Annotated in this window: 48 protein-coding genes and 3 pseudogenes (1 of these 51 running past the window's edge); 24 read left to right on the forward strand and 27 right to left on the reverse strand. The window is 64.4% G+C overall.

Annotated elements, in window-relative coordinates; genetic code table 11:
- The 3 genes and pseudogenes from ACIA76_RS39340 to ACIA76_RS39350 form a co-directional block, all read left to right on the forward strand.
- Positions 1-530, forward strand: a pseudogene (locus tag ACIA76_RS39340) (hypothetical protein); the annotation flags it as partial.
- 164 nt (positions 531-694) lie between these two features.
- Entirely contained in the window at positions 695-1,069 is a 375-nt protein-coding gene (locus ACIA76_RS39345; RefSeq protein ID WP_397159920.1) for a hypothetical protein, read from the forward strand.
- Between the two features lie 327 nt (positions 1,070-1,396).
- Entirely contained in the window at positions 1,397-1,663 is a 267-nt protein-coding gene (locus tag ACIA76_RS39350) for a hypothetical protein (RefSeq protein ID WP_397159922.1), read from the forward strand.
- A 1,566-nt stretch (positions 1,664-3,229) separates the two neighbouring features.
- Here the strand turns inward: ACIA76_RS39350 and ACIA76_RS39355 are convergent.
- The 4 genes from ACIA76_RS39355 to ACIA76_RS39370 form a co-directional block, all read right to left on the reverse strand.
- Positions 3,230-4,957 carry a thiamine pyrophosphate-dependent enzyme gene (locus ACIA76_RS39355; RefSeq protein WP_397159924.1) on the reverse strand — a complete coding sequence of 576 codons (1,728 nt, stop codon included), beginning with the start codon at positions 4,955-4,957 and terminating at the stop codon, positions 3,230-3,232.
- 233 nt (positions 4,958-5,190) lie between these two features.
- The gene (locus ACIA76_RS39360) at positions 5,191-6,099 is read right to left on the reverse strand and encodes a class I SAM-dependent methyltransferase (RefSeq protein WP_397159926.1); all 909 of its coding nucleotides are present in this window, start codon (positions 6,097-6,099) and stop codon (positions 5,191-5,193) included.
- 389 nt (positions 6,100-6,488) lie between these two features.
- Positions 6,489-7,019: a hypothetical protein gene (locus tag ACIA76_RS39365; RefSeq protein ID WP_397159928.1), complete on the reverse strand. Its 531-nt coding sequence runs from the start codon at positions 7,017-7,019 to the stop codon at positions 6,489-6,491.
- A gap of 272 nt (positions 7,020-7,291) precedes the next feature.
- Positions 7,292-7,729 carry a MarR family winged helix-turn-helix transcriptional regulator gene (locus tag ACIA76_RS39370; protein ID WP_397159930.1) on the reverse strand — a complete coding sequence of 146 codons (438 nt, stop codon included), beginning with the start codon at positions 7,727-7,729 and terminating at the stop codon, positions 7,292-7,294.
- Positions 7,730-7,935: 206 nt separating this feature from the next.
- Here ACIA76_RS39370 and ACIA76_RS39375 point away from each other — a divergent pair, with 206 nt between their 5' ends.
- From ACIA76_RS39375 to ACIA76_RS39385, 3 genes are all read left to right on the forward strand, one after another.
- Complete coding sequence (locus ACIA76_RS39375; protein ID WP_397159932.1) at positions 7,936-9,390, forward strand: FAD-binding oxidoreductase; 1,455 nt, start codon at positions 7,936-7,938, stop codon at positions 9,388-9,390.
- A gap of 90 nt (positions 9,391-9,480) precedes the next feature.
- On the forward strand, positions 9,481-11,088 hold the full coding sequence (mdlC, locus tag ACIA76_RS39380; RefSeq protein WP_397159934.1) for a benzoylformate decarboxylase: 1,608 nt from the start codon (positions 9,481-9,483) through the stop codon (positions 11,086-11,088).
- 37 nt (positions 11,089-11,125) lie between these two features.
- Entirely contained in the window at positions 11,126-11,770 is a 645-nt protein-coding gene (locus ACIA76_RS39385; protein ID WP_397159936.1) for an NAD(P)-dependent oxidoreductase, read from the forward strand.
- A gap of 380 nt (positions 11,771-12,150) precedes the next feature.
- Here ACIA76_RS39385 and ACIA76_RS39390 read toward each other — a convergent pair whose 3' ends face one another.
- Complete coding sequence (locus tag ACIA76_RS39390) at positions 12,151-12,981, reverse strand: methyltransferase domain-containing protein (protein WP_397159938.1); 831 nt, start codon at positions 12,979-12,981, stop codon at positions 12,151-12,153.
- Between the two features lie 49 nt (positions 12,982-13,030).
- Positions 13,031-13,882, reverse strand: a complete 852-nt coding sequence (locus ACIA76_RS39395) for a cyclase family protein (RefSeq protein ID WP_397159940.1) — start codon at positions 13,880-13,882, stop codon at positions 13,031-13,033.
- Between ACIA76_RS39395 and ACIA76_RS39400 the strand changes: the two genes are divergently transcribed.
- Positions 13,881-15,281: an APC family permease gene (locus tag ACIA76_RS39400; RefSeq protein ID WP_397159942.1), complete on the forward strand. Its 1,401-nt coding sequence runs from the start codon at positions 13,881-13,883 to the stop codon at positions 15,279-15,281. The two genes, ACIA76_RS39395 and ACIA76_RS39400, sit on opposite strands and share 2 nt — an antisense overlap.
- Positions 15,282-15,330: 49 nt before the next feature.
- On the opposite strand, the gene ACIA76_RS39405 is transcribed toward ACIA76_RS39400, so the two are convergent.
- The 5 genes and pseudogenes from ACIA76_RS39405 to ACIA76_RS39425 all read right to left on the reverse strand — a co-directional run bounded on the left by ACIA76_RS39405 (position 15,331) and on the right by ACIA76_RS39425 (position 22,182).
- Complete coding sequence (locus ACIA76_RS39405; RefSeq protein ID WP_397159944.1) at positions 15,331-16,443, reverse strand: FAD-dependent monooxygenase; 1,113 nt, start codon at positions 16,441-16,443, stop codon at positions 15,331-15,333.
- A gap of 80 nt (positions 16,444-16,523) precedes the next feature.
- Positions 16,524-19,448, reverse strand: coding sequence for an FAD-binding and (Fe-S)-binding domain-containing protein (locus ACIA76_RS39410; RefSeq protein ID WP_397159946.1), 2,925 nt, complete (start codon positions 19,446-19,448; stop codon positions 16,524-16,526).
- 317 nt (positions 19,449-19,765) lie between these two features.
- A complete protein-coding gene (locus ACIA76_RS39415; RefSeq protein ID WP_397159948.1) occupies positions 19,766-20,467 on the reverse strand; it encodes a lipase family protein in 702 nt (233 codons plus the stop codon).
- 95 nt (positions 20,468-20,562) lie between these two features.
- Positions 20,563-21,177 (reverse strand): annotated as a pseudogene (locus tag ACIA76_RS39420) (lipase family protein); the annotation flags it as partial.
- 240 nt (positions 21,178-21,417) lie between these two features.
- Positions 21,418-22,182 (reverse strand): class II aldolase/adducin family protein, encoded by a 765-nt coding sequence (locus ACIA76_RS39425; RefSeq protein ID WP_397160047.1) that lies wholly within the window; start codon positions 22,180-22,182, stop codon positions 21,418-21,420.
- A gap of 217 nt (positions 22,183-22,399) precedes the next feature.
- On the opposite strand from ACIA76_RS39425, the gene ACIA76_RS39430 reads away from it, so the two are divergent.
- The gene (locus tag ACIA76_RS39430) at positions 22,400-23,332 is read left to right on the forward strand and encodes a LysR family transcriptional regulator (RefSeq protein WP_397159950.1); all 933 of its coding nucleotides are present in this window, start codon (positions 22,400-22,402) and stop codon (positions 23,330-23,332) included.
- A gap of 674 nt (positions 23,333-24,006) precedes the next feature.
- Here the strand turns inward: ACIA76_RS39430 and ACIA76_RS39435 are convergent.
- Both ACIA76_RS39435 and ACIA76_RS39440 read right to left on the reverse strand, forming a co-directional pair.
- Positions 24,007-24,648 (reverse strand): hypothetical protein, encoded by a 642-nt coding sequence (locus ACIA76_RS39435; RefSeq protein ID WP_397159952.1) that lies wholly within the window; start codon positions 24,646-24,648, stop codon positions 24,007-24,009.
- Positions 24,649-25,747: 1,099 nt separating this feature from the next.
- Positions 25,748-25,936 (reverse strand): hypothetical protein, encoded by a 189-nt coding sequence (locus ACIA76_RS39440; RefSeq protein WP_397159954.1) that lies wholly within the window; start codon positions 25,934-25,936, stop codon positions 25,748-25,750.
- 159 nt (positions 25,937-26,095) lie between these two features.
- Between ACIA76_RS39440 and ACIA76_RS39445 the strand changes: the two genes are divergently transcribed.
- From ACIA76_RS39445 to ACIA76_RS39455, 3 genes are all read left to right on the forward strand, one after another.
- On the forward strand, positions 26,096-26,335 hold the full coding sequence (locus tag ACIA76_RS39445) for a hypothetical protein (RefSeq protein ID WP_397159956.1): 240 nt from the start codon (positions 26,096-26,098) through the stop codon (positions 26,333-26,335).
- A 240-nt stretch (positions 26,336-26,575) separates the two neighbouring features.
- Entirely contained in the window at positions 26,576-27,004 is a 429-nt protein-coding gene (locus tag ACIA76_RS39450) for a hypothetical protein (protein WP_397159958.1), read from the forward strand.
- Positions 26,988-27,578 (forward strand): Kelch repeat-containing protein, encoded by a 591-nt coding sequence (locus ACIA76_RS39455; protein ID WP_397159960.1) that lies wholly within the window; start codon positions 26,988-26,990, stop codon positions 27,576-27,578. The genes ACIA76_RS39450 and ACIA76_RS39455 overlap by 17 nt, the downstream gene beginning before the upstream one ends.
- A gap of 198 nt (positions 27,579-27,776) precedes the next feature.
- On the opposite strand, the gene ACIA76_RS39460 is transcribed toward ACIA76_RS39455, so the two are convergent.
- The 3 genes from ACIA76_RS39460 to ACIA76_RS39470 form a co-directional block, all read right to left on the reverse strand.
- Entirely contained in the window at positions 27,777-28,592 is an 816-nt protein-coding gene (locus ACIA76_RS39460; protein ID WP_397159962.1) for a class I SAM-dependent methyltransferase, read from the reverse strand.
- Positions 28,593-28,764: 172 nt separating this feature from the next.
- Entirely contained in the window at positions 28,765-29,847 is a 1,083-nt protein-coding gene (locus ACIA76_RS39465; RefSeq protein WP_397159963.1) for a type III polyketide synthase, read from the reverse strand.
- 134 nt (positions 29,848-29,981) lie between these two features.
- Positions 29,982-32,195: a hypothetical protein gene (locus ACIA76_RS39470; protein WP_397159964.1), complete on the reverse strand. Its 2,214-nt coding sequence runs from the start codon at positions 32,193-32,195 to the stop codon at positions 29,982-29,984.
- Positions 32,196-32,384: 189 nt separating this feature from the next.
- Here ACIA76_RS39470 and ACIA76_RS39475 point away from each other — a divergent pair, with 189 nt between their 5' ends.
- From ACIA76_RS39475 to ACIA76_RS39490, 4 genes are all read left to right on the forward strand, one after another.
- Positions 32,385-32,873: a MarR family winged helix-turn-helix transcriptional regulator gene (locus ACIA76_RS39475; protein WP_397159966.1), complete on the forward strand. Its 489-nt coding sequence runs from the start codon at positions 32,385-32,387 to the stop codon at positions 32,871-32,873.
- Between the two features lie 239 nt (positions 32,874-33,112).
- Positions 33,113-33,817, forward strand: coding sequence for a flavodoxin family protein (locus ACIA76_RS39480; RefSeq protein WP_397159968.1), 705 nt, complete (start codon positions 33,113-33,115; stop codon positions 33,815-33,817).
- A 123-nt stretch (positions 33,818-33,940) separates the two neighbouring features.
- Positions 33,941-35,209, forward strand: coding sequence for a chloride channel protein (locus ACIA76_RS39485; RefSeq protein WP_397159970.1), 1,269 nt, complete (start codon positions 33,941-33,943; stop codon positions 35,207-35,209).
- A 240-nt stretch (positions 35,210-35,449) separates the two neighbouring features.
- Positions 35,450-37,135, forward strand: coding sequence for a chloride channel protein (locus ACIA76_RS39490; protein ID WP_397159972.1), 1,686 nt, complete (start codon positions 35,450-35,452; stop codon positions 37,133-37,135).
- Positions 37,136-37,216: 81 nt separating this feature from the next.
- Here ACIA76_RS39490 and ACIA76_RS39495 read toward each other — a convergent pair whose 3' ends face one another.
- Both ACIA76_RS39495 and ACIA76_RS39500 read right to left on the reverse strand, forming a co-directional pair.
- Positions 37,217-37,345, reverse strand: coding sequence for a hypothetical protein (locus tag ACIA76_RS39495; protein ID WP_397159973.1), 129 nt, complete (start codon positions 37,343-37,345; stop codon positions 37,217-37,219).
- Positions 37,338-37,814 carry a MarR family winged helix-turn-helix transcriptional regulator gene (locus tag ACIA76_RS39500; RefSeq protein ID WP_397159975.1) on the reverse strand — a complete coding sequence of 159 codons (477 nt, stop codon included), beginning with the start codon at positions 37,812-37,814 and terminating at the stop codon, positions 37,338-37,340. The genes ACIA76_RS39495 and ACIA76_RS39500 overlap by 8 nt, the downstream gene beginning before the upstream one ends.
- A gap of 77 nt (positions 37,815-37,891) precedes the next feature.
- Here ACIA76_RS39500 and ACIA76_RS39505 point away from each other — a divergent pair, with 77 nt between their 5' ends.
- The 3 genes from ACIA76_RS39505 (at position 37,892) to ACIA76_RS39515 (ending at position 41,068) form a co-directional block, all read left to right on the forward strand.
- Positions 37,892-39,406, forward strand: coding sequence for an FAD-dependent monooxygenase (locus ACIA76_RS39505; RefSeq protein WP_397159977.1), 1,515 nt, complete (start codon positions 37,892-37,894; stop codon positions 39,404-39,406).
- Between the two features lie 324 nt (positions 39,407-39,730).
- Positions 39,731-40,780 carry a hypothetical protein gene (locus tag ACIA76_RS39510; protein ID WP_397159979.1) on the forward strand — a complete coding sequence of 350 codons (1,050 nt, stop codon included), beginning with the start codon at positions 39,731-39,733 and terminating at the stop codon, positions 40,778-40,780.
- Positions 40,781-40,951: 171 nt separating this feature from the next.
- Positions 40,952-41,068, forward strand: coding sequence for an SDR family oxidoreductase (locus ACIA76_RS39515; protein WP_397159981.1), 117 nt, complete (start codon positions 40,952-40,954; stop codon positions 41,066-41,068).
- 256 nt (positions 41,069-41,324) lie between these two features.
- On the opposite strand, the gene ACIA76_RS39520 is transcribed toward ACIA76_RS39515, so the two are convergent.
- Positions 41,325-42,596, reverse strand: a complete 1,272-nt coding sequence (locus ACIA76_RS39520; RefSeq protein WP_397159983.1) for a lipase family protein — start codon at positions 42,594-42,596, stop codon at positions 41,325-41,327.
- Positions 42,597-43,394: 798 nt separating this feature from the next.
- Complete coding sequence (locus ACIA76_RS39525; RefSeq protein ID WP_397159985.1) at positions 43,395-44,114, reverse strand: winged helix-turn-helix transcriptional regulator; 720 nt, start codon at positions 44,112-44,114, stop codon at positions 43,395-43,397.
- 293 nt (positions 44,115-44,407) lie between these two features.
- Between ACIA76_RS39525 and ACIA76_RS39530 the strand changes: the two are divergent.
- Positions 44,408-44,890, forward strand: a pseudogene (locus tag ACIA76_RS39530) (VOC family protein).
- Between the two features lie 268 nt (positions 44,891-45,158).
- On the opposite strand, the gene ACIA76_RS39535 reads toward ACIA76_RS39530, so the two are convergent.
- The 4 genes from ACIA76_RS39535 to ACIA76_RS39550 all read right to left on the reverse strand — a co-directional run bounded on the left by ACIA76_RS39535 (position 45,159) and on the right by ACIA76_RS39550 (position 49,138).
- Positions 45,159-46,070, reverse strand: a complete 912-nt coding sequence (locus tag ACIA76_RS39535; protein WP_397159987.1) for a lipase family protein — start codon at positions 46,068-46,070, stop codon at positions 45,159-45,161.
- Positions 46,064-46,489, reverse strand: a complete 426-nt coding sequence (locus tag ACIA76_RS39540) for a hypothetical protein (RefSeq protein WP_397159989.1) — start codon at positions 46,487-46,489, stop codon at positions 46,064-46,066. The genes ACIA76_RS39535 and ACIA76_RS39540 overlap by 7 nt, the downstream gene beginning before the upstream one ends.
- 215 nt (positions 46,490-46,704) lie before the next feature.
- Entirely contained in the window at positions 46,705-47,742 is a 1,038-nt protein-coding gene (locus ACIA76_RS39545) for an SDR family oxidoreductase (protein ID WP_397159991.1), read from the reverse strand.
- Between the two features lie 346 nt (positions 47,743-48,088).
- Positions 48,089-49,138, reverse strand: coding sequence for an Lrp/AsnC family transcriptional regulator (locus tag ACIA76_RS39550; protein ID WP_397159993.1), 1,050 nt, complete (start codon positions 49,136-49,138; stop codon positions 48,089-48,091).
- A gap of 102 nt (positions 49,139-49,240) precedes the next feature.
- Between ACIA76_RS39550 and ACIA76_RS39555 the strand changes: the two genes are divergently transcribed.
- From ACIA76_RS39555 to ACIA76_RS39570, 4 genes are all read left to right on the forward strand, one after another.
- Complete coding sequence (locus ACIA76_RS39555; protein WP_397159995.1) at positions 49,241-50,737, forward strand: MFS transporter; 1,497 nt, start codon at positions 49,241-49,243, stop codon at positions 50,735-50,737.
- A 338-nt stretch (positions 50,738-51,075) separates the two neighbouring features.
- Positions 51,076-52,110, forward strand: coding sequence for a hypothetical protein (locus ACIA76_RS39560; RefSeq protein ID WP_397159997.1), 1,035 nt, complete (start codon positions 51,076-51,078; stop codon positions 52,108-52,110).
- Between the two features lie 286 nt (positions 52,111-52,396).
- Positions 52,397-52,813, forward strand: coding sequence for a nuclear transport factor 2 family protein (locus ACIA76_RS39565; protein WP_397159999.1), 417 nt, complete (start codon positions 52,397-52,399; stop codon positions 52,811-52,813).
- Positions 52,814-52,830: 17 nt separating this feature from the next.
- On the forward strand, positions 52,831-53,571 hold the full coding sequence (locus tag ACIA76_RS39570) for a phosphohydrolase (protein ID WP_397160001.1): 741 nt from the start codon (positions 52,831-52,833) through the stop codon (positions 53,569-53,571).
- Between the two features lie 466 nt (positions 53,572-54,037).
- On the opposite strand, the gene ACIA76_RS39575 is transcribed toward ACIA76_RS39570, so the two are convergent.
- The 3 genes from ACIA76_RS39575 to ACIA76_RS39585 all read right to left on the reverse strand — a co-directional run bounded on the left by ACIA76_RS39575 (position 54,038) and on the right by ACIA76_RS39585 (position 56,492).
- On the reverse strand, positions 54,038-54,826 hold the full coding sequence (locus ACIA76_RS39575; RefSeq protein WP_397160003.1) for an SDR family NAD(P)-dependent oxidoreductase: 789 nt from the start codon (positions 54,824-54,826) through the stop codon (positions 54,038-54,040).
- 509 nt (positions 54,827-55,335) lie between these two features.
- A complete protein-coding gene (locus tag ACIA76_RS39580) occupies positions 55,336-55,929 on the reverse strand; it encodes a DedA family protein (protein ID WP_397160005.1) in 594 nt (197 codons plus the stop codon).
- A 308-nt stretch (positions 55,930-56,237) separates the two neighbouring features.
- The gene (locus ACIA76_RS39585; protein WP_397160049.1) at positions 56,238-56,492 is read right to left on the reverse strand and encodes a hypothetical protein; all 255 of its coding nucleotides are present in this window, start codon (positions 56,490-56,492) and stop codon (positions 56,238-56,240) included.
- On the opposite strand from ACIA76_RS39585, the gene ACIA76_RS39590 reads away from it, so the two are divergent.
- Positions 56,406-57,671, forward strand: partial view of a cellulase family glycosylhydrolase gene (locus ACIA76_RS39590; protein WP_397160007.1) — the 5' portion only. Its footprint extends 150 nt past the window's final position; the window shows 1,266 of its 1,416 coding nt (coding positions 1-1,266); it begins with the start codon at positions 56,406-56,408; its stop codon lies off the right edge, out of view. The two genes, ACIA76_RS39585 and ACIA76_RS39590, sit on opposite strands and share 87 nt — an antisense overlap.

Consider the following 57,671-nt stretch of genomic DNA (forward strand, 5'->3'; position numbering starts at 1 on the left):
ACGCCAACGCCGACCCCATCAACAGCTTCGACCTCACTGGCAACGGCCCCCAGCATGACGGAGAGGGCGGCGGCGTTCAGCAGCCCTACGGATATGCCGAAATTCCGGTGTGGGCTTATGACGAATATGGTCGGGCCCACCCACCTGGCCGTATCGACCCGGAGACGGCGCGGGCGAGGGGTGCTGTTCTCAATTGGAACGGTACCGCCTCATACAACCGAGCAGACCTGGATGGTGTGGCCAGGCACCTGTCCACGTTGGATCACTCTCCCGTGAACGACGCCATGATCAGTCGCATTGACCAGTCGATAGCCAACGGCAGATCTCTGACTGAGGGAGAAAGCAACTTCATGTCGCACGAGATGACCGAGGCGCAACTGATGCGCCAGGGAATGTCCTATGACGACGCGCACGCCGAGGCCATGAAGACACACCCATTCGGCAAGAACTATGATCCCGAGGTCATCAACCAGTTCCCTGAATACTTCAACAACAAATATCGAGACGCATGGGGGTTGCCGCCCAGATGATCATCAACGAAGTACATGGACGGAAGGTCGCGATATCCGCCGACGAACCGTCAGCGGCCTACGTCAGCGGCTCGTTGCTTCATCGGGCCAGTCCGGCCGAGCCCGCCAGGAAGGACTTGACACCGACGCGGGCAGTCGTGGAGTTGTGGCGCGGCCACGGTGGCATGATATCGCGAGCCTTGCTCGGCGGCGAGTTCTGTCCCTCGGCGGGTAGAGAGACCTTCTTCGAGGTCCTCGTCGCCACCGAGCCGCTCGGGCTCGACAACCCCGCAACCAGTGTCAGCAGCCTGAGTAAGCCCCTGGTCCCAGGACTGCCCGCCGAGTTCGCCCAAGGCGTGATCACCGGCCTGTCCGACTCGCCTGAGCAGCCGATACTTCCCGCCGGAACCTTGCGGGTCGACCGAGCGGGATACGACGAGTTCAACTCGTCCTCAGAGGCGTTTCGGCTCGCAGGCGGGCTACTTCGGGTTGTGCTCACCGCGGTGATCAATGGACAGGACGTGGAGACAGCGGCCCGCATGGCGATACGTGCTTGGTGATGGCGATAGGTTGATGCCGACGCTGAGGAGGTCGGACAAGGGGGATCTGCTCTCGTCCTCGTCCGTGATGGCGATCGCGCCCGCGCGGGTGATCCCGGTCGCCATCTGCGACGTCACTTGTTAAATCAACCCGGAGTCGGCAACGTGTCGCGTAGCCACCAATCGCGACAGCACTACAGCTGGTCCCTGGGCTGGACACGACCGTGACCTCCTGCGGAAGGTCAGCCAGGTACGGCGTGACCGGAACCAGACTCTGGCGGCAACGGCACCGGCGGCAACGGCAACCTGGGCACGATCAACGGCAGCGGAGGGGGCGACAAGATATCGGTGACCGGCGGCAGCTCACTCGGCGACGGCCGCCGTAACGGCGGCGACGCCAACGCCGGCGCGATCAACGGCGTCAACGGCGCCAACATCATCAACGTGACCGGCGGCGCCGGCCAGGCCCAGGGCGCCCAGGGCAAGGGCAACACCGGCTTGGCGCCCGGCACCATCGACGGAGGCGCCGGCGTCGATGGCGGAGGCGGCCCCGCGAGCAAGTGCACCGTCGCCGCTGGCCCACCCGGCGACGTCACCCGGTGCGAGAAGCTCTAACAGGCAGGTCAGGGGCCCGGCCGCTCAGCGGCCGGGCCTATCCCGCCACGTGACCGTCGACGCCTTGACAACCTTTCGACCACACGGTTTCTCGCGCGCCGGGCTGGCGTTCAAGCCTGCCACCGCCCAGCGGGGGCTTCCGGGCCAGTTTGATCTTGACGGGGTTTCCCCGCTAAGGGCATGTTCTCGTGTGTCGGCCCGGCGGGACGTATTGCCCGCCCGGCCTCCGCGCGGCATAGCCGCCTACGACACTTCCGGATACGTAGTAGGTATCAGAAGTAGGCTCCACAGGGATGGCATCCGATACCGCGGCCGTGCCAGGCCGGCGGGGGCCGGAAACGACTTGCGATATTTCGGCAGCCCCCGAAGACGGCGCCGAGTGGCTGCGTCCAGGCAGATGGTTCGTCGCCACCACCGGCCACCACGCCTGGACAGGGATCGACACCAGCTGGCTCGGTGGAGACGAGCCCATGTGGTGGAGCCACATGACGCCACCACCTATCGAGCCTGGCTCACGCAGATCGGTCTCACGGTTGTCCGTGAGGAATTCGTCCCCGAAGGGGCCGTGGACACACCTTGTTCTGGACAGTGAAAACCGCTCGGAAATAACACCCCGATCCACTGTCAGCTCAAGCGCATCGAAAATCCGCAAGATGGGTCCAGACATCCACGCCACCGAACTGTTCGCCCAACCTTTCGGATCGCAGGTTGGCCGGGTCGCGATCCGAAAGGTTCACGCGGAACGGACAGTAGTGGGGGGTCGGCTGGAGAAAGGCGTATGGAAGCGAGTGCGGGGGAGGGATGTGCGAGGTGCTGAGTAGGAACGTCGTTGCTGAACCAGTAATGGATGGGCGGTGGCGCTGAAAGGCAGGGCACGGCTGCGCCGCTGGGATGGGCAGTGGGCGGCGTGCTGGAGGGCGGGGCTTGGGTCTGGACGGGATCGCGGAAGATGCGGGTGGGAATGCCTGCGGCGGTGGCGAGGTCGGCGGCATGGGCTTGGGTGGCACTGCGGTGAGTCTGGGGCGCTCGTTGTTGCAATAATCGAGATGGGGAGAGTGAGGCGGGTGGAAGATGGCCGAGGCGCCGGTCGACTGAGGCGCGATCAGCGACGGTGCTCGGTTCGTGTCGCGCGCTGAACGGTATAGATGTTCAGTTGATGGTGGGGCTGCGGCGTACGATGAGGATGTCAGACGGTGGTTTTCGATGGTCGCGGTCAGTTTGTTCGGAATCCCTTCCGTCGGTTGTCGCAACGGCTTTCGGCGCAGGACATGTGATCTGCGGTGTGAACCGGGTGTGGTCGCGACTATTGCAACCGGATCAAAACCTCCCTGCCGGTGATCGTGGTGTCGGACGGGCCATGGTGTCCTGCCCAAGGCGGCCACGGTGGTACGGGCTCCAAGACATTCTCGTGCCCGGAGTGGTCACCAAATCCTGGTACAGGGACGAGACCTGGTTCGCACTGAGTTCAGCGAACTGGGTGCCTTCGGGGGCAGGCACTCCCTGGTAGCCCGAGGACCAGATTTCGATCCGGTGGTCAGCCAGCCCTCAATCCGGACGTTGAGTGGGTTACAGCAGGTGGATGTTTCGGGTCGCTGTGTCGACGACCTCGCCGAGGTCGCCGTGCAGGGCTTGTTTGGCGAGGCTGAGCGCGAAACCTTCGGCCATGCCGAAGCTGACGTGCGGCGGCATGGACAGTGCCGCTGGATCGACGACGGCGTCGAGGAGTGCGGGGCCGTCGGCGGCGAGGAGTTCTTTGACGGCGTCCGACACCTCGGCCGAGTGTTCGACGCGAATCCCGTTGAGGCCCATCGCCTTCGCCAGATCAGCGAAGTTCGGGTTCGTGAACCGGGTTCCGAACGGTTGCATGCCCGATTCCTCCATTTCGATGTGGACGAAGTCGAGCCGGCTGTTGTTCAGCACGATCAGTTTGATCGGAAGTCGCCGTTCGGCGATGGTCAGCAGGTCGCCGAGCAACATGGTGAGGCCGCCGTCGCCGCACAGTCCGATCGTTTGCCGTCCGGGGTAGGCCAGTGCCATGCCCATGGTGTAGGGCATCGCGTTGGCCATGCTGCCCCAGCTGAACGAGCCGAGCAGCCGCCGGCGCCCGTTCATGGTCAGATAGCGTGCGCCCCAGATACAGGCCGTTCCGGTGTCGATGGCGAAGCAGGCGTCGTCGTCGGCCATGGTGTCGAGGACCGAAACCAGGTATTCGGGTCGTATCGGCGTCGTCGTGGGGCCGCGGTGAACGTAGGCGCCGAGCTTGTCGCGCCAGATCGCGGTCTTGTGCAGTGCCTTGTCCAGGTGGGCCGAGTCCGATGTGGCTCGGACGAGGGGGAGCAGTGCGTCGAGTGTGTCGCCGACATCGCCGACGAGCGCGAGATCCAGGTGGGTGCGGCGGCCGAGGTGATCGGCCCGGCGATCCACCTGGACCAGCTTCGATTTCGTGGGAAGGAACTCCGGGAACGGGAAGTCGGTACCGAGCATCAGACAGAGGTCGCAGTCGTGCATGGCGCTGTAGGCGCCGCCGTAGCCGAGCAACCCGGTCATTCCGACGCCGTAGGGGTTGTCGCCTTCCAGCCACTGCTTGCCCCGATACGAGTAACCGACAGGCGCTTTGATCCGCTCGGCCAGCGCCACCACCTGGTCGTGCGCATGTCGGCACCCGTCGCCGCCGAAAATGGTCACCGCGCGAGCCGCGTCGATCATGCCGGCCAGGGTGCGCAGGTCGTCGTCGTTCGGGCGCAGGACCGGGGTGGTGGCGCGAATCGCCTCGAAGGAGTGCTTGGGGGCGGGGGCGGCCGCGATATCGCCGGCCAGCGCGATCACGGTCGGCCCACTTTCGGCGATCGCGGTGCGCACCGCCGTTTGGACGACGGCGCGGGTCTGCTCGGGGTTGATGATCCGCCCGGTGTACAGGGACGCGACCTGGAACAGGTCGTAAGGGTTGATCGCCTCCACGATGCGAGTGTCCTGGACTGCGGTCGCCGTGTCGCCGACAACCGCAATGACCGGTGCGCCTTCGTGTTTCGCGTCGATCAGCCCATTGAGCAGATGCGTCGCCCCAGGACCTGCCGTCCCGCAGACCGCCACCGGGACACCCGACAGATACGCATCGGCCACCGCGGCGAACACACCGGCCTCCTCATGCCGGACATGCACGAACTCCACCTGCCCGTTACGGCGCAGCGCATCGATCGTCGGGTTGAGCGCGTCGCCGATGATCCCGTAGCACCGCCGGACGCCCGCACCTACCAGCGTCTCCCACAATGCGTCCGCGACAGTATGTTTGCTCATCTCAGACTCCTCGATCGAAGGCCGATTCGGACAGGACGCCGAGCAATCGTGCAGCATACTGATCCTCTGCGTGTAAAAGCCGATAGGGGGCGTGTCACAGGTCGGTACGCTGAGGGATTCGAAGCGATTGCAAGCTCCTAGTTACCAGATTCAAAGAGGGCTCGGCGGTGCTACGGCAGGCAAGGTCGGCGTGAAGACTTTCACCGTCGGCACGCAGCCGTGCGAGGACTACGTCATGCAGTGGCAGCTGTGCGGGGTTTGGCGACCGTGACGAAGCGGGAGCTGAGGAGCATCTGCTCGAACGGCTCGGGCATCGGCGGCAGCGCGCGGTCGTAGCGGATCGAAAGGTCGGGCACACTCAGCGAATTCGCCGTCCACCCGTGGCCCGCGAACCAGGTCTCGGGTTCGGTGCGCTCGTCGGTGTAGACCAGGCCGCGCAGATCGACCACGGCCATGGGCGTGTTGCGCATATGTTCGGCCTGGAATTCGGCTATCCGATCCAGATCAGCGTCGCTGTTGAGGGCGTCGAGGGCCAGGCTGCTGCCCGGCGCCGACAGCGTCTCTATCCGGGCGAACAGCGAATCCTGTGCCGCGCCGGGCAGATACGGCAGCAGGCCCTCTGCGGTCCACGCGGTGGGTGCGGCCGGATCGAAACCCGCGTCGAGCAGGGCGGCGGGCCAGTCGTCGCGCAGATCCACCGCGACCTCGCGACGGTCGACGGCGGGCACGGCGCCGTGCTCATCGAGCACCTGGCGCTTGAATTCGAGCACCTTGGCCTGATCGAGTTCGAAAACGACCGCGCCCGACGGCCAGGCCAACCGGTAGGCGCGGGCATCCAGGCCCGCCGCCAGGATCACCGCTTGGCGCACGCCGTCGGCGGTCGCGGCCAGGAAGTGGTCGTCGTAGAACTTGGTGCGCAGGCCGATCCTGCCCGACATCAGCGACGACTCCCCGTGGGCAGCCGGGTCACCGAGCCGCCGATTCATGCCCTCGTGATCGGAGGCCGCAACGAACAGTGCGGCGTATTCGTCGCGCACTAGTGCATCGGGCTGCTCGGCCTCCAGGGCCCGCGCGGTGGCCACACCGAGGGCGGTTGCCCCGACGCTGCTCACGATGTCCCAGGTGTCCCCGTCAGTACGCATAGCATCCTCCAATCGAGTCGACGAGCAGTTAGGCAACAAGAATCAGCGATCACTTGGCGACCGCGGCAGACGCTGGCAGTGACAGCGGTCAGTCGCTGTCTCTCATTTCGTTGGTGGTTCCAACGTTAGATCATGATGACCGATCGTTGGTGCCGCCCACGATGTGAGACGGCCGACATCCGGCGAACCGATCAGGTGTTGTGTTGAGAACTCGGCCCAGTATGTCGATCAGCTGGTGTTTCTCGGCCGCCGACATATCACTGCGGTCGATCTCGCACCGCCGACCGAGGTCGGCCTGACTGCCGGGCCGAATTCGTCCAGGGTGGCCGGCGCGGTGTAGTGATAGCGCCGCGATCCAGCTGCAGAGGCCCGCGCTGGTGAACGCGTTGTCAGCTGTGGCGCGCTCCGAAGTCCCGCCCCAGAACCGGCTCGGCGGGCGCGATGCGGGGTCGTTCGCTCCGTGATCCGTTGACGACCTGCCCGCGCCGTTGCTCGAGCCGGTGGCTGGGCACCGCGGGCCGCAGCACCTGCCGCACACCACGGCCTTCTTCGATCAAGACGCGACCGATCCTGTCGCCGTGGGTCAGATAGTGAATGAACACCGGAACGAGATGAATCTCGCCTGCCCGCATCATGCGACCACCGAACAGATCGAAGTCGTGGTGGCAGGCCAGAACCTCGAGAGCGCGGGACCAGATTTCCAACCCGAACTCGTCGAACTCGACCTCTTCCGAAACTATGGTCTCCCCGACACTCAGATGTATGGTTTCCAACCATTCCAGCATCTCCGCCATGCCGTGGGCGACGGTGTATCCGAATACGACCAGACCAATGTCATTGGTGTAGAAATTCTGCACCAGGCCGCGATGATCCCCGGCGTTGTACCGGGCGATATAGTCGAGATAGCGCATTTTATCCATCAAAACCACCTCATTCGGTAAGTGGCAACTAGAGGCCGGTCATGCGGTTGATCGGCTGAGATACAGCGGGATGGGCTGGATTGTGCCGGGGGCGAGGTCGTAGATGTAAGGGCGGCCGATGCCGACGGCGGTCGTGCCGAGCGGGAGGTTCCAGTGGGAGCCCACTTCGTTGGCATCGCCAACGTTGATGCCTACTGATCATGACTGATTGTTGGTGCTGCCCACAATGTGAGGTGACCGACATCGACGAGACGGCTCGCCGTGCGGCCCTATCAGGCGTTGTGCTCGAGTATCCGGCCCAGCATGTCGATCAGCTGATGTTTCTCGCTCGCCGACAGCGGCGCGAACATCTCCTCGTCGAGCTCGGACAGGATGCGGTCGAGGCGGTGTAGCTGACGGCGACCGGCCGGGGTGATGGTGACGATGTTGCGGCGTTTGTCGCCGGGGTCGGGGGTGCGTTCCACCCACCGCTGCTTGGCGAGGCCGTTGACGAGCGCGTTCATGTCGCTGCGATCGATGTCGCAGCGTCGACACAGGTCGGCTTGGCTGGCCGGGCCGAATTCGTCCAGGGCGGCCAGCACGGAGTAGTGATAGCGCCGCGATCCGGCCGTGGAGATAACTCGCAGCGACTTCTGATCAGTACGCAATGTCGACTGATACAGCAGCCACGTCGCCGTGGTGTGAAGTCGAGCCAGCGAGGGCTTCGTCATCGCCGAAGTGTGTGTTTTTCTGGCCATGGTGTCGATCATCCCACATTGTTGGGGTAACCAACGACATGCTACCGTCGGAAGTGGTCATGTTGGGGGCGCCAACGATTCGAACAGCATGAGATCTGCCGTGGGTTATCTTTTAGCAACTCCATCCCTCGAGCTGCTGACGGAGACACCGACAACCCATCGAAAGGGCGGTATTCGCAATGGTGAGCTTCAAGGATCTGGTGCACGATCGTCTTCCCTCGATGCCGGTGTCGTTTCCGGAGGATGCGACCTTCGACGACGCCACGGCGACGTGGAATTACTTGGCGCAACCGCGGCCGGTCGGCGTGGTGGCCCCACGTTCCACCGCCGAAGTGCAGGAGATCATCCGCTGCGCCCGGGAGGCGGGGGTCACGCAGCTGGCCATCCGTTCGGGCGGGCACTCGTTCGAGGGAGGCAGCCTGGGTGGCCGGGACGGGCGAGCGGTAGTGATCGACATGGTCGCGATGAACGACATCGGCATCGACCGCGAGGGGCAGACCGCGACCGTCGGCGGCGGCACCCTCACCGGCAACCTGATGGTGCAGGCATGGGAACAAGGAGGGCTCATGCTGCCCACCGGAGAATGCATCGCCGTCGGTGTGGGCGGTCAGATCCAGTGCGGCGGCTACGGTCACTACTCGCGCACCTACGGCACTCTCACCGATCGCCTGCTGCGGGCCGAGATGGTCCTGGCCGACGGATCCGCGGTCGTCGTCGACGAGCGCCACAACCCGGACCTGTTCTGGGCGATCCGCGGCAGTGGCACCGGCTCGTTCGGCGTGATCACCAGCCTCACCGTCCAGCTGAACACCGCGCCCGCCGCCCCGGCGAACTTCTTCATCAAATACCCCCTGACCGACACCGCGACCTTCGTGTCGACGTTCAAGGCGCTGCAAGACTATTCGCTCCACGCGCCGCCGGCAGTCAACCCGATGATCGTCATCTGGCGCGAACGCCTGCAGTTCCTCGGCTCCCTGGCCACCGAGACCGATGCCGAACGCGACGCGCTCGTCGCGGACCTGCGCGAAAAGCTGCCTCCCACCGACGAATTCGACATCCAACCGGCGGACTTCCTGGAGACCATGCGAGTGCAAGGCCTCGAGGACACCTCCGCCCCGTTCTACCCGGACCTGAGCGATGTCCGCCGTGAACGGCGAGAACACCTGCGCTACATGAAAATCAAGGCCGGATTCGTGCCCGAACCGTTCACCGACAAGTTCATCCACACGCTCGCCGCACACGCGATCACCCAACCCGCCGATGGCGCGCGAATCCAGCTCCTGGGTCTGGACCCGAACGCCGGGCCGCCGGTCGACGCCACCGCGATCAAAAGCCGCGGCTGCTCGTGGCTGATGGGCATGGCCTCTGGCGTGTTCCTGGAGGAGACCGGAGACACCGCGACCATGGTCGAGATGGGCGCAAAGCTCGACGAGTGGATCCGCACGGCGTACGAGATCTTCTACCCGTACACCTCCGGCGGCTACATCGGCGACGACGACTACGAGGAAGCCGACCACGGCCGCGACATGTTCGACAGTTACTACGGCGTACATCTGCCCCGACTGAAGGCCATCAAACACAAGTACGACCCGGACAACCTGTTCCACCACAAACTCAGCATCCCGGTCGACTGACAAGTCGTCCCAGGCAGTAGAGCCATGCTCGTAGGGGTGACCCGCTCACTCGCGGAAGGTGACCCGCTCACTCGCGGAAGGGGAGTACAGATGACGACGGTACGAGAAGCCTCCTACCAGGTCCTGCGATCGCTGGGTGTCACCACCTTCTTCGGCAACCCGGGATCGAACGAATTGCCGTTCCTGCAAGGGTTTCCAGACGACTTCCGCTACATCCTCGCCCTGCAGGAGGGCGCCGGTCTCGCGATGGCCGACGGCTACGCACAATCCACGGGAAGACCGGTCCTGGTCAGTTTGCACTCGGCGGCGGGTGTGGGGCAGGCGATGGGCAACCTCGTGAACTCTTGGCAGGCGGGAACACCGCTGGTGCTCATGAGCGGCCAGCAGTATCGCCCGCTGATCACCTTGCAGGGCATGCTCACCAACCACGACGCGACGACTCTGCCGCGGCCGCTGGTCAAATGGAGCTTCGAAGCGCCGTCGCCGCAAGCGGTCCCGGCCGCCCTGGCACGCGCGGTCGCCTGCGCGACGACCGCGCCTACCGGGCCGGTGTATCTGTCTGTGCCGCTGTCGGATTGGAACGAGCCCGCCGACACCGACAATCTGCCGTACTTGCTGGGACGGCCCCTTGCCGGACGACCCATCGCCGAGCGCGCGGCACTGCGGGGGTTGGCCCAGCGATTGGATGCGGCCGAGAATCCTGTGCTGGTGCTCGGCCCCGACGTGGACGCGTACGGCGGCTGGGATGCTGCGGTCGCCCTGGCCGAAAAGGCAGGGCTTCCGGTCAAATTCGGCACCTACGAGTACCCGCGGATCTCGTTTCCCACCCAGCACCCCTGTTACCAAGGCACTCTCGGCGCGACCGTGGGTCAGGTCCGAGAGCAGCTGGCGCCCTACGACTTCGTCGCCTGGATCGGCGGTGCGGTGCTGCCCTACCACGCCTGGCAGCCAGGCCGGTATCTCCGCGAGGGAACCGAGCTGGTACTGGTTACCGCCGACCCTGACCAGGCCGCACGATCACCGCTCGGCGCGGCGATCGTCGGTGATCCCGCCGAGGCGCTGAACAGGCTCACCGAACTGGTGACCGCCACCCGGCCGCTACCGGAGCCGATGAAACGACCCGCGCCAGTGGACATTTCGGCGTTCGACATCCCCACGGTCACCGAAGCCCAGTTCCTGCAGATTCTTGCCGACAATCATCCCGACGATACCGCCTGGGTTTTCGAGGCACCGTCATTGGGCGCGTGGTGGGACGCCTTGCCGATCACCCGACCCAACAGTTTCTTCTGCGCCGCCGCCAGCGCCCTCGGCTACGGACTGCCCGCAGCGGTGGGAGTCGCCCTCGCCCAACCGGACCGCCCCATAGTCGCTCTGATCGGCGACGGCTCGGCGAACTACAGCATCACCGGCCTGTGGAGCGCCGCCCAGCACCACCTCGACATCACCTACCTGATCCTGCACAACGGCGCCTACCAGGTCCTCAAGGACTACGGCAGCTGGCTCGGTGACGACAAACTACCGGGACTGAACCTGCCCGGCATCGACTTCGTCGACATCGCCGCCGGCTACGGCATACCAGCACGCAGCGTCGGCACCACCACCGAACTGGCCGACGCGTTGAAACAGGCCTTCGCCACGCCGGGCCCGCACCTGATCCAGGTGCAGATCGCCGACGAACCGAGCACCGTATTCAACTGAATCCAACTACACCGCAACAGAATTCGAGGAGGACGAAATGCGCATCCTACTTTTCGGTGGGACAGGCCATATCGGGCGAGCCATCGCGGCCGAAGCGCTGACGCGCGGCCACCAGATCACCGCCGCCACCCGAACCGGTGCCACCGACGCGCCACTCGACCAGCGAATCACCCTGGTGATCGGCGACGCCGCCGACTCCGCGGCAGTCGCCCGACTTTCCGCAGGCCACGACGCGGTCGCCTCGGCAATCAGAACATCCTCCGAGGGCGCCGAAGAACCATCGCCCACGGTCGCCGCGGCCCAAGGTCTCGTCGAGGGGCTGCGTGCCGCCGACGTCCGTCGTCTGGTCTGCGTGGGCGACTCCGGAACTCTCGAAGTCGAACCCGGTCTACGAATGATCGACAGCCCCGACCTGGCCCCCCAATTCCACGACGTCGCAACCACAGCGGCGCGCGCCCTCGCGGTGTACCAGCAGGCCGAAGACCTGGACTGGATCTATGTTTCCCCACCCGGCTACCCGTTCGCCGACTGCGGCCATACCGGCCGCTACCACGTCGGCGAGCACCTGCTCGTCAACGCCGACGGCAGCATCCGGGTCAGCGTCGAGGACTACGCCGCCGCCTTCATCGACCAGGTGGAAACCGGGAAATTCAGCCACTGCCAGATCACCGTCGAATACTGACCCGGGGTCGTCTCCATTCGGCGGGCCATCGGGCCGTCTCGAGCATCCGCTCGCGGGGCGCCGCCGACGGCTCTCCAGGAGACCTTTCAAGAACGTTCTCAGCTTCGGCACCGACAGCCGCCAGCAGCTGGTCGCGCGCCTCAACTGCGGCCGGAGCTTCGGTTACTACGATCTGTGCCGGAATTTCTTGCACGCCAGCGTCAGCGGACTCTTCTCCGGTGTCAGTCACAGATACCCCTCGAGCTCGGTTGCGTTGTCTCCCAAAAGGATAGAGTCGATGGCAGTGGCGTGAAACCGAACCGTGATCGATCCCGCAACGGAGTCCGAACCCGAACCGGCCCGATCCCGGCTGGCCTCCAATTCACCCAGTTCAGTTGAGCCTATGAAGATCGCGGCGACATTCGAGGTCGATGCGCCAGCACGGCGAACATCGTCACCGAGAAGTGGTAGTCGCCGGTGGCGATGCCACGATCCAAGTCGGCGGTCAGCGTGGCTAGTTGCGCCGTGGTGATCACGCCCTCCGCCGCAGCTTGTTCGCCGGCAGTACGTGCCAGCGGTACGACAGTCGCCGGATCCCACAGCGCCGCGCCCGCACCGACGTCGTCGATCTCGAAGCCCGCGGCTATCAACAATCCGCGCAGCCGTCTCCCGACATTACGGTTCGGACCCAGGAGGTGCTGGAGTACGCGTCCTACCACCGCGGGGTCACCCGGATGCAGGAGCGCGGTCGCCCAATCGCTGTCGATCAACATCGCCCGACCACCCGGCCGCAGCACGCGGGCGATCTCAGCGGTGGCCCGGTCGGGATGGTCGAGGTGCTGATAGACCCGTTCGCTTCGCACGAGGTCGAAGAAGTCGTCGTCGAACGGCAGTGCATAGGCGCTGCCCTCGACGAAATGCGCCGGGATTCTCGCGGTTGCGGCACGCTTGCGGGCCACCTCGAGCATCGCGGGATTCGGGTCGAGACCTACTGCGTCGCCGGTGGGGCCTGCCAGCCGGGCGAAGGCCAGCACCTCGGACCCGGTGCCGGACCCGATGTCGAGGGTGCGGTCACCGGGCTCCACCCCGACGGCGTCCAGCGCCCAGCGGCGCAGACGCTGCACACTCGGCATCGCGGCCTGCGCATCGAGGACATCGACGAGCCGCTGGTGCTGGGCGGTCTCGCCGACCCGATCGGCGTGAAACGATGAGGCATGTCCCGTCTCGGCCATTTCTACAGTATTACCCGTACTGGAGTTATATCCGGGCAAATACAGGCCATTACATCTCATTGGCGGCGCCCGGCGACGCGATCCGCGCGAACACTCGCGATGGGCCGCCCGAGCCATTCCTCACATTGATTGGGAGCGCAAGGATCTCGTCGACAATAGGGGGCAGGAGCGCAAGGTTGGCCACGTTCTCGACGATGAACGCTCCCGAACTCAGCATCGCCCGATGCGCCCGCAACTCGGTTGCGATACAACCGGCATCCAAGCCGATGGTGTCGAGCCCGATACCGCGGACCCCCCGCTGCGCCAGAAGCTCTGCGGCCGAAACGGATACGCCTGGCCACGCCCACCGGTCGCCCGCATGTATATAACGCTCAGGATCGGAATAGAAGCGATCCCATCCGGTGCGAAACATGACAACATCTGAAGGGCCGAGCGGGCGGTGCTCCGCTTCGAACCGAAGGATCGCTTGGTCCGGGACCTGGTAATCGGGGTTGTCGGCGCATTCAGCCACACAATCTATTACCACGCCCGGCCCGACGAGTTGTTGCAGCGGGAGTCGATCGACTGTCGCACCGCCGACGACAACATGGGCGGGTGCATCGATGTGGGTCCCGGTATGCTCCATCATCTCGAGTCTGCCGAAGTAGAGCGGTAGGTCCGGATCGCCGATACGGTTCTGTACATCGAAGCAGAATGGCGGTTCTCCGGGGAAGACCGGAGTGTTGAAATCCAGCGCATACGTCATATCCACAAAGATCTCACCAGCTGAAGCTTCTGCCATCAGACCATTCTCTCGATCCAAGACCTGAGGGGCAAGGATGAACCAAAGTCCCAATAGTCCCGAAGTGGAAAACACGCCGCTTCGGCGGAATTCTCTCGGTACGGTCGGGGTCGTCGTCATGTCGGCGGTCCTGATGAGCCCCGCGGTTGCGTTGTACATCAACGGACCAGTCATCGCGGGATTTGTCGGACCTGCTGTACCGCTTGTCTTCCTGTTGTCGCTGATCGCGATCATCCCCACCGCATGGGCTGTGGGACAGTGCAGCCGCAAGGTGTCCTCAGCCGGTTCGTTCTACGCATTCGTCGAGCGGGCAGCCGGGCGGGCGCCCGGCTGCCTGACCGGCTGGGCCCTGTTCGGCGCCTACGGTGCGCTCGCGGTGGGCGGCTGCGCGAGCTTTGGTGCGTTCGTTTCCGAGGTCGCGAAAAGTCAAGACTGGGGCAGCTTCTCGTGGTTGTGGCCCGCCCTGATCTCCTGCGCGGTCGCTGTGGTGCTTTCCCTTCGCGGTGTGCAGGTGTCGGAGGTCGTCAGTGTCGTCATGCTCGGGATCGAACTGATGGTCATCATCGCCCTCTCGGTGTCGATCTTCCTACATGGTGGAGCTGAGGGCTTCAGTCTTGCGCCGTTCAATCCCGTTGTGTTGGTTGATGGTTCGAGCGGGTTGCGCCTCGCCGTGGTATTCGGCGTCCTGTCCTTCGTCGGATTCGAAGTTGCGGCGACCCTCGCGGAGGAGACCCGAAACGCGACTCGGACGATCCCGCGCGCCGTCGTCGGCGCGACTGCGGTCGTGGGCTTGATTCTGATCGTCGGAAGCTACGCGGCAGTGCTGGGGTACGGGACGCTCCACTCGGCCGACTTCGCCGGGGACGCAGGCGCTTTCGACACCCTTGTCGGACGGTACCTCGGGCCTGCGCAGACCGTGGCCGATCTGGTCCTGCTCAACGCACTGTTCGGCGCTGTGCTGTCGATCATCAACGGCTTTTCACGGGTCACCTTCGCGATGGCGCGTGATGGCGTGCTGCCCCGACAGCTGTCCCACACGCACGCAAAGCACGGAACGCCGAGCGCCGCGATCTATGCGACCGGCGTGCTGATTACGGCGGTCCTCACTCCCCTGTCGATCCTCGGGGTTGCCGGGCTGGATGCGTACGTCTATGTGTCGACGCCCGGTGTGGTCCTGGTTATCGTCGTCTACATCGCCTCCGACCTGCTGCTCGGCAGGCTGTACATCAAGCACTACCGCAGTGAGTTCGGCGTCCTGCGCCACGTTGTTGTGCCGACATTCGGGGCGCTGGTGTTGCTGATTCCTCTGGTCGCCCAGTTCTACCCGGTCCCCGAGGGGGTAACCAGATGGATCCCCTATATTGCGGTGGCCTGGCTGGCGGCTGGCATCGCACTCATCCCCCGAGCCCTGCGGAATAAGAGGGAAGTAGATCTCAACTCCGCGTCATCGGCGGCGCCAGTTGATTCGTCGATCGGCGATCGGTCCGACGAGAGAGACGCTTCATCCGATATGACCTAACGAGCACGATCGTTCGTGGGACACATTGCGGATCCGCGTGGCAGGCGACTCATCCATCGATCAGAGGTGTTGTCCACGCGTCGTAGGCGTAGACCCAGTCCGCGTTGCCGGACGTCTTCAGCCAGTCGTTGGATCGAGAGACGCGCTGGATCCGTGCCGTGCGCTCCATTCGGGCGTGCTGGTATCCGAGCAGGGCCTCGGCGGTGGTCGCGTAGCTATCCGAGCGGAGGCAGCGCGCCAGGACAACCGCATCCTCGATTGCCTGGCCCGCGCCTTGAGCCATGAACGGCATCATCGGGTGACATGCGTCGCCGAGCAGCGTTGCTGAGCCCTTCGTCCAGGTGGGCAACGGATCGTGGGCGTAGAGGGCGGACTTCAGGACGCTGTCGCAGGCATCGAGAAGTCCGCGGGCATCTCGGTAGAAGTTCCGGTACAGATGGCGCAGTTCGTCGACGTTGCCGAGGGTCGTCCACGACTCCTCGGTCCATTCGCTCTGAGCACAGGTTGCGAAGATGAAGATTTCCTTGCCTTGGCTCAGGGGGAAGGTGACGATCTGAGTCGAGGGGTCGGGTCCCCACCATTTGGTGAAGGAGTCCAGATTTGCGATCGAGGAGGATACGTTCGCTGCGGGAACCACCGCCCGGAATGCCACGACCTCGGTGAAATGGGGGCTTTCCTTGCCGAACAATGCAGTTCGAACGGCAGAGTGGATTCCATCGGCTCCGATTACAACGTCTGCGTGATATACGCCGCCGTCGGCGACATGGACTTCGGGCCCATCCACGACGTCGATGACCTGTCTTCCGAGCGAAACGGATTCGGCGGGCAGCGCATCCTCGAGAGCGGTCATCAGGTCTGCGCGGTGTAGCGCGAGCTGCGGTGACTCGTAACGTGCTTCCGCGGACGAGCCCAACTCGATTTTCGAGGTTTCTTCGCCTGTGTCCCAGGTACGACTGATACGAAATCGCGGTCGTGCCGCAGCGTTTCGCAGCGCCGCGCCTACACCGAGTCCATCGAGGGCGCGGACGGCGTTCGGTGTGAGGTTGATGTCGGCGCCGACTCGCGCGAATCGGGCTGCCTGCTCGACTACATGGACGTCGATGCCGAACGTGCGCAAGGCAAGCGCCGCCGTCAAGCCGCCGACACCGGCTCCGCAGATCACGACGGAAGGTTTCGTGCTCGTCGTTCCTCGCTGCGGGTTCCGTGGGTGTCGGGGCGGTCGGGGGCGCTCGCGCCGGGCGGTTACTCGATCCGGTCTGGTGGGCGGGTGAGGCTTTCCAGGAGGTAGACGAAGGATTCGTAGTTGCCGCCGGTGGCGCGGTTGAGGCCGATTTCGCAGGTGCGGTTGTTGCACAGGTAGGCGTCGAAGGGTTGGCCGGCGAGTTCGGCGGCTTCCTCGTGGGTGGCGGAGTCGGTGAGTTCGGGGTGGAGGAAGCCGCGGTCGCCGGCGAAGGCGCAGCAGGTGGCGGTGGCCGGTACGGTGACCTCGTTCGCGAGCGCGGCGGCGATCTCGGTGAGCGGACCGTCGACGTGTAGGTGGCGGGTGGAGCAGGTCGGGTGTACGGCGACGCGGTCCAGCTTTGCGGTCACGGTGAGTGCGGGTAGCAGATGTTGTTGCGCCCAGGCTGTGGCGTCCATGATCGTCATGTTGTCGCGGTGTGTCAGGTTTTCCGGCGTGAGCAGGTCGGTGATTTCGTCGAGTACGCCCAGGGCGCAGGAGGAGGCGTCGATGACGACCGGTAGGCGACCGGAATCGGTCCATTCCCAGAGGTTTTCGACGATCTTGTCGGCCATGTAGGCGTTGCCGTCGTGGAAACCCTTGGAGTGCCATACCGTGGCGCAGCAGTTGCCCACGACGTTGCCGGGGATCCACAGCGGTTTGCCGGCGCGTTCGGACACGGCCACCAGGGCTTGCGGGAGGCTGTGGTCGCGCCGGTGTCCCACGGTGTGCCCGAAGATCCGGTTGATGCAGGCCGGGAAGTAGACGGCCGCGGCACCTTCTCGATCGGTGTGCGGCAGAGGGCCTTTCGCCGCGTATGGCATCTGCGGGATCCATCCCGGCATCACCTCGGTGCTGACGAACCGGCGCAGCAGGCCGGTGGTCACCGTCATCACACGAGTGCCCGCGACGTGGCCTAACCGCACGGCGACGCGGGCCAGGCGTTCGAACGCTGCCCAGCGCCGGGCGAACATCAGCCCGACCCGCTCCTGACTGCGCGAATGTTCCTGCTGCCGATAGGCTTTCATGAGTGTGCCGGTGTCGATGTCGACCGGGCACACCAGCGCGCAGCTGCCGTCGCCCGCGCAGGTTTCCACGGCGTCGTACTCGTACTGTTCGAGCAGACTGCGACGGAGGGGTGTGTCGCTGCCCTGGCGGGCGATCTCGCGGCGCAGCGCGATGCGCTGACGAGGTGTGACTGTGAGGTCGCGGCTCGGGCAGACGTGCTCGCAGAAGCCGCATTCGATGCAGTGCTCGATCGTTGGTTCCACCTGTGGCATCGACACCAGATTCTTCAGGTGTAGCTGGGTGTCGCGGGTGAGCACCACATCCGGGGCCAGCAGGCTGTCGGGATCGAACAGAGCTTTGATCCGCCACATCACGTCGGTGGCTTTCGGGCCCCATTCGATGGGCAAAAACGGTGCGATATTGCGTCCGGTCGCGTGCTCGGCTTTCATCGAGCCGTCGTACTTGCCGATGATCAGTTCGACGAGATCCTGCATGAACGAGGCATACTGCTGTACTCCTTCGTCGGTGCGGAAGTCGACCATCGGTGTGAAGTGGAAATTGCCGGCCGATGCGTGCCCCTGCACCGCGGGATCGTAATCGTATTTACTCAGCAGCGCACTCAGATCGTCGGCCGCCTCGGCGACCCGGTCGGGTGGCACGCACACATCCTCGGTGATCATCGAGTGACCGACCGGTCGTTGCAAACCCATCAGTCCGGCCAGCCCGTCGCGGATCCGCCAGAAGCGGTGTATTTCGGCGGTGTCGGTGGTGAATTCGCGCGGCTCGACCAGCGCGCAGTCCGGCAACAGCGCTGCCGCTTGGGCCAGTGACTGCTGCAAAGCCGCCGTGTCGGGTGCACGCACCTCCACCAGTAGCGCGGTGACCCCCTCGGCGAGATCGGCCCAGGCCGGGTTGGCGTCCGGCAGTGCGGCGGAGGCTCGCAGGGTGCGGCCGTCGAGCAGTTCGACGACTTGGGCGCCCGCCGCGACGAACCGCGGCACCATCGATGCGGCGTGATCCAGCGAGGTGAACATCAGCCAGGCGGCGGCGCGCTGCGGCAGCAGCGGCACGGTGTCGAACACCGCCTCGGCGACGAATCCCAGGGTGCCTTGCGAGCACACCATCAGGCGCGTGAGGATCTCGGCCGGTGTCGCACCGACCAGGAAAGCGTCCAGGCGATACCCGTTGGTGTTCTTGATCGAGTACTTGCGGCGGATCCGGGCGGTGAGCTCGGCGTCGTCTTCGATCTCGGCCTTGATTCGCAGCAACCCTTCGACCAGCGCGGGCTCGGCCTTCGCCAGCACGGCGTCGGCATCGGGAGCAGCGGTGTCCACCACGGTTCCCGACGGCAGCACCACGGTGGCCGAACGCAGCGTGACCGACGCGACCTGGCTCACGCCCGCAGCAAAACCCGAGGAATTGTTCGCGATGACCCCGCCGACCGTGCATGCTGCGGAGCTGGCCGGGTCCGGCCCCAACCGCATGCCGTAACGCGCCAGCGTCGCATTCGCCCGGGCCACAATGGTGCCCGGCCGCACCCGCAGCCGCGTGCCGTCGGCTTCCGGTATCGCTCCGGCCCAGCCGCGGCGCACGTCGACGAGGATGTCATCGCTCTGTGCCTGCCCGTTCGCGCTGGTGCCTGCCGCCCGGAAGGTGACGGTGCGGCCGGTGCGCCGCGCGTACGCCAGCACCGCCGCGACCTCCTCGACCGTCTGCGGGTTCACCACCACCTGGGGCACCAGCCGGTATGGGCTGAAATCGGTGGAGTATCGGACCAGGTCCAGCGCGCTGGCATACACCTTGTCCGCGCCGAGCAAGGACTCCAGGTCGGCTTTCAATTCCGCCGGCGTCCCGTCGGCGAGCAGATCCGGGAATGCATCGGTGCTGCGAACAGCCTCCGCAGGCTTCGGTGCACGCATCGACGGCTGCAATAGTTTCATGCCTGTGCCCTTTCCGATATCAGGCGACCGGGCTGCTCTCTTCCCGTCTCCTCGAGTGAAAACGACAGGTCGTGCCGAAGATCTCCGCCACCGGGGCCGAACATGGTCGACCGCATGGCTGACGATTCGGCCTGCGGTCACAGGCTGGCGCAGTCAGCATATCCACAGCAATCGAGAGATCAGCGCAGACCGGCCAGGCGCAGAGAATGCGGAAAGAGCTGGTCTGCCAGTGATGATGTGCTCTGAGAAGAGCACGATGTTACGAATCTTCTCGAATGCCGTTGTGGCGGTCGGCGCGGGCTTTCATCTGGTCGCCGTTACTTGGGCCCGAATTGCGGCCCGACCGGCAGGCCGAGTGCGGCGCCCGCCGTGGCGAGCCCGATCTGGAGTTGGGTCGCAGCGTTGCCGGGGTTGAGGTAGGTCGACAGCGAATCCTCGGTGTGGCATCGGTTCGCGATCGGGGCGTTCGGCGCGAGCCGGGTCTCGAGCCAGTTGAGAGCGCCCGGCATGCCGACGGTAGTCATGGTCGGGTGGTCGCTGAGGTGGTCGCGCTGGTACTGCACCGGAGTCCCACTCGCGCAATACTGGTCGACCATCTTGTCGGTGGTCGCGACGGGCACGGCCTCATCGAGGGCGGCTTGATACACATACATCGGCATCCCCGGATTGCTGTATCCGAGCGTGGCCGCATCGAAGGTCTCCTTCACATCGGGCACCTCCAGGAACTGGGGGATCGGAATGGTGAAGTAGCGCTGGTAATCGGTGAACATGTCCGCGAAGAAATTGGGGACCAAACACCGCGATCTGGCGTCCGCCATCGCCGTCTGCCCCTCGGGTGTCAGATAGGTGTCCAGCGCCGCGCCGAACTTCGGGTACGCCTTCTGCAGCGAGGCAAGACCGAAACCCACGAAACTGGCGAACGCCGACCCGTTGTCGCGAAGGAGAGCACGCAGATCGGGAGCGGGAGCTCCCAGTGCGACACCCTTGAAGTCGAGCTCGGGTGCGTAGGTGGGTTGCATTTCTGCGGTCCAGCCTGCCGCCAAGCCGCCGCCGGAGTATCCCCAACGCCCACCGGCCTGTCCTTGCCGCCCAGGCCCAACGGGGCGAACTGTTCGGCGGCCCGGATGCCGTCCAAGCTCATGTACCCGGGTTCCTTGGCCACCCCGAGGTGGCCGTGCGGGCCCTCGTAGTCCGGGATCGACACCGCCCAGCCCTGGGTCAGCTCATAGGTGATTCCCATCAGCTCGACGTTCATCAGCGCCCCGGCCACGCTCTGCGGCACCGAGTCCTGCTGCAGGACATAGGACGGAGCGCAGGCTGTGTTCGTGCTGTCGTAGAACGTCTCGTGCGACACCAACGGCCTGTTCTTCTCCGGCGCGGCGCCCCACGGCAGGAGTACGGTCGTCACCGCCGATTCCGGCTCACCGAACAGATCGGTGGTCCGGTACAGCAATTGCCACGCCTGGACTTTCAGAGGAAGCTCGGTCAGGGCCGCCAGGAGGTGCATTTCCCGCGACCGCAGGATCGTCCCTGGCGCCGGGGATTCGTAGCCCGCGGGTGGCTGATCGAACGGATCGACCTGTGGGGTGAGCGGTTCGGCCGCCGCCGTTCTGGCTCCGAGCCCAGCCGATGCCCCGAGGACGACCGTCGCACTGATCGTGGTCGCCAGTGCGACCGCACGCACCGCGCGAAACGTGTTGCCAGCCTGATCCACATCGATTTTCGACATATCCACTCCTCTTCCTGTCGATATCAACCGATCCGCCCAGCCGCGGACCGCGCCGACCTTCGTTGGAGTAATCCCACTTTCGCTGGTCCGAATTCCAGCTCATGGGCCCAGCCGAAACAGTGCCAGTCGTACCGGGAATTCCTTTTCGTACCAGGCACCACCCGCCGGCAACACCCTGAGTTCTCAGATGTGCCCTCAGGGAATTCAGGGGCATTTGATAATCGTGGCGGAGCGGGTTGGTCAGTCGAAGAGGTCGGGATCGGTGGCGGTGATCTGATCCCAGAGCGGACGCGCTTGGAACCAGCCGACTGCGGAGCTGCCGGTCTGTGCCCGGGTGATCAGCGCGGTGTCGTGGTCGATGAGCTTGGGTGTTCCCGCCGCCATCGCGATCAGCTGGGCTTGGCAGGAGCGTTCCAAGGTGATGAACCACCACACCGCTTCGGCGACTGATTGGCCCACGGTCAGCAGGCCGTGATTGGCCAGGATGGCCGCTTTGTACGAGCCGAGCGCCGTGGCGATGCGTCGGCCTTCTTCGAGGCTGTCGGCCACGCCGTGGTAGTCGGTGTAGAGGCCGTGGTCTTGGTAGAAGGCGCAGGCGTCCTGGGTGATCGGATCCAGGTGGATGCCCAGGCTGGAGAACGCCTTGCCGTACAGGGAATGGGAGTGCGCCGCGGCCATCGCGTCGGGACGTGCCGTGTGTACCTGAGAGTGAATGCAGAAGGCCGCCTTGTTCACCGGCCTGGTCCCGTGGAGCAGGGTTCCCTCGTGATCCACCAGGATCAGGTCGGAGGCCTTGATCTGGTTGAAGCTCATGCCCAGCGGGTTCACCCAGAACCACTGCGGGTTCTCCGGATCGCGGACGGTGATGTGCCCGGCCACGCCCTCGGAGAAGCCGAACCTGCCGAACAGTCGGAAACCGGCGGCGAGCTGTTGCTTGCGGTACTGCCGCTCGGCCTCGATCGAGTCGAACGTCGGCGGCTGCGGGACCCCGACGCCCGCGGGCATCGGTCCGATCGCAGCGGCGAGCGCCTCCGGATAGGTGAACATGTCTTCGCTGGGAGCCAACGACCGAACAGAAGTTTCCGCCATGCCGAACCCCTTCCTCGCGGTTGGTTACACGCCCTGGTGGGCGTTCCATCGCAATTGTTTGCCACCAGAACGGGTGTGTCGCGCTTTTATCACACAAGACGGTAGGCCCATCGCTGTATGTGATAATGACCTGATGGAACAGCCTTTCGGTTTCACGTTGAACCAGCTGCTGCATTTCGTCGTCGTGGCCCAGGCCGGATCGGTATCGACAGCCGCGGCCCGGCTCCGGACAACCCAGTCCGCCGTGTCGATGTCGATCAAACGACTGGAAGGAAACCTCAAAACCGTTCTGTTCGAACGGCATTCCTCCAATGGCATGAAACTTACCCGCCAAGGTGTCAACTACTTACGACTGGCTGAAAACGTCGTCGCGGATTCCCGCGCCATTAGCCAGGAGGCGGCGAAACCCTCTCAAAACCCCCAAATCGTGCGTGTGGGTACCCTTCAATCTCTGGCACCGATGTTGGTGGGGCACTTGCGGCCCGCCTTCCTGCACAAGCGCAAGCAGGTCTCGATTTTGGAAGGCACCGCACAAGAGTGGCTGGAGTGGCTGCGTCAAGAAATTTGTGCCGCCGCGATAGGACTCTCGTTCGGCGAGTATCCGCTGCACCAGGGTCAGCCCGGTCGGCATCCCGAACTGGAGTTCACGTCAGTGACGACGGCAAATGTGGTACCGCTCGTGAGCAAGAAGCACCCGCTGACGAGATTTCGATCGGTATCGATACCGCAGCTGTCGCACTATCAGGTGGCCGTCATAGCCGACGGCCTCAACGGTCTATATCTGCAGGAGCTGCTGCAGGCGGCTACCGCTGCGCACCACAGCACGGTACGCAGCATGGAGACTCTTCTCTCGCTTGTCGAGTCGGGTAGTTGCGTGGCATTTGTGCCGGAAATCATCGTGGAAACGCGGCTTCGCTCCATGACCGGCATACGCACGTTGACACTCGACACCGAACTACCGCCCGTTCAGCTCGGAGTGTTCTTCCTCCGAAAAAACAGCGACACCGACGCGGTACAGACCGTCGTCGACGTCGCAGGCCGCCAGTTCAACAACACCGAGTCGTAACCGATTACTCGTCGGCCTGGTGAAGGCCACCCGGTGCCGACCCTGCGTCTCCGCAGATCTCGATCATCAAGATGCGGCAGGCAACGACAAACCGAGCAAAGAAAATAGTCAGCTACGCTGCCGATGGGTCGCTGTTCTCGATGAAGGTCGAGTAGAGAGGTTCGCGCCATATCTTCGGGTACCGAAACGGGTCCGCACGCCACCTTGCCCGCGGCAGGAGATTGCTAATGGGTAGCTGTGTGGTTATATGTACTCCAGTCCAGGCGTGTCGACACGCCGGAGTCATGAGCAATCCTGACGTTCGGTGGTGGTCACGGCCTGACTCCTTCGGTTCTTGGTCCTCGAGCCGCAGCCCCAACTACTGCGGCCCGAGGACGGTGCTCCGAACGATCTGACTCCGCGACACGCTTACGACACGGAATGAATGGGAATCAGCGGCATTCGATGAAGCATGTCGAGTCGACCAATTTCAGAATTCGACCAGCTCACCGGATGTTTCGCGAACTGACGAGAATCAGTGGGAATCGGGCATTCCACTCGAACCACCGACAAGGGGTCACGGGTTCGAATCTGCTGTAAGCCCAAACGAATCCGGGCCGTGGTTCCCAACCATAGTGGTCAGATCGTCCCTGCCGCGAATTTATTTTCGGGTCTCGGCGGGTGTGGCTGAATCTCTAGTTGGACCAGTACTGCAGCATTGGTTCATTGGCCAATTGGGTCGATCCCCGCGCGATGACCAGTGCCTGGCGCGACAGCGAGTACTGCACTCCTTCATTTGTCGCGATGAATCCGCTTTGCGTGCGTATCGTGTCGTTGATCTCGACTGACGTCCCGTCGCTGAGGCGCATTCCTTTGTAATACAACTGGCCAACTCCCGTCGTGCAGATTACGACCAGGGAGTGGGCGGTTCGACCAATAGCCGCCGCCATGTCCTGCGAGTTGCAGCGCGCCCCGGACATATCCACAAACCCTTGACCATCAGTGGTCGACGATTGGGCAGCCGGAGGTTCAGCTGTCGGCTGGGCAAGAGTGGAGGTCGGGGTCAGCTGGACGTTCTCTACCTGGACAGCCACGTCACTCGCGAGGATGGTGAGGTATCCGTCGCCCATGATGTTGTCGTTGGCGAGGATGCAGTCCCCGTCGCCGGTCAAGCACGACAGGCGGGCCCAATAGCTGGGCGAACCGGTTGGGTGAACAGTGTATTCGCCGGGCTGGATGTCATTGCCGACCTCGAGAATGCCGTTCTGCGGCAGCGACTTCGGCGTCAGGGAAGGTGTTGCCGGGAGTTGGGCAGGATGAGTGGTGGTGGAGCTCACCGGCGCAGGGAGCCTGATCGGGACTGGAGTGGCGGAGGCCTGTTGGCCTTGTTTGCTACAACCGGCAAGCAGAATCAGGATGAGGAGGGTGATTGGCCAAAGCCTTTTCATGCAAACACCTTTGCGATAGCGTGCCCGCCCCTGCACGGTCATACGTTTGGTCGGCAATCGTGCTCCGACTGTTACAGCCGATATGGACGCAATTTCTTGGACGTATGACCAATATAGGGATGCAATGCGCGGGGCTGCAGACCTGCTCGGAAGCGCGATCTTGATGGGTTGACGCTCCGTCCGCCAATCCGAAGACCCGGTGCCGGGCATCGAAGCTCTACTTGGACCAACGGCCTACCCGACCGTTCGACCGTCACAGTGACCACGGTGGCAATGTGGCCGAACTTCCCGTGAGGTTGCTGACTTATTGCCGTCATGTCGAAACGGCGGAGGTGTCGGCGTGTCGTCACGCTGGAGAGAACCCATGTCGAGTACGCGTTGGCGTGGTCGGTGGCCGCTAGAAGGGAAGCCGGTGAGCTCGGCGTCGGAACAGGGGAGCGGAGTGTGAGAAGAGTGTTCGGCATCGGGCTGCACCGAAGCATCATGTGCTCGGATCCCGATCACGCACATTTCCGCAGGTCGATCCGTGTGGTTAAAGTAGGTGTCCCCCTCCGGACACCGATGCTAACTACACACACGCTGATGGCTGCGACCTGTTCGCGTGGCTGGTAGCGGATTTCCAGGTCTAATGCCGCGTACAGTGCGGCTCTGTCTTGTGGTGTGCCCGCGTCGAGAACGGCAGCGATGTTGCCGAAGGAATCGATCAGCTTGTCGAATTCCAAGGCCGTGAGCTGGACGACTCGAGGCATCTGGTTCAGTTCGGTTTGAGCGGAGGCTTTTCGGCCTGGGCCGCATTCACGGCGTCGACGAGAACCGGCGGGTCCACGCCTGCTTCGATTGCGGCGCGGTGCCGTTCGAGCTTGGTTTCGGCTTCGTTGATTCGACGGCGTAGGAGTTGGCGGCGAATGTCGTTGTCGTCGTTGGCTTGTGCGGATACCAGAGCTTCGATGGTTTGAGTTCGGTTGCTCGGGCTGAGTAGCTCGGCGAGTCACGCGTTGACCGGGCGGACGAGGTGCGTTTCCCGCATATTCACTGTTTTCGGGTGATCGGCCTGGGCAGGGCTGCCGGGTGGGAGGGTGCGAGCGGTGCACCGGTAGTAGATGGCGTCGTGCGGGGTCGCGGCCTGCATCTTGCGTTCGCAGATGTCGCAGCGGATCCGGCCACGGAACTGATACACGCGTGGCAGTGAGTCCTCTCGGGTATCCCGAGAGCGTAGCGAGAGACGATGCTGCGCAAGTAATTTCGGATGTAGTGTCCGCACAAGGACCATTGACGGGGGACCGTGGTCCTGCTTGACTCGGCATGCATCAGCCGAGAGAAGTGATCGGAGAACACAGTGCTGACCAAGTTTGTCGTAGCGGGGGCCGTAACGCTCGGAATAGCGATCGGATCGGCAGGGGTCGCCGCGGCCGACGCCAGGACGCCGGGGCCGAACTCGTTGGGGCCGTTCGTCACCGAGAGCGAACCCAGTGGTAAGGCCGCATGCGAAGCGGCGTCGATCGCTACGGGTAACTACAGCTCCTGCTATTGGGTCTGGGATGACGGCAAGATGAAGTACTACTTCGACCGTTCCTGAGGATCCGCACCCGCAGCTGATCGCCAGCTTCGATTCGTACCCATCTGGCAGCACCATTGGCATGCTGACGACGATGACGGCCGACCAACTCGCCGCACGAACCGCACGCACGCTGGATGCGGCCGTCACCGCGGGTCGCGACCACAGTCTCACGGTGACCGCCGCGACCGTGCCGTACGACGTGTTTCCGTCGGGGTGCATCCCGCGCCCGCGCCTGTGGTCGTGCGGGTGCCCATGGGAATGCCCGCATACGTCGATGACGAGGCTCACGCGAAGCCGCAGCGAATCGAGTTCGATGAACCGGGCGAGCTGTCATTCCTGTCGGCGGGTGAACCGAAGATGGCCGACGAAGGTCTCGCCGCGCGCGAATCGCGCTTGGACCTCATCGATCCGGCGGAATTGCTTTGGGCGCAACAGGAATGGGAGGCAATGGCGCGCCAGCGGTGGGAGTGGGTATGGCAGAGCCCGTGCTTCCGGCGGCTGTGCCCAGCGGCAATTGAGTGCGTTCAGGGGCTGGTCGGGGTCGTTCGGTTTGCGCTTGTGTTGGCACGCTTGTGTCGCCTGGTAGACATCGTGATGTGGATACCAGTTGCGGGACGCCTCGCTCTGCTGGCGGAGGCTGTATGTCCGGTTCGGGAGATAGGGCGTCGCGATGAGCGCGGCCGATGAGCTGATCTTGGAAGTCGAATCGCTCGTGGCCGGTGGTGCGAGCAGCGAACTCACCGATGCCAATCCGATTCTCGCCGCCGTGGAGATCTTCGACCCGGTCGCCGGGACCTGGACGCCGACCGGTTCGATGTCCGTCCCGCGCTATTTTCATTGCGCGACAACGCTGTACGACGGCAGCGTGCTGGTCACCGGCGGTATACCGTATGCGGCGACACTCGGCCCGGTCATCGACGCCCACAGCCTGGCGACCGCCGAGCGCTGGGATCCGACGACCGGGCAATGGCATGCGGCCGCCCCGATGCCGTTCGGGCGCAGCCGCCATCAGGCGCTGGGCTGGCAGTCCACTGTCGTCGTGCTCGGCGGTGCGGACGAACAGAGCCTGGAGTCGGCGTTCACCCACACCATGTACTTCGATCCGGCGACCGACACCTGGACCGCACTCGCACCGATGAGCAGCGGCCGCTTCAACTTCGCGGCCGTGGCGCTCACGACCGGGCAGCTGCTGGTGGCCAGCGGCAACGGTCAGCTGGAGGGACTGGTCACGGATTCGGAGGTGTTGACCGAGGTGGTGTGAGTCGCTGTGGGCGGTATTCGGCGGTGCCCTCGCTGATCTGCTGTACAGAGAGAAAGCCCCCGGACCCGAATGAAGCTTAGGATCTCGTGATCGTCGCGTTGTATGCGGGTTTGGCGGTAGCGCTGTCGAGTTCGCTCGGACTGCCGGTCGACTGACGGGTAAAGCAGCCCTGACGAAGGCCGAGGCAGCCGGCTCGATTCAGACGGCCACCATCGCTGTGAGTGTCACGTATTCGAAGAGGTATTCGGCCGGGCCGCCGGAGTTTCCGATATTCAGGCAATCGGCCAGGTCGAGTAGATCTTGATGGAGGGCGGCCGCGCGTTCCGGCTGGTCACCCACGGCCGCGAACGCCGCCGGTATCGGGCCGAACGTGGCTTCGAAGAATGCGACGAACTCTGCGGGGCTCGGGGCCGATCGGCGGAAGCTGGACGTCGTCGTGCGCAAGTCGCTGACCCGGTCGCCGAACACGTGCGATGCCCAGTCGTGGTTGCCCCACAATCGAACCGGCAGCGCATCCGATGGCGGTGGGTCGTAATGGGCGAGTGTGGCGAGGATTTCGCAGATCCAGGCACGCCGCGTCCAGCAGATCATGCCGATTGTGCCACCCGGTTTCACCACTCGTACCAATTCGGCGGCGACATCCTGGTGCCGCGGTGCGAAAATGGCGCCGACCGATGAGGTGGCGACATCGAACGACGAGTCCGGGAACGGCAGGTGTTGCGCGTCGGCCTCGACCCATTCCAGCTCGACGCCATTGGCCGCGGCCTCGGCCTTGCCGACCGCGAAGTTCTCTATGGTGATGTCGGAGGCGACCACGTCGGCGCCAGCCAGGGCGGCGGGGATGGCGACGTTGCCGGTTCCGGCACCGACATCCAGCACCCGCATACCCGGACCGATCCGACACGCATCGACCAGTTGCGGCCCGAGTTCCCACAGCGCCATTTTGGCGAATTGGTGGTAATCGCCCAGTGCCCATTCACTGCTCACATCCCCGAGAACTTTCGGTGTGGTCATCCCAGATCCTCCCGATAGGCAATGTTGCACTATGCAGCAATTATCCAGCAATTGAGAGAGTCCGGCATGTGACGTGCCTTACAGCGCATGGTGAGCGTTCACAGCGATCCGAAACGATACGGGGACAGCCCGCCCGCGATTCGGTGCCCGCTGATCCGTACGGAGCGGGATGTCAGGGCTGGCTGTGCCATCGACCGAGCAGGATTTCGGTGGTGAAGCCGGGGCCGAAGGCGACGAGTAGGCCCGGTGCGTGATGGCGGGGAGGATTGCTGTCGTGGTGACGTCGCAGGACGTCGAAGATGCTGACGCTGGCGGTGTTTCCGAGGTCGCGCATGCTGTCGCGGCTGCGGTCGAGTGTGCCGGCTGTCAGCCCGAGTCCATGTTCGACGGCGTCCATGATGCGCGGTCCGCCCGTGTGGGAGATGCAGAACGTCAGCTCGCGGCTGGACACGCCGTTCTCGCGCAGAAACGTATGGACATGGGGGATCGCCTCGGCGACGGTACGGCGGACGCTGGGGTCGGTGCGGAAGTGCAATCCGGTCTCGGAGGTGTGCCCGGAGATCACGTCCTGGGTGCTGGGGAGCAGCAGCTGGCGGCTGTCCAGGATGCGGAATCCTTTGGTGTGCTGAGTGTTTCGGCGGGCCACGGTGGCCGCGGCGGCGTCACCGAAGATGCCGTTGGAGATGAAGTCGCTCAGGGAGTGGTGGCCGGGTTGAAAGCTCAGGGAGCTGAGCTCGATCGCGATCGTGAGCACGATCGCGTCGGGGTGGGCTTGCAGGAAGTGGAATGCCTCGGCCAGTGCCGAAACCCCACCCGCACAGCCGAGTTGCTGGATCGGGGTCCGTCGCACGTCCGGTCGGCATCCGAGTTCCTGGGCGATATAGGCGTCGGGGCCCGGCAGCATGTAGCCGGTGCAGGACACCACCACCAGGTAGTCGACCTCGCGTGCGGTGATTCCGGCGTCGGCCAGGGCCTGCCGGGCGGCGTCGGTGCCCAGTCGGACGGCCTCGGTGTGGTATCGGGTGTTGCGGACGCCGAAGGATTCGGCATCCAGCAGCCGTTCGAGTGGCACCACGAATCGGCGCGTCGCCACCCCGGCGTGGCGCATTAACTCCAGTCCGCGTTCCAGATCCGGGGCGTCGGCGAAGTGTTCACGCAGCGCGGAGACGATCTCCTCTTGTCGGACGGTGTGTTCGGGTAGCCGGACCGATGGGCGGTTCACCGTGACCGGCAGGGTGGGCCGTGCCAGGGTCATGATCGTCTCCTTGCGCATTCGCTTCAGGTTGGAAGCAATATGGCACAAGGTATCGTCGCGGAGTCGATCTGCGGAAGGCTGGCGATTGTGACCAATTGGTGACGAGAAGAACTCTGCCGCAACGTATTCGCGGATCAGACGGGTATCGGCTGCAGTTGTTCTTCCCACGATTCGATGTGGTCCTCGGTGGGTTCGGGGGCCGGGGGTTCGGGCTGCTGGCTGCGTCGGTGCCACCATCGCAGCAATGCGAGGCCGAGTAGTCCGGCCAGCGCGGTCGCGATGGCGATTCGCCAGCCGGGTGGGCGCCAGGTGAGGACGAGGTCGGCATTGTGCGTTCCGGGTGGAATGTCGACGGCGGCAAAGGTTTTCGCGACGGCCTGGAACGGGATGTCGTGTCCGTCGAGGGTGACGCGGTAGCCGGGCCAGGCCAGCCGGGCGAAGACGATCCGGCCGCCGGAGTCGGAGCTGACCCGGACGTGGCTCGTGATGCCGGTGCGGTTGATCGAGGTGGCGGTCACCCCGGTCGTGTCGGCGATCAGGCCGTTGCGCTGGGAGACGAGACCGTCGTCGCGTTCGAGGACCCAGATGTATTTCTCGTGGCCGGGATAGTCGACCCACTTCCATCCGGGCGGGGCGGCGTGATTACCGGCGTCGGGGTACTGGGCGCGTTGCAGGACAACGCGATCGACCTTCATCAGATCGACCAGCGTTCGGCCGGTCGAGGGTTCGGGGGAGAACGCCTGCCGGAAGGCGCTCGGGCAGGTGCTACCGTCCCAGCCCATGCACAGCAGGGCGCTGAACGTCGCATAGCCGATAGGCGTGTAGGCGTTGACGTAGTCGAGCCCGATGTTCTTGGCGTAGTTGCCGAAAGCCAGTGATCCCCAGGCCTTGTCGAGGCTTTGATCGGGTGGTGCGACGAGGGCGCGGTCGGCCAATTGCAGTGTGACACCGTCGAAATGGGGGAACGTGTCCCGGATCTCGGAGCGATGCACGGGGAAGTGATAGGACATCGGCGCCGGTGATTGCGCGCGGACCTGGTCGTAGGCGATCGGGAACATCGCGACGATCGCCAGCACGCAGGCCAGCGTCGCGCCGCGGGTGCGGGCCAGCCACACCAGCACCGCGACCAGGGCCGAGACGATGGCCACCCAGACCAGATGGCGGTGGATCAGATGCGGTGCGGCGCAGAAGGTTCGGACGAACAGCAGCCCGATCAGCACGGCTGCGGCGATACCGCGGCGGCGCCAATCCGCGAAATTGCCGTAGCGGCTGAGGAATACGCACACCGCCACCAGCAGGGCTACCGCGAGCATCGGCAGCACCCGGCCGGGCCAGCGCAACGGCCCGATGCGGCCGGGCCCGGCGGTCCAGAACAGGAACGCGGTCGCGAACAGCGCCAGGCCTGTGTGCTCGCGGGCGTCGCGCCGGACCGCGGCCCAGTCGATGAAGGCCAGCAAGGGAATGAGGAACCAGGCGATGTACACCACGGGCAGCGGTTGCACGTAGCCCCACCACCCCTCGAAGGCGGGGACGGTGCTCGGCAGGCTGGCATTGAGCGATTCCGACCACGGCACGTCGAGGAACGAATCGTTGAGAATGCGTTCGTTACCCCGCCAGGTGACCGGTGAGGACAGTATGCCCGGCAGATAGGTCGCCAGACCCGCCAGGCCCGCGCACGCCGCAGCCGCCAGCAAGCGCAGCGAGGGCCGCCAGGTCCGCTGGTACACGAGCTCGCCGACGGCGACGACGGCGATCATGATGGCGGATTCGACTGCGGGAAAGACGTATTGGACCGAGATGGCCAGGTATAGGAACACGAACACCGGAGTCGGCCCGCCCCGGCCCCGCGCGTACCGCACACTCGCGGCCCAGGCGTGCAGCATCCACGCCGTGCCCGTGAGTGAAGTGGCCCAGCTGGCCTCGTCGAAGAACAGGAACCAGCCAGACAGCGGGAACGCCACGCCCGCGACCGCGGCCCACGAGGCGCGACCGCCGTAGGCGAGGCAGACGCGAAACACGCCGAGCGCGGCGATGATCGAGAAGATCAGCTTCACCACGGTGACGTAGAGGGCGAGGTTGTCCACCGAGGGCGCGATCAGATCGACGAGCAGCTGTGGCGGGTTGTAGATCCCCGCCTCTTCCAGGGAGTAGTTGCCCGACATCCATTCCCACGGCACCAGCACCGGCAACCTGCCCTCGCGCAGTTGCCGCCCGAGCATCACCCACATCGGCCCGTACTGGGCTTCGGTGTCGTCGGTATAGAAGTGCCGGGGATTGGCCAGCAGCACCGACGCGTACCCCGCGACCACGCCGACAATCGTGACAAATCCCCACGTACGCACGCTCATTCGTGGCATACCCGCTGCGTGAACGCTCACGAGCCGGAGACACTACCCTATCGAGGCAGTGTGCAACAGTTTCGCTATGCATGAGTGTGGTCGAAGGTCGTCGCACCTGATGCGGCGGGTGATGCGCCCCGAAACGGACGGACACGGCAGGATGGACACCGGCAGTGTGCTGACGTGACGGAGGTAGTGATGCGACGAAGGGATGCGGTGGCCGAGGAGTCGGTGGACGAGATCACCGATGCTCTGCTGACGGCCTCCCGGCTACTGGTGGCGTTGTCGGCGCGCTCGATCGCCCATGTGGACGAGTCGATCACGATTCCGCAGTTTCGCGCCCTGGTGTTGTTGTCGACGCGAGGTCCGTCGAAGATCGCGGGCCTGGCGAGCAGCCTGAACGTGCAGCCCTCCACCGCCACACGGATGGTCGAACGACTGGTCGTCGCGGGACTGATCGACCGCAAACCCAATCCGGAGTCACGCCGGGAACTGATCATCGAACTGACCTCGCGAGGCCGGCGGGTCGTCGACGCCGTGACCACGCGCCGGCGCACCGAGATCGCGGCCGTGGTCGAGCGGATGCGACCGGCCGATCGCACCGGATTGGTGCGCGCGCTCACCGCTTTCGCCGACGCGGGTGGAGAGTCCGATCCTGGTCTCGATATCGAGGGTTATCAGATCTGAGTAGGGGTTTCCTCGGGGCTGGGCACGCTGATCCGAGACACCCGGATCCGCGATGCTCGCGCTGGCTCAGCGCGACATCTCCACCGACGATGACGGCCGGCGCGGCACACGGCGTCGCTGATGCGGGCGTCAGTGTTTCGTCACCCGAATCGGCGCGTTGCCGTGCGGCTCGGGGGCTACTGTCGACCCGTCTCGTCGGCGCGGCGAGCGGTCCCGACTCCGAGGAAAGAGGCAGTGCCATGGCCGATTACGCCGACCTGCGGGCCTTGTTCGTCAACTGCACCTTGAAGCGCTCGCCCGAACGCAGCAACACCCAGGGATTGATCGATCTGAGCGCCCGGATCATGGAAAAGAACGGCGTGCGGGTCTCTCATATCCGCGCGGTCGATCACGATATCGCGACGGGTGTGTGGCCGGATATGACCGAACACGGCTGGGCCACCGACGAGTGGCCGGCGCTGCAGCGTCAGGTCATGGCCGCCGACATTCTGGTACTGGCGGGTCCGATCTGGCTGGGAGACAACAGTTCGGTGATGAAGCAGGTCATCGAGCGCCTGTACGGCAACTCCGCCATCCTCAACGAACGTGGCCAGTACGCGTACTACGGCCGGGTCGGCGGCTGTCTGATCACCGGTAACGAGGACGGCATCAAACACTGCGCGATGAACATTCTGTACAGCCTGCAGCACCTGGGCTACACGATTCCACCGCAGGCCGACGCCGGGTGGATCGGCGAGGCGGGTCCGGGCCCGTCGTATCTGGATCCCGGTTCCGGCGGCCCGGACAACGATTTCACCAACCGCAACACGACCTTCATGACGTGGAACCTGATGCATCTGGCCCGAATGCTGAAGGACAGCAACGGAATTCCCGCGCACGGCAACCAGCGTTCCGAGTGGGACGCGGGCTGCCGATTCGACTTCGAGAACCCCGAATACCGCTGACCGCAATAGGCTCGTTCCTGTCCGCCGCGTAGTGGGAATGTCGGCGAAACCCGCTGCGGTCATTGACCGACCGATCGATATGTTTGGGGCATACTGATCGGAATGATGGCCTCGTGGAATCGGGTGTCAATCGTTCTCGTCGTCCAAGCGGCAAGCATCGGCGTCGTCGCCGCCCTTGTCGCCGTTACGTTCCGCCGACTAGTCGCAGCCTGCACGACAGCGTTCACCGGCCGCGCCGATTACGGGGCGCCCGGTACGGTGCCCGGCACCGGCGCGCATTGGCCGTGGTTGCTCCTTGTGGCACCGGTTCTCGCTGGAGCGGTCTACGGTCCGCTGACGTCATGGCTCAGCCGGACGAGCGGGCGCCGGGTCCGGGTGGCGACCTATCGGGTCGAGCCCGGCGGTGGCGGTGCGCTGGTGAAGGCGCTGGCTGCCGTGTTGTGTATCGGTGCTGGCGGATCGGTGGGGCGGACCGGTCCGGTCGTTCAGGTCGCCGCCGCTGCCGGGGCCGGTATGGCCCGCCTGATCGGGTTGCGACCGGATCGCACGCGATTGCTCGTGGCCGCCGGCGCGGCGGGCGGGCTGGCCGCCAGCTACAACGCACCGCTGGCCGGGACCTGTTTCGCCCTCGAGATCGTGCTGTGCGCGGTGACCGCCGAGGCGTTTACCGCGGTGCTGCCCGCCGCGCTCGCCGCGGTTGCGGTGAGTCGCGTGTTGCTCGGGAGTGGGCGGTTGTTGCCGGTGGTCGATCTTCCGGTGCCCGTGGCCGCGAACTATCTGCTGTATGCCGGGGCGGGACTGGTCGCGGGTGCCGTCGGTGTCGTCTTTTCTGTTGTGCTGCAACACATTGTCGGCGGTTGCGATGCGTTGTGGCGCGGCAGGCCGGAGTGGGCTCGGCCGATCGCTGGTGGGTTGTTGTTGGGTGCGGTGTTGCTGGTGCTGCCGCCGCTCTATGGTGTCGGGATTCCGGTGATCACTGCGGGTGTCGACGGGCGCTATGGTCTCGGCCTCTTGATCGTGCTGATGGTCGGGAAGATGCTGGCGACCGGAATCACCTTCGGTATCGGCGGTTACGGCGGGGTGTTCATGCCGACGCTGTTCGTCGGAGCGATGTGCGGTGATGCCCTCGGCGTGCTGGCGTATCAGCTGTTTCCCGGGGTTGCGGGGTCGCCGAGTCATTACGCGGTGATCGGCATGAGCGCCGCGTTCATCGGCGCCACCCGCGCTCCGGTCACGGGTGTCGTCTTGTTGCTCGAGCTCACCGGCGACTACGGCATCGCGGTGCCGCTGTTGGTCGCCGCGGTTCCCGCGCTGCTGGTCGCCGTGCCGCGGTCCGCCGAGGTTCCGTATATCGGCAGGATCCTGCGACGCATCCCCACACCCGTTCCCTGAATCTCACCGAACGTCGTACGGTTGCTGCCCTTTCGTGGGCACAGGTGGTCCCGGCGCTGCCCTTGAACATCGCTGCCGGATTCACAGCCACTACAATTGTTGCAGTATGCAATGCTCTGAGGTGATGAGGGCGCTATGACAACGACACAGCTCCGGTCGGCTTCACTCGGTAACCGGCGGGCCTTGGCGGTCCCGGCGCACGTTCCGATTGTGGAATGGGTGCGGGAGAGCCCGGGGGGAATGGCCTTGCTCGCCTTGATCATCGGGGCCGGGGCAGGGGGTGGCGCGATCGTATTCCGGTGGCTGATCGTCACATTCACTCGATTGTTCTCCGGACACGACGACTATTCCGGCGCCGGTCATGTCGCGAATCCGCATCTGCCGTGGCTGGGGCCGTGGTTCGTATTGGCGGCGCCGGTAGTCGCGGGTCTGATCTACGGGCCGCTGGTGACGAAGTTCGCTCCGGAAGCTCGGGGCCACGGGGTGCCGGAGGTGATGTACGCCGTCGCTGCGCGCGGGGGCCGGATCCCGCCACAGGTGACCGTCGTCAAGGCATTGGCTTCGGCGTTGTGCATCGGCGGTGGCGGATCGGTCGGCAGGGAAGGGCCGATCGTGCAGATCGGGTCCGCGTGGGGCTCGAGTCTCGGACGGCTCACCCGCGTTCGGGAGAACCGGCTGCGGGTATTGGTGGCGTGCGGGGCCGCGGGCGGGATCGCGGCCACCTTCAACGCACCCATTGCCGGGCCGTTCTTCGCGATGGAACTGATCCTGCGTGACTTCACGGCCGAGTCCTTCGGTGCGGTGGTGTTGTCGAGTGTGACCGCGAGCGTCATCGGCCGCGCGGCATTCGGTAACAGTCCGTTCCTGGACTTACCCGCGTTCACGTTGCGCTCGGGCTGGGAGTACCCGATCTTCCTGGCGCTGGGGATCGTGATCGGCGCGGTCGGGGTCGGGTTCGGTCGCGTCCTGTACTGGATCGAGGACGTGTGCGATTGGGCCTGGCGTGGGCCGGAATGGTTGCGCCCGGCGGTCGGGGGAGTGGTACTCGGCGGGCTGCTGTTGGTGTTACCGCAGATGTACGGGGTCGGGTACCCGGTGCTGGCCCGGGCTGTCGACGGTCGGTATGCGCTGTGGCTGCTGGTTGTGTTGATGCTCGGCAAGATGATCGCGACCAGCCTGACCATCGGTATCGGCGGTTCGGGTGGGGTGTTCGCGCCGTCGCTGTTCATCGGCGCGATGGGTGGTACCGCATTCGGTGTTGTGGTGCATCATCTGTTTCCGGCCGCGACGGCCGCGCCGGGTCTGTACGGGCTCATCGGGATGGGCGCGGCGTTCGCCGGTGCCACTCGGGCGGCGATCACGGCGGTCATCATCCTGTTCGAGCTGACCGGCGAATACACCATCATCCTGCCGCTGATGCTCGCCGTCGTCGCCGCCACCGGAGTCTCCAGGCTCCTGTCCGACGACACGATCTACACCCGAAAACTCACCCGGCGTGGCGTCAATCTCGATGCGGTACACCATGGTTCGACGGCACGCCTGGAACGGTCGACCGTGGCATCGGTGATGGAGCCGATACCCAACCCGATCACCGTCGACACGCCGATCGAGCAGGCGAGCCGGGCATTGTGGTTGTCGGCCAACGGCATTCTGCCGATCGTGGGCTCCGACGACCGATATCACGGATGCGTCACCGCCCGCGCGATCGCCGAGGCCCTGTCCGACTCCGAATCCGACCACGCTACCGTCGGCGAAATCGCCGTCATGCCACCGAGAATCACCGAAACCGCCACGCTGGCAGAGGCTCTCGACGTACTCGCGCGCTCCGACAGCACCGGTCTTCCGGTCCTGGACCGGGGCGGCCACATCGTTGTCGGCTGGCTGACTCACCGGGCGGTTCTCACCACAGTGCAAGGAACCCGTTGACCTCCGAAGTGATCGACGAATCCGCCGACGACGGATCTCGGTCGCTGGCTGTGCCCCCTCCTTCGCGGAATGTGGTCGATATCAATGGAAGTCGTCTTCTGTGGCGCTGGATTGCCGGTCGTTCGTGCCGCGGACGAATTCACCTCGCAGGCCGTGGAATTCCTCCGCACGGCCGAGCTGACGACCGAGCAGCGGGAGCAGATCAGCCATCGGAACGCGGAGCAGCTGCTCCATCTGTGACGGCGTCTTTCGTCCGGTCGAGATTGTTGCCGACCCGAGTCAGCAGATCCCTCAGGGTTGCGATCTCGGCGGCGGTGAATCCCGCGACGGCCCGGTTGTCGAGCGCGGCAAGCTGGGCGTGTGCGTCGGTTACCCGCGCGTCGGTTCCGGGGGCCAGCGTGATCGTCTGGCTGCGCGCATCGCGGGGGTGGGGGGCGCGGCGGATGAGCCCGTCGCGGTCCATTCGGGTGAGTAACTGGGCCATGGAGGGCTGCTCGATGCCGGTCGCCTCGGCCAGCTCCTTCTGAGTCGGTTCCGCGCCCTCGCGCAGCAGCGCGAGCACGGGCACTTGGGCGTAGCGCAGGCCGAGAGGTTTCAGCGCGATGTCTCCGTCGCGCGCGAGCACGCGGGATGCGCGGTTGATCAGCTGGGCCAAGCTGGGTGCGGTGATCGGGTCCATATCATCCTTTACATAGGTGCCTATATAGTGTTACATAGGAACCTATGAACTCTAACTCTTCAGTATCGGAAGCCCAAGTGGTCATCGCCGGCGCCGGTCCGACCGGCCTCATGCTGGCCGCCGAGCTGCGGCTCGGCGGTGTCGACGTCGTCGTGGTGGAGCGGCGCGCGGCCGGTACCGTCGGCGAGTCACGCGCGCCCGGCATCAACGCCCGCAGCGTTGAGATCTTCACCCAGCGGGGGCTGGCCGACGAGCTCCTCGGCCGCGGCAAAGCCCTTCCGGGCGTGCTGTTTTCGGGGATCCCGATGGCCCCGCACGATCTCGATCCGGGCTGGCCGCCCGCGCTGATCCTGCCGCAACACGAGACCGAGCGGATCCTGGCCGCCCGGGCCGTCGAACTCGGTGTCCGGTTCCTGTGGTCCACCGCCGTGGTGAACCTGCACCAGGACGACGACAGGGTCGAGGTGTTCGTCGAGGGTCCTTCGGGCCCGGCCGAGATCCGCGCCGACTACCTCGTCGGTTGCGACGGCGGCCACAGCGCGGTGCGGCGGATCTGCCAGGTCCCGTTCCCCGGGGATGAGCCCGTGTCCTATTGGGTGGTCGGCGATGTGCAGCTGGATTACCCGCCCGACGGCAACGGAGTCTTCGGCCGCAACGAGCGGATCGGCACCTACCAGATATCGCGGGCCGAGCCGGGGTGGTTCCGCCTGAGCCTGATGCGGGCCACCCCGCCGGCCGATCGCACCGCGCCGGTCACCCTGGACGAACTGCGTGAGGTCATGCGCGACGGCCTGGGCACCGATTACGGTCTGCGCGAGGCACGGTGGATGTCCCGCTTCTCCGACGGATTCCGCCAGATCACCGACTACCGTCAGGGACGGGTCTTCCTGGCCGGCGATGCCGGGCACACCCATTCGCCGATCGGTGGGCAGGGCCTGAATCTCGGGATCCAGGACGCGGTGAACCTGGGCTGGAAGCTGGCCGCCGTACTGAACGGCGCCGCGCCCGACTCGTTGCTCGACACCTATCACCAGGAACGGCACCCGATCGCGGCTACCGTGCTGCAACTGACCAAGGCGCAGACGGCACTGATCAAGCCCGGCGCTCAGATGGACGCGCTGCGCGGTGTCGTGGGGGACATGCTCGCGGTGCCCGAGACCTGCCTGCGGCTCAGCGGGATTCTCAGCGGCCTGAATCTGCGCTACCCGCTCGGCGACACCCATCCCCTGCTCGGCCGTCGCATGCCCAATCTGACCCTGTCCACCGGCCAGGGCACCACCGAGGTGTTCGGCCTGCGCCAGGCACGACCCGTGCTGATCAACCTCGGCGCCGACGGATTGACCGACACCCCGGACCCGTGGGCGGATCGCGTGGACTACATCGAGGCCCGGCTCGACCCCGCACCCTCAACAAGCAGCTGGGACCTGCCCGTCTTCGGTGACGTCCCCGCCTGCGACGCGATATTCGTCAGACCCGACGGCTATGTCGCATGGGTCAACCCCGCCGGCGCACCCCTCGCCCACGACGCCCTGAACGGCGCCCTCGGCCGATGGCTGGGCACGGCCGACACAGCTGTGCTCGGCCGCATCTGAGCAGCCCCGGACTGCTTCCTCGACTGCGGCTTCCAACCGCGCGGATTCGCGTGAGGGGAGGCACACCGTGATCCACATACCTGCCATACCGGCATCGGACCACCCGTCTGCATTGCAGCACAACGCAATTCCATCACTGGAGCGCGGCAGGAGAACCGGACGGGACTCAAACAAGTTCCTCTCGGGGTGATCTCGTGGCGGCCGCCACTGATCATCCCATGGGACGTATCGTTTCGGCCTTCGTTGACGTCCGGGTTGCGATACTTGCTTGCACGATGCGGCGCACGGGATGCGCCGATGATCTTCCCTGGCAGGTGGTGCCTCGTGGCCGTGTTCGGCGATGACTGGCGTGAATGGCTGTCCGTGATGGCATTTCGGGTGTGGCGACGGGTTCGACGTGCCTTGAAACCCGCCACCAGCCCACGGCTCGCGAACATCTACACGGTGATCTCGGCGCTGCTCGCCGCCGCTGCCATCCCGATGATCATGCTCGGTTGGCCGGCTTTGATCGTGGCCGTGCTCTGCGTGTACGCCGCGTTCTGGTACGCGTTGGACGCTCACGTCATGAGGGTCGCCATGCGGGTGGCGGCCGGGCAGGACTCGAAGATTCACCCGCGCGACTTCCTGTATGCACCGGCGGCGCCGGATGCCGGTTACCGGCTGGTGAAGCCGACCGACATGAGCATGGCTCAGCTGTACCCGTATGTGGATCTGTCGGACCATTCGGTATTCATTCAGCTGGAGAACGACCTCACCCGCGATCAGCGAATCGTGCTGTACCAGCGCTGGTTCGAGTTGTGCCCGGACGCGTTCATGCATCTGGAGAAGAAATCCGACGACCATTGGCAGCCGATAGCGGTGTCGATCATGTTGCCGTTGAGCCCGACCGGGTTCCGGGCAATCACCAGTCGAGATGCAGCGCACCGGATCCGGGTCATCGATCTCGACCAGGACGGGATCCTGCGTCGGCCTGCTACGCGGAATCCGGTCTTGCTGATCGACACCTGGATCGTCGACCGGGAAGGTGGCCACGGCGGTGCGGGCCATGGTAAGTCCGAGACACGCGGCGGTAACGCGAACCTGCTGGTGTTGCGGCACCTTGCGCAGTTCTGGAACTCCGCCAACCGATTTCGTCAGATGATCTTCCTGGTGGAGACGGCCAACCCACGCCTGACCCCGACCCTGGAGACATTGTCGTTCCGACCGAGTGGCGCGTCCGGAATCGGGGAGGCGTTCTACTCGACCAGCAGTGCTCAATTCGATGCGATCGCTGCCGCCGAGTTCGCTCACATCAAGACGCAGGTGCGATCGGTACAGCATGTCCCGGTCGACGTCGGGACCGTCCCACGACCCCGCGACTGGTACTACAGCTGAGTTCTGCCGGGCAGCCGCTGCCGTGCTGCAGCTGGCCGAGCTTCCTGTCCATCGAGGAGGCGGCGTACAAGGCCGCGTTCCAGAAGTTCGATCTCGACATGTTCATCGACTTCGCGATCAACGACATCAGCGACCCCGACGAGATGGCTTCCTTCGAGCTGGACGAACCCGATGCAGCGGTTCGGCCGCTCCGACGAGGTCGCCCGGGCAATGCTGTTCCTGGCCTTCGACGCGACCTTCACCACCGGCGCCGAGCTCCCCGTCGACGGCGGAGTCTCACAGCTCTGATGTGAACCATTGTCGCCGCGGCACTCGACGTCCTCGGTGCGGCGGGCGAAACCCTTACGAAGCGAGGGTGATCGGCCGACGGATTCCGGCGTCGGCTCGTCATAACCACAGAAGTAGGTCGGCTGCGCCCGCTGGTCGAGAAGCAGGTAGGCAAGATCCCGAATCTGCCACTGCTGCTTGCCCTCTGCGACGCGTTACGACGCACGACGACCGCATAGCAGGGGACTATGCGATCGTCGTGCGGGGACGATCAGTACTATCTCGACGGGCCCGGGATCGGTGCGATGTTGATCGATTGCGGGGGAACCATGGACAACACGCTCTGGGTGCTGCATCCGGAGGGAGCGGGTATGTCGGTGTTGAGGCGTTGCTCCAGCCAGGAGAGCCCGCTTGCGGGGCCCGCCGCCGCCAGGACCAGGTGCTCGGCCGTTTCGTCATGGATGTAGGTCACCGGAGTTCCGGCGGCACAGTACTTTTCCACCAATCGGTCGGTTGTGAACGCCGGAACGATCTCGTCGTGCACCGCTTGATACGCCAACATCGGCGTGGTGGGGGCGGACTGGCCCAGGGCCGCAAGGGCCATGGTCGCCCTGGCCGCAGGCAGCGACAGCATCTCGTCGAGCGAAATATCCATATACTGGCTCCAATTTCTCGCCATATGCGCCAGTATGTCGCCGACCAGACACTGCGATCCGATGAAGTCGAACGCCGCGACGCCCTCTGGCGTCAGGTGCGGACGCAACTCCGCATTGAATTCGGGGTACGCCTTGTACAGTGCCGCGATGCCGCTGCCGACGAGGCCCGAAAAGAACGTGCCGTTGTTCGCCCGCGCAGCTGCGTCGAAATCGGAGGGCGGGCCGCCCATCGCGGTGCCGACGAGGTTGATTTCGGGTGCGTAGCTGGGGTGCATTTCGGCCGCCCAACCGGTCGACAGGCCGCCACCGGAGTACCCGAAGAGCGCGGTCTTGGTCTGTGGATTGAGGCCGAGCGGGGCGAATTGTTCGGCGGCGCGGATGCCGTCCAACGTCATATAGCCGGGCTCCTTGGCGGCCGCGAAGTGGCCGAATCGACCCTGGAAATCGGGCAGCGACACCGCCCAGCCCTCGTCCAATATCTGCGGAATGGTCACTTTCTGCGCGATTGTGGAGGTGGCGACTGGCGCGCCCTCTTGCAACTCGTACGACGCCACGCAGGTCGGGCCGGAGGCGTCCTCGAACAACTGATACGACAGCAACGGCCGATTCGGTGGCGCGTTGTCGGGCAGGATCACGGTTGTCACGGTGGCATCTGGGTTGCCGAACAGATCGGTGGTGCGGTATAGCAGCTGCCAGGATTGCTCCTTCGCCGGCGTCCCCAGGCGCACCGGCCGCGACCGCAGGATGGCACCCGGCGCCGCGGTCGCGAAATCCGGTGGCGGTTCGTAAAACGGATCGGCCTGCGGAACCAGCGGCTCCGCCGGCAACGTCCCATCCGCAGGGTCTGCGTTCGCCGGAGCCGCCGCAATAGCGAACACTACGAGCACGGCCACCGATCCCGCTATGTATCGCAAACTTCGAAGCACAGGAACCTCCTCGATGATGCTTACCCATTGCTTGCCGCACCGACGAGTCAACGCCTAGTCGAACGAAGCAAGCCGTCAATTGAACGGTAGATCTAATAACTGAATAAGATAAAAAATCCAGCTAGACCTTATGAGAAGCCGCACCAGGTGCACGGATCGCAGGCTGGGTAGCATTTGGCCGCATCGGAAGTATGCGATGTCGGCACCCCGGGCGGAATCGCTGAGGCCACTCCGGTGCCCAGTCCGAGCGCAGCAAGTGCGGCTGCCGTGATCAATACTTTCTTCATGCGCTCAACCTTTCGGTAAGGTGACCTTATAAGGTAGCCTGACAATATGAAGCTACTATCCGCTCGAGAAGAAGTCGACAGCCCGTGACGAGCCGCACAGTTGCGTTGAGGTCCGAGCGGCCCTCACCCGGATTTGGGGTGCGGATCCGGAGTGGGCGCGGGCTGTCGGTGCTGCGGTGTGCGGCGATATCAGTACGAGTGCGGGCCTCGAGGATCCGGCGGGGTTCGTGTTTGCCGGGTCCTCGGCCGACGTGGTCGGGCGAAGGATGGAGCAACTCGATCCGTCCTGGGCGGCGGAGTTGCTCGGTCGATATCCCCGGCGTGGCCCCAACGGCGCATCATCGAAGCTATGCGCGCCGCGGCTGCGGCTGTGCCCGATGGTCGCGTGCGCCACGGCGATCGGATGGCGAAGATATCGTCGATGGTCAGGCTTTCACCGTTCTCCGAATAGTCAAGTGGTAGGCGCGCGCGGGTGGTGTCAGGGATTGATCAGAGGCAGTTGTGGCGTGATGGTGCCGATGCGGCGACCCGGCGGGTCCAGGACGCGACTGTAGGCCTTGACGGTGTGGTAGGCGATGGCTCGGTCTGTGATGCTCAGGTCGGGGTGTTGTAGGCACAGTTCGTTTTCGAAGCGGTCGGTGTCGGCGATGGAGTGCAGATAGACGCCGAGGACGATGTTGTGTGGCCTGGCGACCGTGACGCAGAATCGGGTCTCCGGCAGGTGGGCGAGGGCGTGGCCGGTGTCGGCGAGTCGGCCCGTGTGCACGCTGGCCCAGCGGACCGCGGTCACCGGCCAGCCCGCTAGGGGGCGCGCGAAATCGCACCGCCGGGCAAGGTAGCCGGTGGTCTCCAGGCGGTCGAGGCGTCGCCGCGCGGTCGACTGGCTGACGCCCAATTGTTGAGCGAGTTCGACATAGCTGGCTCGGCCGTCGAGATGAAGCAGTCGCAGCGTCTCGAGGTCTTGCGGGTCGCGTTCGCCGGGCCGGTGTACTGGGCGCTGATAGGCCCGTTGCACACGGGCTCGTTGGTCGGGGTCGAGGGCGTCGAGGCGCCAGCCTCCTGCTTCGGCGAAGAACCCGGTCAGGATGCGGCTTGCCGTGCGTTGCACGCCGGGCAGTCCGCCGAGTCGGTCGGTGACGTATCGTTCCATCGCTGGCAAGTCGGTGGTGAACACGATGAGCAGAAGGGTCGGCACCACCCGCCAGGCGGTGGTGGTGACCCAGGCGCAGCCGGTGGCGATGAGGCGGGCTCACCGTCGGGTCAAGGTAGCCGGATCTATGCCGAGGATCGGTCCGAGCACGGTCCACGGGCGCATGGGTAGATCTGTAGAGCATTGACCAGAGCGAGGTCGAGTTCATCGACGTCGGCGGATTCATGCGTCCAGTCGCCCATGACGCCATTTTCATGCATTTTCCGGCGACATGGTCGACACGATGCAGTATTCGATGCAGGTGTCTCGCGCGAGAGACACTCATAGAAGGGAACGTGGAGATGATTCGAGGAATCCATCACGTCGCTGTGGCAACCCGTGACCTGGATAAGTTGTTGCCGTTCTACCGGGATCTCCTGGGCTGCGATGTCTTGTTCGATATCGAAATCCCTTCGGGCACTGAATCATTCGACAATATGACGGCTTTGAACGATGCCTCGGCGCGCTGCGTCATGCTGCGGGCGGGCAATGCCTATATCGAAATGTTCCAGTAACGCACCCCGCAGCCACCGGCCGGGAAACCTGGACGTCCATTGAACGAGCCCGGATACAGCCATTTCTGTTTCGACGTGACCGACATCGACGCCGAGTACGCGAGGCTGTCACAGGCAGGAATGGTCTTTCACGCGCCACCGCAGGCAGCTGCGGACGGTAAAGCCACGTACGGCCGTGACCCCGACGGCAATGTCATCGAACTACAAGAACTCTTCGGTAACGGCCTCGGCATCGCGCTGCCATGGCTACCGGCGGGTCTCGAGAGCTAGTTCCGGAACGAGGCCCGTCACAGCGCCTGAGAGAGGGACCTGATATGTCCGTACAACCCAATCACCGTTGATCGACGCGAATGGTCTGCCGGCCGTATGGGATGGCGCACTTGGTGAGTGCGCGATCGATGGTGCTGGCAGAGAAATCAGTGAGCATGGCGCAGGAATGGGGGAGTAGGTGTCCCCTCCGGACACCGAAGAAGCTGAAACTGCTTGCAGTGCAAGAAGTTTCAGCCTTTCTCCCTTATGAAGGACGATTTTCGGCCGATCAGTTCGGGCCGATGGGCAGTCCAAGCCCTAAGTCGATGGCGGCCTTGGCCGCGTCGAGCATTGATTGTGGGACGCCGGGCTCGGCTGCAGTGGTCAACACGTTTTGGGTGCTGCATCCAGCGGGCTTCGGCATGTCGGTGTCGAGGCGTTGTGCGAGCCAGTCGATCGCGTCGTACATCCCCGTGAGGGCCAGACTGCCGTGCTCGCTCGCATGGTCACGCTTGTAGGTCACCGATGTGCCTGCCGCACAGTATTGTTCGACCATCCGATCGGTCGTGGCCACCGGCACCATCTCGTCGAATACTGCCTGATACACGTACAGGGGCATGGCGGGTGCGTTCGCGCCCAGGGTGGTCGCGTCGAAAGTCGTTTTCACCGGGGGCAGCTCGATGAATTGGCTGATCGGGATGTTCAGGTATTTGTTGTAGTCGGTGAACGTTTGCTCGGCAAAGTTACGGAACCCGCATTGCGACCGAATCTTTTGCATCTCCGCGGCACCCTCGGGCGTCAGGTGCGCACTCAATGCCGCGCCGAAATCGGGGTACGCATTGGCCAGTGATGAGAGTCCGAGGCCGATCAGGCCCGCGCTCGCAGTCCCGTTGCTGGCCAACAAAGCGCGCACATCGGAGGGGGGACCACCCATCGCGGTGCCGACTACGTTGAGTTCGGGGGCGTAGCCGCTGTACATCTCGGCCGCCCAGCCGGTCGCCAGGCCACCGCCGGAGTACCCCCACAGCGCCACCTTGGTGCTTTTGCCGAGGCCGAGCGGGGCGAACTGTTCAGCGGCGCGGATGCCGTCCAGCGTCATATAGCCCGGCTCTTCGGCGGCGGCCAAGTGGCCGTGCATGCCCTCGTAATCGGACAAGGACACCGCCCAGCCCCGCTGCAATTCTGCTGCGATGCTCAGCAATGGGTAAGCATTCCTTCCGCACCGTAGGTTCCGGCGTCCTGCCGCAACACGTACGACGGCCCGCATGCCGGGTTGGCGCTGTCGTAGAAGGCCTGATGCGATAGCAACGGACGCTTCGGATCCGGTTGTGCGCCAAAGGGAAGCAGCACCGTGGTGACTGTGGCATCTGGTTTGCCGAAAAGGTCGGTAGTTCGGTAGAGCAACTGCCAGGACTGCGTTTTTATCGGCAGCGCCGTCAACACCGCCAACGGCACGTCCCGGGACCGCAGGATCGTGCCCGGCGCGGTGTCCGCGAAATCCGGCGGCGGCAGGTAGAACGGATCGTCCTGCGGGATCTGCGGCGCCGCGTTCGCCTGGACCTGCACTGCGAGGGTGTATCCAGTCAACAACGCAGCGACCGTAACGGCCACTGCGCCCACCCGGATACCGAACCTGCCGCGCAACGAAGAATACCGATGTTCAGGAGCTAGGTCTCTAGAATCCGCGCTCATGGTTTCGTCCTTCTGCTAGTCGTTTCTGCGATGCAGTTACCGCTTTTCTCGATGCTTATGTTTCGAATGTGGTCCCATGTCGGCAATCCGAACGAAAATGCAGGGAACCAACACGATGAGCAAGTGAGGCCCAAGAATCCCTCTTATGCCGCCTCTTGCGAGTTCTGCAGCAATCCGAGTTGCACTAGGCTCTCGGCGGTCGCGATGATGGCCTCTTCGTTGGATCGCGGCGCCCATCCGAGCAGCCGCCTGGCCTTTTCGTTGCTTCCGTTCGTGGACCGGCCCAAATCGGGGACGACCTGTTTGAGTGGCGGATCGACTACCGAGGCGAGCCGCACCAGCCAGTTGGGTAGCACTCTGGTCGGGACCCGGCTCGCCGCGTCACCCATACCTGCTCGTAACACATCGGCGATTTCCCGCATGGTCATGCTGGCGCCTGCGACGCCGACGAATCGCTCACCGTTGGCCTCGGGACTGATCATGGCGCGCAGGTGCAGGTCAGCGATATCGCGGACATCGACGACGGAAATGGACAGGCCGAGGACGCCGGGTAGCGCGCCTTCCAGCAAGCGCTTCACGAACTGGATGGAGCTCGAGTAATCCGGTCCGAGCACGGGCCCGAACACGCTGACCGGATTGATGACCGCGAGTTCCAAAGCGCCGCCTTCACTGGCTATGAAGTCCCACGCTGCGCGCTCGGCCAGGGTTTTCGATTTCACGTAGGCGCCGATCCTGGCATGGTCCGGGTGGGTCCAGTCTTGTTCGGTAAAAGGCCGATCCGTAGGCGGATGGCCGTAGCTGATCGCGACGAACGAGGAGGTCAGCACTACCCGTTTGACGCCAGCGTCCCGGGCGGCTCGCAGCACCCGCAGCGCGCCTTCGCGTGCCGGGACGACAAGTTCGTCCTCGTGTTTCGGGATGCCGGCGGGGAACGGTGAAGCGACGTGCAGCACAAAATCGCAATCGGCGACCGCCGCGGGCCAGCCCGCGTCGGAGGTGAGATCGGCGGCGGCGAACGAGAGCGTGTCGCCCGGCTCGGCTCCGCCGGTGGCCACCATCGCGCGCACTTCGGCTGCACGCTCGAGCGAGCGGACCGTCGTCCGCACCCGATAGCCCGCGTTCAGGAGTTGCACGATGCAGTGTGCACCAACGAATCCCGAACCCCCGGTGACAAGAACCAATCCATCACTCATGATTGCTGCTCCGTTCGTAGGTTGATCATGGATTTCCTCGATTTGCTGCTGTCGGGCGAAACCCGCGTCGAGAACAGGTACGCGGTTGCCGCCTACCTCGAGGGTTATGTTTCGAATGTGGTCCCATGTCGGCAATCTGAACGGAGATGCACGGAACCAACACGATGGAATATTTGGGCGCACGAATCCCTCCGGCCTCGACAAGGGCATTGACCGGCTTACGTCGCCATGTGCGGTTGCTGCCAGCGTGGCGAGTCGTACCTACTCGCCACGCTGGCAGTGCCGTCGGACCGTAGCTCCTGGCCGTCTTCGGCCCGTTGTCACTGACGCGGTATCAGGAGTTCGCGGTGGAGGGGTCGGGCAGCAGGAGGTTCGGCGGAATGGTGCCGATACTGCGGCCCTGCGGGTCCAGGAGCCGACTGTAGGCCTTCACCGTGTGGTACACGATGGCTCGATCGCGGATGGTCAGTTGGGGTAGCCGCGCCGACACCTCGGCTTCGAATCGGTCGGCGTCGGCGATGGAGTGCAGGTAGGCGGCCAGGACAATGTTGTCCTGGCCGGCGAGTGTCACGCAAAATCGGGTTTCGGGAAACTGGACGAGTGTGCGGGCCGTATCGGTGGTATGGCCGGTGGGCGCGGCGGCCCGGTAGATCGCCGTCACGGGCCAGCCCACGAGGGGTCGGGCGAAGTCGCATCGCCACGCGAGGTAGCCGATGGCCTCCAGCCTGGCCAGACGCCGTTGCGCGGTCATGGGACTCACACCGAGATGGTGGGCGAGTTCCACGTAGCTGCGTCGGCCGTCGGTGTGGAGCAACTGCAGCATTTCCCGGTCGCGGGTCTCGAGCTCTCCCGGCTGAGGTGAGGGGTGCTGGACGGCGCGTTCGATGCGGGCGGTCTGGTCGCGGTCGAGGGCGTCGAGACGCCAGGATCCCGATCCGGAGAAGTGGCGGATCATGATGTGGCTGGCGATATCTCGCGCGCCGGGCAGTCGACCGAGCCGGTTGCTGATGTAGCGCTCCATCGCGGGTAGGTCGGCAGTGAAAACGGTCAGCAGCAGGTCCTGATCGCCTGCCAGCCGATCGATCGTGACCGTCTGCGGATCCTGAGCCAGCGTGGTGGCCGCCTGCAACGCTTGCCCGGGAACACATTTGATCTCCACCATGGCGGTGCACGCTTGATCGATGTAGGCCTGTGTGGCCGCCGTAGTGATCCACGCGTAACCGCCATCGGTCAGGCGCGCCCAGCGGCGGGTCAACGTGGCGGGGTCGAGTTCCAGGATCGGCCCGAGGAGGGTCCACGGGGCGCGGGGGTAGATCTGCAATGCATTGACGAGGGCCAGGTCATGCTCGTCGAGCCCGAGGGATTCGTGCGTCCGACTGCTCATCGCGCTATTTTCCTGCATTTTCCGGCCAGCTGTTCGATGTGGAGCAAATTCGTAGCGTAGAGGCGGAGAACGCCTCCGTTGCCCAACTACTCGAGGGGAACCATGGCTGCCAATGCGCTCGGATCGGGGACCTCACCCCATGCGACGAAAGCTGTTCTGGGCACCGACGCGAAGCGCTGGTGGATACTCGCGATACTCGGCATCGCGCAGCTGATGGTCGTGCTCGACACGACTGTCATGAACATCGCGCTGCCCGAAGCGCAGAAGGACCTCGGGTTTTCCGCAGGGGATCGGCAGTGGGTGGTCACCGGCTATGCCTTGGCGTTCGGTAGCCTGCTGCTGTTCGGAGGACGGATCGGCGACATCTTCGGCCGCCGTAACGCGTTCATCGCCGGCCTGGTCGGTTTCGCGACCGCCTCCGCGATCGGCGGCGCGGCCCAGAATTTCGATATGCTGGTCGGCGCCAGGGTCGGTCAAGGCGTGTTCGCCGCGCTGCTGGCACCCGCGGCTCTGTCCCTGTTGACGGTCACCTTCACCGAGCAGTCGGACCGAGCCAAGGCGTTCGGCGTCTTCAGTGCGATCATGGCGATGGGCGCGGCGGTCGGTCTGCTGCTCGGCGGCGCCGTGACCGAATTCGCGTCGTGGCGCTGGGCCTTGTACATCAATCTCGCGTTTGCCGGTGTCGCGTTGGCCGGCGCCGTGCTGTTGTTGCCTCGCCACGTCGCGCACCAGAAGCGGGTTCTCGACGTGCCCGGCACCGTGACGGTCACCGCGGGATTGTTCAGCATCGTCTACGGATTCTCTCGCGCCAACTCGCACGGCTGGTCCAACGGCGCCACGATCGGGTTCCTTGTCGTCGGTGTGGTGCTCCTGGTCGTGTTCGCCCGGCTGCAGACCCAGGTCGTCAACCCACTACTCCCGCTACGAGTCGTACTGAACCGCAGCCGAGCCGGCTCCTACCTCAGCGTCTTCACCGTGAGCATCGCGATGTTCGCGATCTTCCTGTTCATCAGCTACTACCTGCAGCTGATCCTCGGCTACTCACCACTGAAGAGCGGTATCGCGTTCCTGCCGATGGTGGCCGCGATCGTACTGACAGCGACCACGACACCGGCGGTGGTGCTGCCGCGGCTGGGAGTCAAGGCGACCGTCGGTGCCGGATTCCTGATTTCCGCGATCGGCATGGCACTGCTCACCCAGATCACGGTGGACAGCAGCTACATCGGGCACGTCCTGCCCGGGCTCATCGTGCTCGGCTGCGGATACGGCGCGGTGACCTCGGTGTCGCTGCAGGGCGCGACCACAGCCGTCCATCCCGACGACACGGGCGTTGCCTCGGCGATGGTCAACACCAGCCAGCAGATCGGCGGCTCGATCGGCACCGCGCTCCTGAGCACCATCGCAGCGACCGCGGCGACCAACTATCTGGCAGGCAAGACACCGAGCCAGGTCGTGCTGGCGCACGCGCAGGTCGAGAGCTACAGCACCGTCTTCTGGTGGGTGAGCGGGATCGTCTTGATCGGTGGGCTCATCGTCACCGCGCTGCGGCCCAATGCGCTCCCAGCGGTGGCCGAGGGCGAACCGGTTGCCGCGCGATAGGGCCACATTCGAAGCTCAGGTATCGAACAAAGGCATTCGGAAAGTAGTCGAACGTGATTCGAAGAATCCAACACCTTGCGGCGACGACCGGTGACACGCATCAACCACCGGCACTTTACCGCGACCTTCTGGGCACAGCGCCTCCGTATCCGGTCATGCTCCCGTCCTTCGAAGGAACCAGGGAAATCAACACTCTCGTTGTAGCTCGCGCCATCACCGGCCTCAGCGCCTTCGTCTGAGGGAGTTACAAGCCCTGACCTTGCCGATCCGGATTCCATCACCAGCTGTCCTGACAAGCTCGGCGAGGGTGCGGTAGATCTGCCCGTCAGGTGATCCCGATGAAGGGAGTGGAGATGCACTCATCTCGACTACGGCAGCGTTCTGTATTGTTCGCGGCGATTGCGATAGTTGCGGGCCTCTCGATCGGCTATGCGCCCGCCGCGTCCGCGGACGACGGATTCGCACCCGGGACCATACCGCTGAGTCAGTACAGCGAATTCGGGCCGCACGAGACTGCGCAAACCCTCGCCGTGCACAGCTGCGATTCCGTTTACTCCGCGCTGCTCGATAGAGCGGTGCGCTTTTTCGGCAATCAGTCGGAATTGACGTGCACCGACATCTATCCGTCAGGGAATGATTCGCAGACCGGTATCATGTTCTATTATCCGAAAGATATCGCGGAAATGAGTCGAGTTCCGTCGCTCATCTTCTCTCCGGGCTCTAATACGGAACCAGGATATTACGACTCGAGCTTGCGCTTCTGGGCAAGCTACGGCTACGTCATCGCGGTTCCGTACGATTTGGTAAATCTCTGGCCGGAGCTGCCGCTGCGTGGCGCCCAGGGACTCGCTCAGGCCAACTCGGATCCGAAGAACGTGATGTTCGGCAAGCTCGATCTCGGCCGGACCATTCTCGTGGGGCACTCCGGAGGCGGTCAGGCGACCGAACTCGGCGCGAGCGTCTCGCCGAGTGAGTATCAGCAGATCGATCCGGCGCTGCAGATTATCGGTGAGGTTCCCATTGAGCCGGGACCGATCGCGCTCGGCAGTCTGCTCAACGTTCCCACCCTCTATCTCACCGGCTGCAACGACGCATTCGTGTGGCACTGGGGCTGGCCCAGATTGGCGCAATACAACCTGACGGTGACGGTTCCCGCGTACCTCGCGTGTATCAGGGGAGCCAACCACACCAAGCCGATGGATAGCATCGGGAACAATCCGTTTGCCCCCATCACCTTGGCGTGGATGCAATACATCGCCAAGGGCGACCAGGCGGCGGCAAAGTATTTCGTAGGATCCCAGTGGTCACTTCCCGCCGATCCCGGCGTGGAATACGCGATGCGCAACGATCTGGCCGACCGCCTCCCCGGATGAGCGGGCGCTACACCATCGCTGAGCCGCTATGGCCGACTTCCGAAGATAGAGAACGGTGCTGTGGTTGGTCGGTCGCTTGTACGGCAGGGATCACGCCCGCGCGGTTGCGCCGCCGAATACAGTACGAGCCCGCTCCGCCCTACCCGGCCGACGAACCAGACGTCGCCTGAGCCGGCCTCGCGCGCAGGGTCGACTGGCCCATGATGGATTCCTGCGTAGAGGTGCTCGGAACGCTGGTTTCATGCATTTTCCGTCCAGCTATCGGTGTAGCGTCATGATCGTTGGTATGGGAGTAGCTGAGAATAAAGAATTGGTCGGCCGGTTCTTCGAACTGTTTACTGGAGGTCGTCCCGAGGAAGCGTCGGCCCTACTGTCCGACGATGTGACCTGGTGGACGAACGGCGAACCGGGTCGCAACATCTGGGCAGGCACCATAAACAAGATTCAAATGATTGATTCGTTCAACACCTTCCCGTCGATATTCCCGAACGGATTGGTGGTGACTCCGGTGGGCTTCACCGCCGAAGGAGACAAGGTGGCGATGGAAGCCGAATCCCATGCGGAGGTCGTTAACGGCAAGAATTACAGCAACCAATATCACTTCCTGATCGAGGTGCGGGACGGCAAGATCCATTCTATTCGCGAGTACATGGACACGCAGCACGTGACAGATACTTTCGTCGATCTGACACCGAGAACCTGAGGAAGAAGCCCTATTCCATGAACGATGAGATATTGAATTGGGAATGGGCTAAAAGCTCGTCGGGAAATTTGACGGCGCGGCAGAAACGGCAGCTGACTCGGATGGTTGCCAAGGAAACCCCAGCGGCGGTCGCCAGTGCCCTGCGTTACCGCCTGGGTACGCGCGGCACCGGGCGGACCGATCTCGCCACGATTCCGGACTCCAGGCTGGCCCGACAGGCGGAAGAGGAGGCCAGGGAGTCGTTGAGTCCGTACCTGCTCGAGCATTCCTATCGGAGCTATTTCTTCGGGCGGGTGCTCGCCGGAATCGACGGAGCCCGTGTCGATGACGAGTTGGTGTATGTATCGTCGCTGCTGCATGATCTGACCCTGGACACGCCCACGCCGGGACAGTGCTTCGCCTATGTCAGTGGAGCGCGCGCCGCCGAGTTGGCCCGGAGTTGGGGAGCGGATCCGGACTGGGCAGAGGCTGTCGGGGCGGCGGGGTGTGGGCACCTGACTCCCGGTGCAGGCCTTGATGATCCGGCCGCCTTCGTACTCGCCGGATCCTCGGTCGACGCCATCGGCCGACGAATGGAGGAGTTCGACCCGGCCTGGGTGACGGAGCTGTTGGGCAAGCATCCGAGGCATGGCTTGAAACGCAACCTTGTAGCCGCAATGCGCGCCGAAGCGAGGGCCGTGCCGGATGGCCGGGTCCGGCACGCCGACCGGGCAGGGACGGTGTCCTTCATGATCCGCCGCGCCCCCTTTCCGGAATAGGCGAGTAGAGATGAGAAATCCTCGGCCAACGCATGAGGAGCACGACAATGAGCCAGCTCACGGGCAAGACAGCATTGGTCACCGGCGGCGGCAGGGGCATCGGCGCGCTATCGCCGAACGCCTTGGTGTTCAACCGGGTCGGCGATGTCGGAGACATCGTCGCCCTCATCGCCTCCGGCGATGCCCGTTGGGTCACGAAGACCGTGCCTGAACGGGTCTTGGCTGCCCACAACACGATTGACGCCGCTGACACCGAAACCCGTTGGTGGCGGCCGTATGAAACGATGATGCTGCGCGGCCGGTCCACTCCCACCAAGACTTTCGTCCGGTGCCATAGGTGTCCGAGGCCGGTGTTCGAACCTTTCGGCGCAACGACGCGCCGCCTCGAACCAGCTCGTCGGATCGGGACTCTCCATGCTCGTCCTGACACGACCGTTCGTGGCAGGAGCCTGCGTCCGACACACGCTCAACCAATCTCGGGTGGTGCTCCTCGCAACCAGAGAGCCGCGGTCAGACCGCCGTCGACCGAGATGGTGGCGCCGTGCACGTTGGCCGATTCGTCGCAGGCCAGGAACAGTGCGGCGGCGGCGATCTCCTCGGCCTGCGAGAGTCTCCTGCTCGGAACACCGGCCATCAGTAGCTCCATCATGTCGAGGTTCGGTTCGTTTGCTTCGGTGGCCGTCGGCCCCGGCGCGATCGTGTTCACCCGGACTCTCAGTGGCCCCAATTCCGCAGCCCACGATGTCGTCAACGAATGCAGTGCCGCCTTGGTCGCCCCATACATTGCGTAACCTGGCATGCCGATAATCGCGTTGGACGACCCGATGTTGATGACCGTGCCACCACCATTGCCGACCATTCCCGGGACCAGCGCGGCGGTAAGCAGAAACGGCGCCTTGATGTTTGTGGCGAGCGCCGTGTCGATCGCGTCCTCGGTGAAATCGACACTGGGGCCGCCTTCGCCGATGTAGCCGGCGTTGTTGACCAGGATGTCGATCCGCCCGCCTGCCGCGACGGCGGCCTCGGCGGCCAGCACGGTGATCGTCTCGGCTCCCTGTGCGAGGTCGGCAGCGACGAACTCCGCCGTTCCGCCGCGTTCGCGGATACCAGCCACCACCTTCGCGCCTTCCTCGAGTCGGCGGCCACTGACGACGATATGGGCGCCCTCGGTGGCGAACGCCTCCGCGATTGCCCGACCGATACCACTGGTCGAACCAGTCACCAAGGCAGTGCGACCCGATAAACGTTCAGCCATGAGACTCTCCCTTCGACTGCGGTGAGCTTGCCGATCGAAGCCCACCCTCGAATCCTGCGCCGCATCGACCGGCCGACCGGAGATTGCACGAATCCCAAAGAATCAGCTGCCGAACGCGCGAATCCATCAGGTGTCGTTTCCGGCTTATCGCGCGTGCGGACACCGTATCTCTGAATGGCTGCTGAGCTGCGGAAACAATCGAATACGACGGCAGGCGCTCCATAGATCCGTCTCGACGCATCGGCACCGGCCGCAGGCAGCCGTTGAATCGTTAAGTGATCCAATGGATTTCGGCGGGAGCCGGAATCGGCCACCAGTGTCTCCGGTGACATTGGCCGAGACCACAATTGGGCTCTACAAGACCGAATCGGTCCGCGACGATTCGCCGTTCAGGCGTGGCCCGCTATCCCGGCTCGCCGATGGTCGGACTCCGGTTCGCGTCCTCGCCATCGCCGGGATCGATTCCGAGTATGGAATGTGCCGAGCCGCAATCTGACCGAGAGAGTCGGTCATGCAGTGACCAGGGTCGGCTCGACTGTTACGCCGCTGTCCGGTGCGGGACCGGTGTGAGTATGCCGGTGGAGCAACGGACGTACCGCCAGCCCGACGATCACGGCGATGATCAACGAAATCGCGAGTCCTGCAAGGGGGTTGCCAGTGAACGTACTTCCGAGATAGCCGAGCATCGTGGCATAACACGCCCAGAGCAGTGAGCCTGTCAGCGAGACCGGGGTGAACCGGCGCAACCTCCAGCGAAGAGTTCCGGCGAGCACGGAGCCTGCACTACCCCCGGCAGGAAGCCAGCGTGCCCCGACCAACATCGGAACACCCCAGTGTTCGGCCCCGTCGACCAGCCATGTCGTCGCGCGGCCGATCGCGCGACGACGTGACAGCCAACCGAGCACCCGGGTGCCACCCCAGCGACCGACGGCATAGAGCAAGTGATCCGACACCGAGCATCCCAGTCCTCCGACCACGATCACGTCGATCGGCGACACATGCATCACCGATGCGAGAGCGCCCAGCCCGACCAGCGTCGGTTCCGTGGGGGCTACCGGAAGGATAGCGACCACGAACGCGGTGATCAGCGCTGCGAGGTCCATACCTCTCAGCGTGGTCGCCGAGCCTGGCAAGACACTGGGAGCCCGGTGTGGCAGTTGTCGGGATGTGGACCCGATCCTGGCCGGGATCGAGCTCCCCAGTCATTGAGGGTGTCCTCCGCCAACGCCGGAGGTAAGTCCCGGATGGTGATACCGAGCGGGATCAGCGCACGCCCGGAGCCCGGCAAGGTCATCACTGTGACCTCGTGGCCGCGCTTTACCAGTTCGACTAAAAAGGGGGCAATCGGATACAGGTGGCCGGTTGCCGGAGAGGTGAAGGTAAGGATTTTAGCCATACCCATGGCTAACTTTCAGATAACCGATCGAAGCGATATTCCGATGATAATGTCATCGACATGAAAGCAGACCGTCGCGCACCCTTTCTCGAGGGGATTTGCGTCATCGCCACGACTGTTGCGCTGCTTGCCATCTCGTCCGGTATCGCCTTCGGGCAGGAATCGGACCTCAGGTATGAAAAGATGGAGACTCCAGTTCAGGTATCTGGAAAGTGGCTGGTCGATCGATCTGGCCGTGTCTTCATTCCGCACGGAGAAAATATCGCTCACAAGCGTCCTCCTTATCTACCGTCTGCCGCAGGATTCAATGCCGATGACGCACAGCTACTTGCTCGCGAAGGGTTCGATGCCGTTCGGATAACCCTTTTCTGGGCGGCGATCGAACCGGCTCCAGGGGTATACGACGACGAATATCTGGCCGATATCGCGCGAACTGTCACTGTCCTGAATCAATACGGCGTCACCACCCTGCTCGAGATGCACCAGGACATCTGGTCGGCGAAATACGGCGGTGACGGCGCACCGGATTGGGCGACGATCGATGACGGATTGCCCGACGGGGCCCACGATCTGGTCGGCGCCAACCTGTCCAACGTCGCGTTCTGGCGGGCGACCGATAACTTCTACGAGAACAGGGTCGCCACCGACGGGGTCGGGATCCGGGACCGATTCCTGGCGATGTGGCGCCATGTCGCCGCCTATTTCGCCGGCACCGCGGGAGTTATCGGATACGGGCCGCTCAACCAGCCGCCGACCGGGGCGGCCTTCCTGGCTTGCCTGGCAAACGCGTGCCCACCCTTGCAGATCGACCGATTGCGGGCGTTCACCCGGGATGTCACCGCTGCCATTCGGCAGGGTGATCCCCGGACGCCGATCTGGTTGGCGCCGTTGATCACCTCGAACTACGGTGCCCGCCCGGATCTCGGATCGGTGCCCGATCGCAATGTCGTCTACGGCTACAACTCCTACTGTGTGGTCGCGGCATTGCAGGGCGGTGGCGGCGCCGGCTGTGAGCCGCAATGGCAGGCCGGAGCCGCCGAAGCGGACCGGTACTCCGACCAGCAGCAGGTGCCGGCCGTGGTCACCGAATTCGGAGCCACCGGCGCGGCGGATGCGTTGAGTGCGAATGCGGCGATCTTCGACGCCTATCGGAACGGCTGGTTCCACTGGACCTATCTGGGTGGCGACCCGGCGACCGTAGCGCACGACTCCGACGCCCAGGCGATCGTGATCGATGCGAGCAAACCGCGCAGCGGTGACAATGTCCGTGAGTCGAATCTCGACGCCCTGGCCCGGCCGTATCCGCAACTCACCGCCGGCACCCCCGGACCGTGGTCATTCGCCATCGGCACAAAAGAATTCGATTACTCCTGGAGTCCGGCACGGGCCACCGGTGGTGGCCGATTCCCGGCGGGCAGCGAAACTGTCGTGGCCGTGCCGCAGCGGCAA

It is taken from the genome of Nocardia sp. NPDC051570 (assembly GCF_044454005.1).
Classification (GTDB): domain Bacteria; phylum Actinomycetota; class Actinomycetes; order Mycobacteriales; family Mycobacteriaceae; genus Nocardia.

Coding starts and splice junctions, on each gene's coding strand:
- ACIA76_RS39345 (WP_397159920.1), top strand. CDS start 695: ATGATATCGCGAGCCTTGCTCGGCGGCGAGTTCTGTCCCTCGGCGGGT.
- ACIA76_RS39355 (WP_397159924.1), bottom strand. CDS start 4,957: ATGAGCAAACATACTGTCGCGGACGCATTGTGGGAGACGCTGGTAGGT.
- ACIA76_RS39360 (WP_397159926.1), bottom strand. CDS start 6,099: ATGCGTACTGACGGGGACACCTGGGACATCGTGAGCAGCGTCGGGGCA.
- ACIA76_RS39365 (WP_397159928.1), bottom strand. CDS start 7,019: ATGGATAAAATGCGCTATCTCGACTATATCGCCCGGTACAACGCCGGG.
- ACIA76_RS39370 (WP_397159930.1), bottom strand. CDS start 7,729: ATGACGAAGCCCTCGCTGGCTCGACTTCACACCACGGCGACGTGGCTG.
- ACIA76_RS39375 (WP_397159932.1), top strand. CDS start 7,936: ATGGTGAGCTTCAAGGATCTGGTGCACGATCGTCTTCCCTCGATGCCG.
- mdlC (WP_397159934.1), top strand. CDS start 9,481: ATGACGACGGTACGAGAAGCCTCCTACCAGGTCCTGCGATCGCTGGGT.
- ACIA76_RS39385 (WP_397159936.1), top strand. CDS start 11,126: ATGCGCATCCTACTTTTCGGTGGGACAGGCCATATCGGGCGAGCCATC.
- ACIA76_RS39390 (WP_397159938.1), bottom strand. CDS start 12,981: ATGGCCGAGACGGGACATGCCTCATCGTTTCACGCCGATCGGGTCGGC.
- ACIA76_RS39400 (WP_397159942.1), top strand. CDS start 13,881: ATGTCGGCGGTCCTGATGAGCCCCGCGGTTGCGTTGTACATCAACGGA.
- ACIA76_RS39395 (WP_397159940.1), bottom strand. CDS start 13,882: ATGACGACGACCCCGACCGTACCGAGAGAATTCCGCCGAAGCGGCGTG.
- ACIA76_RS39410 (WP_397159946.1), bottom strand. CDS start 19,448: ATGAAACTATTGCAGCCGTCGATGCGTGCACCGAAGCCTGCGGAGGCT.
- ACIA76_RS39415 (WP_397159948.1), bottom strand. CDS start 20,467: ATGCAACCCACCTACGCACCCGAGCTCGACTTCAAGGGTGTCGCACTG.
- ACIA76_RS39425 (WP_397160047.1), bottom strand. CDS start 22,182: ATGCCCGCGGGCGTCGGGGTCCCGCAGCCGCCGACGTTCGACTCGATC.
- ACIA76_RS39430 (WP_397159950.1), top strand. CDS start 22,400: ATGGAACAGCCTTTCGGTTTCACGTTGAACCAGCTGCTGCATTTCGTC.
- ACIA76_RS39450 (WP_397159958.1), top strand. CDS start 26,576: ATGCCCGCATACGTCGATGACGAGGCTCACGCGAAGCCGCAGCGAATC.
- ACIA76_RS39455 (WP_397159960.1), top strand. CDS start 26,988: ATGAGCGCGGCCGATGAGCTGATCTTGGAAGTCGAATCGCTCGTGGCC.
- ACIA76_RS39460 (WP_397159962.1), bottom strand. CDS start 28,592: ATGACCACACCGAAAGTTCTCGGGGATGTGAGCAGTGAATGGGCACTG.
- ACIA76_RS39465 (WP_397159963.1), bottom strand. CDS start 29,847: ATGACCCTGGCACGGCCCACCCTGCCGGTCACGGTGAACCGCCCATCG.
- ACIA76_RS39470 (WP_397159964.1), bottom strand. CDS start 32,195: ATGAGCGTGCGTACGTGGGGATTTGTCACGATTGTCGGCGTGGTCGCG.
- ACIA76_RS39475 (WP_397159966.1), top strand. CDS start 32,385: ATGCGACGAAGGGATGCGGTGGCCGAGGAGTCGGTGGACGAGATCACC.
- ACIA76_RS39480 (WP_397159968.1), top strand. CDS start 33,113: ATGGCCGATTACGCCGACCTGCGGGCCTTGTTCGTCAACTGCACCTTG.
- ACIA76_RS39490 (WP_397159972.1), top strand. CDS start 35,450: ATGGCCTTGCTCGCCTTGATCATCGGGGCCGGGGCAGGGGGTGGCGCG.
- ACIA76_RS39495 (WP_397159973.1), bottom strand. CDS start 37,345: ATGGCTGATCTGCTCCCGCTGCTCGGTCGTCAGCTCGGCCGTGCGGAG.
- ACIA76_RS39500 (WP_397159975.1), bottom strand. CDS start 37,814: ATGGACCCGATCACCGCACCCAGCTTGGCCCAGCTGATCAACCGCGCA.
- ACIA76_RS39515 (WP_397159981.1), top strand. CDS start 40,952: ATGCAGCGGTTCGGCCGCTCCGACGAGGTCGCCCGGGCAATGCTGTTC.
- ACIA76_RS39550 (WP_397159993.1), bottom strand. CDS start 49,138: ATGAGCAGTCGGACGCACGAATCCCTCGGGCTCGACGAGCATGACCTG.
- ACIA76_RS39555 (WP_397159995.1), top strand. CDS start 49,241: ATGGCTGCCAATGCGCTCGGATCGGGGACCTCACCCCATGCGACGAAA.
- ACIA76_RS39560 (WP_397159997.1), top strand. CDS start 51,076: ATGAAGGGAGTGGAGATGCACTCATCTCGACTACGGCAGCGTTCTGTA.
- ACIA76_RS39565 (WP_397159999.1), top strand. CDS start 52,397: ATGGGAGTAGCTGAGAATAAAGAATTGGTCGGCCGGTTCTTCGAACTG.
- ACIA76_RS39570 (WP_397160001.1), top strand. CDS start 52,831: ATGAACGATGAGATATTGAATTGGGAATGGGCTAAAAGCTCGTCGGGA.
- ACIA76_RS39575 (WP_397160003.1), bottom strand. CDS start 54,826: ATGGCTGAACGTTTATCGGGTCGCACTGCCTTGGTGACTGGTTCGACC.
- ACIA76_RS39580 (WP_397160005.1), bottom strand. CDS start 55,929: ATGGACCTCGCAGCGCTGATCACCGCGTTCGTGGTCGCTATCCTTCCG.